Raw genomic sequence first — 57,357 nt, 5'->3', positions numbered from 1 at the left:
TGGTAGGCATAAGTTGCGCCGCCATCCGGCTGACCCTGGAAGGTGTCGACAAAACCGGGCTTGGGCAGCAACTGCAAGGCACCTCGGAAACCGGCAATGATGTCCAGCACCTCCTGCATATCGTGCGTCACGTCCAGGCGCACCAGGGTGCGCAAGGTGTCGCCCTTGCCGATCAGGTTCTCCACCATCGAATGCGCGCCCTGATGCGGTGTGCCCAGCATGATCAGGCGGGCACCGTCGCGGGCCATCAACTGGTCCATCACGGCGCGGCGCTTGTAGATGCAAGCGCGCACCACCAGGCCGCCCATGCTGTGCGCCAGCAAGCGGATAGGCTGCTGGGTTTGACGCATCAGGCGGTCCAGAAACTCGCCCAGGCGCTCGGCCAACACATCCAGCGGTTGGCGCCAGTCATAGGGGAAGGGTTCGACCCGGTGACTGTCGGCCAGATGTTTGCAGACGCGGCCATAGAACATCGCGAACAGCTCTTCGGCTTCGACGCCGCTGCGCGACCATTCGATCTTGGCCAGGCCGCCGGTGGCAATATCGCCCGGGTCGAACCAGACCCGGTCCTTGCCTTCGACCTGCAAATGCGAGCCCATCACGCCGGGCAGCACGACCACAATCGGCCGGTCAGGGGCCGCTGCGCTGCGGCTGGCGCCGGCGGCCGCCAGCGCCGCTTCATAGTCGGCCGGGTCGGGCAAGGCACGGAAGCTGCTCAAACCCTCGGGCTCGGCCACCAACAGCCAGTCGCGCAGCGCACTTCGGGTGTCGATATTGACGAAGTAGCGAAAGTGCGAAACATCGGCACCCCGGTCAAACAAGACCCGCGCGGCGGACTTGGGCGCGATGCCGGCCAGCATGGAGGTGGTGTTGACGACCAGATCGTTGTCGTCGTTATCGAAGAGCAAGAAGTCGGTCAACATGACGCCCAGGCGCAGCAGCATATTGCCGCCCTGGATGTCGCCGGCAATGATGGACATGGCCGTGCCCGGCCGCACCGGGGCGTCGTGCAAGAGCCTGGCCATAGGCGAGTCCGGCAGCATCGCCTCGATGCCCGGCACCAGATGCGCGTTGGTGCGGTTTTTGGCAATCTCGATCACCACCCGCTTGAACGCCGAATAAAGCGGGCTGCCGAAGAAAAAGGGGACGGTGCCGATCAGCGTCAGCAGACCGGACAAAAACACATCGAAGTTGCCGCTGGCCAGCTTGGTGCCGCTGGCCGGCGAGGCGGCGCGCACATAGCGCTGCACGCTGATCTTGCGCTCGCGCAGCAGACCGGCCAGCGTGCGCAGTTGCAGGCGCTGCTCGGCATGGGCGTCTTTAAGCTCCTTAATCACGCGCCCGGCTTCTTCGGCATCCGCGTCGCCCGTGCCTTCAAAGGCAAAGGCATAGCCGTCGATCAAGGCGTCGAAGTCCCCCAGGCACAGCAGATCGGCCACCAGGCCGCCGCGCGAATGGGAAACCAGGCAGATTTGTGCGCCTATGGGCAACGCACGGGCCAGCTCGATCGCGTTTTCGATCGGACTTTGCGACAGAGTTCTGTGCTCAAAGCCATAGATGCCGCCGCTGAACTTGGCCTGCAGCGCACCCCATAAATCGCGGTCGCCGCTGCGCAACTCGCCAAAACTGCCCAGGGTGCTGGAGCCGGTGCCATGCACAAACACCAGCATCGGCCCGACCGGCGGATTGGCGGCGAAGTCGCAAATCTCCAGGTCTTGGGGCTTGCCGGTGGCCGAGACCCAGCGGTACAAGCCCGGCGCTTGCGACAGCTGCTTTTCGATCGCCCACATCAAGGCCTTGGTGCCGGCCCAAGTCACCCCCAGCTCGGCCTTGTTCTTCAAAACCCCCAGTGCCGCATCAATGATGGCGTCGGGCGCCGCCCCGACTGCAAAGGAATAGACCTTGCTGATCAGCCCGCCGACCGCCTCACCCAGGCCACGGCCGGGTGCAGCGCCCTGGGCACGCAAGGCCTCCAGCAAGATGGCGCCGTCCTCGGCAATCAACTCCGGATGCGTCAGCAAGAGCGTCTCGCGCAGGCGCCCGGCGCTGGTGATCAGCGTGCTGCCATCGGCCAGCTCCAGCACCAGCACCTCGTTGGCCGCCGCAACATGGGTCTGCGCCACGGCAGCACCAGCCACGCTGCGCGCGGCCGGGCTCATATCAAACGCGCTCAGCGGCTCCAGATAACCATCCGGCAAGAAGACGTCATCACGCCGATCGGCCGAGCGGGCTGCCGGCGTGAGCATGGCCGGCAAGCGCAGTTGCTCGGCCGCCCGGCCATTGAGCCTGATCTGGATGCTGCGCTCGGCCATGATGATCTCCTGCTACTGTTGTTCCAGACTCAAACCGTGAATGGCTTTTGCGCCACAAAAGCCGCCGTTGCTGCGCTGCTGCCCAAGACAAACAGATTGGGCGACTGGGTGGGCGGCAAGCCTGCGCGTATGCGCGCATGGAAGCTGGCGTAATTGCCAGTGAAGGCGCCGCCGTTCCAGATCTTCAGCAGCTGGCCGGTGAAGGCGCCGTTATGGGCCCCGTCCATCGAAGTCTGGTTGTCTTGGCATCCCGAGATCAAAAGCACTGCCGGCTTGAACACACCCACCAGCGCCGCCGCATGCGAGGCCGCACCGACCAGAGCCAGGGCGGCATCGGGGTCGATCGTGGCCTTGGCGGTTTCTCTCAGCACATTGATCTGCAGCTGGTCATAGAAATCCTTGTGCTCGGCATAGACCCGGCGCGCCACTTCGGCCGGCATCAGCTTGACCCGCTGACCGGGCGGGGGCGGCGGCGGCGGGAAGTCCCGCACCACCGAGCCGCTGTGACAGCTGTCCGACAAGACCAGCACGCGCACGCCGGCGGCAAAGCGGCTGAGCTCCAGGTAAAGCTCGTCGTCGATCAACTGACCATCAAAAAGGCACCAGGTTTCGTCTTGGTTATCAGGCTCGTCGCCATTGATGTCGCCGACCTGGCCACCGTGACCCGAGTAGGTCAGCAGAAAAAAGTCCCCCGATTTCAAGGCCTTGGCGGCCGCACGCAGGGCCGACAACACCGCCGCCCGCGTGCCCTTTTTGGTCAGCAGCACGGTCGACTTGATGCCTTTGGACTTGGCCAGCGCGGCCATGTCATTGGCATCGAACTCGCAAGCGGCGAGCGGGCCGTCCCAGCCGCCGTAGGCTGCGGGGCTGACGGCGTTCAAGCCGATATGCAGTGACAAAGCCTTGGGCTTCACCGTTGAAACTTTAAGCGCCGGTGCGGATGCTGACGCTGCTGCTGTTTTGCTGGCCATGGTGCAGTTCTCCTGAAACCGCCCCCATGGCGGCAACTCTGGATCTTCCATGCCGCAGGCCGGCAGCGAAACCCCTAGCTTCAACTAGGATGGGACTGCGTTTCATCCAAGCGACAAGCATCAGACCATCACCATGAAAAGCGCAAGACCTGACCCCCTGGCCCATCACTTGCTGAGCATGGCTTACAACAATGCTTGGGCCAATGATCGCCTGCTACGGGCTTGCGCGCAGCTCAGCCAGGCGGAGTTCGAAGCCCAGCGTTGCAGCTTCTTCCCCAGCATCAAGGCGACGCTGAACCACAATCTGTGCGTCGACTGGTTCTATGTCGACGCGCTGGAGCGCGAGCAGCAAGGCCTGCCACCGCATGCGGATTGCTATAGCTTTTTTGCCGTAGACGAGCCCTTTGAACGCTGTGCGGAGCTGCAACAAGCGCAAAGCAAGGTCGACCTGCGTCTGATCGCCTTGTGCGGGGCACAGCATGACGATCAACTTGAGCGCATCGTCACGATAGCCCGCCCTGGCCGGCCGCAGCTGGAGAGCCGCACACGCCTGCTGGCGCACTTGTTCCAACACCAGATCCACCACCGCGGGCAAGTTCACGCGATGCTGGCTGGCAGCTCGATCGCACCGCCGCAGCTGGATGAATTCTTCTGCGCCGGCGAGGCCGATGAGCGGGCGGCCGAGTTTGCCGCCCTGGGCTGGACCGAGACCTTGATCTGGGGCCAGCCCTAATTCCGCACTGCGCCTGATTTAGGCCGCGCGACGGCGGCGCACGACCAGACCCAAAGCGCCCAAGCCCGCCAGCAGCAAGGCATAGCTTTCTGGCTCCGGCACAGGCGTCAAGGCGGCAACAGCGGCCACACCGGTGTCGGTGAAGTCGGTGAAGATGCCGTCAACGCCCAGCTTCAGATAGGCTTCAATTTCCTTTTGCGGGTCGCTAAAGCCCAGCATCGACGCATCGTTGCGGAAGGTCCAGGTGTGCACGAACAGGCCATTGGCGTGGGCCGATTCGACCACGCCGGTGGAGCCATCCACGCGGCGGTCCTTGCCGTTCACGGCGCCGTCGCCGTTGCGGTCAACGCCATCCGCCACCGTCTTCAGCAAATAGGGCTTCCACGGGCCGATACCGTCGGCATAGGTGGCGACGAAGGACAGGCCGACATCGCTGACCAGGTCGGCAAAGGTCAGCTTGCCGCCCTTTTTGGCGATGTCGAAAGGCTTGTCATAAGGAGCGACCAGAGACATGGAGCCATCGGCATTGACGTCATCGGCGTCCACCAATTGCACCAGCTTGATATCGGTTTTGGTGTTCAGGTATTGCAGGTTCGAGACTTCGAAGCTCTGGATGAAAACCGGTGCATTGGCCTGGTTGCCATAGGCCGCGTGCAAGGTCGAGACCAGCTTGTCTTCGAAGTAGGACTTGCTGCGACCCTGAGCGACCGAGACGCCTTGCATATAGGTCGAGTGCTTCAGTTCAGGATAGATGCCGATGGTGCGGCCGGTCTCGATGCTTTTGGCCTTGGCCAAGGCAATCACCTCGTCCAATGTGGGCACCTTGAATTGACCGTCGAACGTGGTCGGTCGCCCGGCGCGGGTTTGCATCGCGCCCAGCGTCTTCAGTTCGGCCAGCGTGAAGTCTTCGACGAAGTACTCATTCGCATAGGTGACGCCGTCAATCGTCTTGGTCGTCTTGCGGCCGGCGAACTGCGCCAGGCTGGCGACATTGGTCGAAGCGCCAATGATGGGCTCGTGGCGCGCCACCAGCACGCCGTCCTTGGTCATCACCAGGTCGGGCTCGATGAAGTTAGCACCCAGCTCGATCGCCTTGGTGTAACCCTCGATGGTGTGCTCGGGCAAATAGCCAGAGGCGCCGCGGTGGGCGATCACCAGTGGTGCTTTACCGTCCAGCGTGTTCCAGGCAAAAGCAGGTGCAGCGGCGAATGCACAGGCGGCGGCCAGTGCGGAAAGAATGAATTTGGTTTGCATAACAGGCTCCAGGTTGGAGCCGGCATGATCATGGCGTCAGATGAAAGTCTGCCGGCCAAGTTCACCCCACCATGATCCATTCGGACTACACCGACCGCTGCCAACTCAGAAATAACTGCGCCACGACAGCCAGCGCAATCACCTCGGGCTGCTTGCCTGCAATGCCGGCCAAACCGATCGGGCAAGTCACTTGGGCCAACTCGGCAGCGCTGAAGCCGCGCTCTCGCAGGCGGGCGCTGAAACTGGCCCATTTGCTCTTGCTGCCGATCAGGCCGATGAAAGCGAGATCACCCCGTGCACGCTGACGCAGCAGGCATGCGGCGAGCACATCCAGATCCTCGGCATGGCTGAAGCTCATGATCAAGACCCGGCTACCGGGCGCCAGCTCCTGCACCGCCGCTTGTACAGGCTCGCTGTGCTCTGACCGCACATGGGCGGGCAAGCCGCTTGGGAATACCTCGTCGCGGCTGTCAAACCACTGCACCCGGCTGGGCAAGCGGGTCAATAGCTCGATGATGGCGCGGCCGACATGACCGCCGCCGAACAGGCCCACCGGCAACAGGCTTGCCTCGGGCGGGCTCAGGCGCTGGCGCAGCTCATCAAGCAGTTCGTCGGGCCGCGCGTCAGGCAGCGCGTCAGGCAGCGCATGCTGGGGCCGCTGGGGCAGCAGCTCGAAGCTCAGGTCGACCACGCCGCCGCAGCATTGCCCCAAGCTCGGGCCGAGCGCGAAGCTGCGGCTCGGAGGCAAAACCTGACCCTCCAGCAAGCCCTTCGCATGCGCGATCGCCTCGAACTCCAGATGCCCGCCGCCTATGGTGGCGATCAGCCGCGTCGGCGTCAGCGCCATCCAGGCACCGACCTCGCGCGGCCCGCTGCCCTGCACCCGGGTCACTTGCACCAGCACGGCAGGGCCGTCGTGCAGGGCCAATTGCAACTCGTCCAAAGCAGCCAAGATGCCTCAGCTCCCCCGGTAGGTGGAATAGCTCCAGGGACTCGCGAGCAAGGGCACGTGGTAATGCAGGCCCGCGTCGGCAATGCCGAAATCCAGCGGCACCTGGTCCAGAAAAGCCGGCTCGGGCAAAGGCACGCCGAGCGACTTGAAATAGTCGGCGACGCCAAAGACCAGCCGGTAGCGGCCGGGCAGCAGGTCCGCGCCTGCGAGCAAGGGGCCGTCGGCACGGCCGTCGTGATTCAAGCTCAAGCTCTTCAACAACAAGGGCTGGTCACCGTCCAGGCGATACAAGTGCAACGCCATGCCAGCGGCCGGGGCGCCATGCATGGTGTCCAGCACATGGGTGGTGAGCTTGCCTGTTGTAGAAGTCATGGCTTGAGTCGATGGATGCAGATTTGAGGCACAGTGTAGGCACAAGAACCCAAGGCCATTCCCGATGCGACCCGAACTCCCCGCCAGCCCACACTACCCCCGCGATCTGATCGGCTACGGCGAACACCCGCCGCAAGCGCAATGGCCGGGCCAGGCCCGCATCGCCCTGCAGTTTGTCTTGAACTATGAGGAAGGCGGCGAGAACTCGGTGCTGCATGGCGACGCCGGCTCGGAGCAGTTTTTGTCCGAGATGGCCAATCCGCCCGCCTACCCCGCCCGCCATCTGTCGATGGAGAGCATTTACGAGTACGGCTCACGGGCCGGCGTCTGGCGCTTGTTGCGCGAGTTCGAGTCGCGCGGCCTGCCCCTGACCGTGTTCGGCGTGGCCATGGCGCTGGAGCGCCACCCCGATCTGTGCCAGGCCCTGGTGGGCATGAATCATGAGGTCGCCTGCCACGGTTGGCGCTGGATCAACTATCAAAACATCGACCCCGCGACCGAACGCGACCATATGGAACGCGGCATGGACAGCCTGCAACGCCTCTTCGGTGAGCGCCCCTCGGGCTGGTACACCGGCCGCGACAGCCCCAACACCCGCCGCCTGGTGGCCGACTACGGCGGCTTCGAATATGACAGCGACTATTACGGCGACGACCTGCCGCTGTGGCTGCAGGTGCGCAAGAGCGACGGCGAGCTGGCGCCGCATTTGGTCGTGCCCTACACGCTGGACTGCAACGATATGCGCTTTGCGCTGCCGCAGGGCTTTTCAACCGGCGATGAATTCTTTGAGTATCTGCGCGACAGCTTTGATGTGCTCTACACGGAAGGCGCCGAGACCCCCAAGATGATGAGCGTCGGCCTGCATTGCCGGCTGCTGGGCAGACCCGGCCGCATGCGTGCGCTGCAGCGCTTTCTTGACCATGTGGAAAAGCATGAGCGCGTCTGGATTTGCCGGCGCGTCGACATTGCGCGGCATTGGCGCAGCGTTCATCCCTTTGACGCCAACACCGCCTTTGTCTGGGAGCGCTGAAGCATGTTGTTGACCTTGGAACTATTGAACACCGCCGACGCGGACGCGTTTGTGCAGCTGCTGGCCGGCACTTACGAGCATTCGCCCTGGGTGGCGCAGGCCGCCGCCGCTGCGCGCCCCTTCGCCAGCCTCGCCGGCTTGAAGCTGGCCTTGGCCGGCGCCGTGCGCGAGGCCGGGCGGAGCCAGCAACTCGCCCTGCTGCGCGCCCACCCCGAGCTGGCCGGCAAGGCCGCTGCAAGCCAGTCGCTGACGGCCGAATCCACTCAAGAGCAGGCGAGCGCTGGCCTGAGCCACTGCTCGGCGGAGGAACTCCAGCGGATTGGGCAACTCAACGCCGACTACGCGGCCAAATTCGGCTGGCCCTTCATCCTGGCCGTGCGCGGCCCACGCAGGCTGGGCCTGAGCCGGGCCGAGATCATCGCCACCTTCGAGCGCCGCCTCGGGCTGACGGCCGACCTGGAGCTGGCGGAATGCCTGCGCAATGTCCACCGCATCGCCGAAATCCGCTTGAATGACAAGTTTGGCCTGAGCCCGGACATGGGCAATCAGGTCTGGGACTGGGCCGAAAGCTTGGCCGTCCATTCCGACCCCGGCTTCAAGGAAAACGGCGAGTTGACCGTCACCTATCTGAGCGCTGCGCACCAAGCCTGCGCGGCGCAGCTGCGGCAATGGATGACGCAGGACTGCGGTTTTGACGAGGTCAGCATCGACGCGGTGGGCAATGTGGTCGGCCTTTACCGGGCACAGCAAGCCGGCGCCCAACGCCTGCTGACCGGCTCCCATTACGACACCGTGCGCCGCGCCGGCAAATACGATGGCCGGCTCGGCGTGCTGGTGACTATGCTGTGCGTGCGCGAGCTGCACGCCAGCGGCCGACGCCTGCCTTTTGACCTTGAAGTGATTGCTTTTGCCGAGGAGGAAGGCCAACGCTACAAGGCCAGTTTTCTGAGCGCCAGCGCTCTAACAGGTAACTTCGACGCCGCCTGGCTGGATGAGCTTGACGCCGAAGGCGTGGCTATGCGCAGCGCCATGCAGGCGGCGGGCCTGCCGGGAGATATCGCCAGCATTCAGGCGCTGCGGCGCGACCCGGCCCGCTACCTCGGCTTTGTCGAGCTGCATATCGAGCAAGGCCCGGTCCTGACCGAGTTGGACCTGCCGCTGGGCGTGGTCACTTCGATCAACGGCAGCATGCGCTATCTCGGCGAGGTGCAGGGCCTGGCCGCGCATGCGGGCACCACACCGATGGGTCGCCGCCTCGACGCGGCTTGCGCCGTGGCCGAGTTGATTCTTTATGTGGAGCAGCGCGCCGGCACGCACAAGGATCAAGTGGTGGGCACCGTGGGCATGCTGGAGGTGCCGGCAGGCTCCATCAATGTGATCCCCGGCCGCTGCCGCTTCAGCCTTGATTTGCGTGCCAGCACCGACGCCGCCCGCGACGCGCTGGACGCCGATGTGCGCGCGGCGCTGGCCGTGATCTGCCAGCGCCGCGGCCTGCAGTGGACACTCACGCCGACGATGAAGGCCGACGCCGCGCCCAGCGATGCCCGCTGGCAGGCTCGCTGGGAGGCGGCCGTCGCCGCCCAAGGCCTGCCGGTGCATCGCCTGCCCTCGGGTGCTGGCCATGACGCGATGATGCTGCACCGCTCGCTGCCGCAGGCCATGCTGTTTGTGCGCGGCGGCAACGGCGGCATCAGCCATAACCCGCTGGAACAAGTCAGCAATGATGATGCCGAGCTGGCGGTGCGGGCCTTTCAAACACTGCTGGACAACTTGGCCAAGGAAGCCGCATGAACCCTTCTTTCTATGCCCAACTGGACCAATGGGTTGATACCCACTTCGCCGAAGAAGTGGGCTTTTTACAGGCGCTGGTGCAAGTGCCGACCGACACGCCGCCCGGCAACAACGCGCCGCATGCCGAACGCACGGCCGAGCTGCTGGCCGCCATGGGGCTGACGGCCGAAAAGCATGCTGTCCCCAGCGAGCAAGTGCAGGCTCAGGGCATGCAGAGCATCACGAATTTGATCGTGCGCCGCAATTACGGCAATAGCGGCCATAGCGGCAGTAGCGGCCAAGACAAGGCCGAGGGCGGCCCGGTGATCGCGCTGAACGCGCATGGCGATGTGGTGCCGCCGGGCGAAGGCTGGACGCATGGCCCCTACAGCGGCGAGCTGGTCGGCGACTTGCTAACAGGGAAAATCTACGGCCGCGCGGCCGCCGTCAGCAAGAGCGACTTTGCCAGCTACAGCTTCGCCCTGCGGGCGCTGGAGTCGCTGGGCCTGGACTTGCACGGCGGGGTCGAGCTGCATTTCACTTATGACGAAGAATTCGGCGGCGAACTGGGCCCAGGCTGGCTGCTCAAGCAAGGCTTGAGCAAACCGGACCTGCTCTTGGCCGCCGGCTTCAGCTACCAGGTCGTTACCGCCCACAACGGCTGCTTGCAGATGGAGGTGACGCTGCACGGCAAGGCCGCGCACGCGGCCTACCCAGATAGCGGCGTGGACGCCCTGCAAGCCGCTGTGGCGGTGCTGAACGCGCTCTATGCACAAAACGAGCATTACAAGTCCATCAGCTCCGAGGTGACAGGCATCACCCACCCCTATTTGAATGTCGGCCGCATCGAGGGCGGCAGCAATACCAATGTGGTGCCCGGCAAGGTCAGCTTCAAGCTCGACCGCCGCATGATCCCCGAGGAGAATCCGATTTTGGTCGAGGCCCAGATCCGCGCTTTGATCCGCGACGCTGTGGCCGAACTCCCAGGCATCAGCGTTGACATCAAGCGCCTGCTCTTGGCTCATGCGCTCAAACCGAACCCGGCCAACCAGGCCTTGGTCGCCGCCTTGCAAAAACATGGCGAGGCGATCTTCGGCGAGCCGATTCCCACCTCAGGCACACCGCTCTACACTGACGTTAGGCTGTACGGAGCCTACGGCATCCCGGCTGCCATCTACGGCGCCGGCCCGCGCACGGTGCTGGAGAGCAACGCCAAGCGCGCCGACGAGCACCTCAATCTGGCCGATCTGCGTGGCGCGACCAAGGTGGTGGCGCGCACGCTGCTGGACTTGCTGCATAGAATCGAGCCATGAACATCAAACTGAACCAGACCCTCGCGACCCTCCTGATGGTTATTGGCGCGACTCAAGCTGCAGCTCAAGTCGAAGTCAGCCAAGCCTGGGTGCGCGCGACCGTCGCGCAGCAAAAAGCCACCGGCGCGTTCTTTCAACTCAAGGCCAAAACCGATGCACGCCTGGTCGAAGTGCGCTCCAGCGTGGCCGGCGTCGTCGAAGTGCATGAGATGGCAATGGACGGCTCGGTGATGAAGATGCGCGCCGTGCCCAGCCTGGCGCTGCCGGCCGGCCAGACCGTGGAGCTCAAGCCCGGCGGCTATCACGTGATGCTGATGGACCTGAAGGCGCCGATCAAGGCCGGCGACAGCGTGCCCTTGACGCTGGTGTTCGAGGCCGCGGACAAAAAGCGCGAGACCGTTGAAGTCAAGGCCGAAGCGCGCCAGCTCGGCGCACCGGCCCCCGCCATGCATCACTGAGCGGCATTGCCCACGACCGGCAGCTGCTCGGCGCGCCAGCGCAGCATGCCGCCGGCCAGATTCGCCACCTGCGCCAGCCCTGACTTTTGCAGCAGCACCGTCGCCTGCGCCGAGCGTGTGCCCGACCGGCAGATGGCCACCACCGGCCGGCCGGCTGCGGCCAGCTCAGCAGCGTGCGCGGCCAGTTGCGACAAGGGCAGCAGTCGGGCACCGGCGATATGCCCAAGCGCATCGCTGAACTCGGCCGGCTCGCGCACGTCGATCAGTTGAACATCAGCGGCCAGTTCGGCCAACACCGTGGGCTGAATCTCCCAGATGCCGCTGAAGGTGAAGGTCAAGGGCGCCCAGGTCTGCTCGACGGCCGCGTCGGAATCTTCACTCGGCCGGCCGCAGCGCAGATTGGCCGGCACGGCGATATCCATCAGCTTGGGGTGCGGCAAGCCGAGGTTGTTCATATAGCCGGTGAAGTCGGCCTCATTGACCTCGCCGCCCAGGCGCGGGTTGAAGCGCCGCTCTTCCGCCACGCTGGTGACGGTCAGGCCGCGATAGTCATGGCCCGGGTAGAGCAAGCAAGCCTCGGGCAAGGACAGGATCTGGCTCTGCACCGATTGGTACAGCTGCTGCGGGCTGCCCTGCTGAAAGTCGGTGCGGCCGCATCCGCGGATCAGCAGGCTGTCGCCGGTGAAGGCCATGCTGTGGTCGTCAAGCACATAGCTCAGGCAGCCATGGGTATGGCCCGGCGTGGCGCGTACTTCCAGATAGCGCGCGCCAAAAAACACGCGCTCGCCCGACTTCAACAAACGATCGGCGTTCTGCGCACCGGCCTGCTCGGACAGCAGGATCTGGCTGCCGCAGCGCTGCTTCAAGCCCCAGGCGCCGGTCACATGGTCGGCATGCACATGGGTGTCCAGCGTCGCCAGCAGCCGCAAGCCCAGTTCGCGCAGCAAGGCCGCGTCGCGGCGCTGATGCTCGAACACCGGGTCAATGATCAGCGCCTCGCCCGATGCCTTGTCGCCCAGCAAATAGGTGTAGGTCGAGGACGCCGGGTCAAAGAGCTGGCGAAAGATCAGGGGCGAGTTGGACATAAGAAATGACTCCTTGGGGCTTGCGCTTTAGTTTAGGACATGGCCACACAAGGCATGCCGATGTCTAGCTTGAGCCAATCTTGATCGGCTTCAAGGGCGGCACGGCGCTCGCTCGCTAGAATCCCGCCCGTGCAAGCCCTTTTCCCTCGCCCCTCCATCACAAGCCGCTGGCTGGTCGCACTGACCTTCTTGCTGGCTGCGCTGATGCCTGCCTTGTCGCAGGCGCTGGCGCATGCGCGGGGCGATGTGGTGGCCTGGAGCCAGGTGTGCCGAAGCAGCGTGGTGTCGCCGCGCGCCAGTAGCTCGGTGTTGGCGGCCCAGGCTGATCAACAGGATTCACAACAGTCGGTGCATGGTTTGTTCGCCAACTGCCCCTACTGCGCGCTGCACACGCAAGACCTGGCCCCGCCGCCGGCCGCTTTGGCAAGCACGGTCTTGCTCTTGCCCTTGAGTTTCGACATGCCCGAGCGCTTCTACAGCGCTCCGAACAGCGCCCATGCTTGGGCGCCCGCGCAGTCACGCGCGCCACCTGTGCTGCTGGCTTGATTCACCAGCTCTGAGCGCGCTTGCCGGCTTCTCGTCCGCGCAGCCCGCTCCACTTATCCCTTGCCCCGCTTGCGCCGGCCTCTTAGAGGCCGGGCTGCGGTGCTGACCGAATCGAATATCCCTCTCATGAAGCCCATGATGTTCAAACCAAGCCTGCTGAGCATGGCCTTGGCCGCAGCTTTTTCCTTGCTTCACCACCCCGCCGCGCGTGCCTGCGACGACTGCGGCGATGAAGATGCCGCAACCACCAGCGCCGCCATTGAAGCGGGCCAGGTGGCCGCCGCCGGCAATTCCGCCACGGCAAGCGCCTCCGGCACCCCGACCCGCAATCTCGGCATCGTTCTGATCGCCGGCAACGCCACGCGCTCCTTGCCGAGCAATATCCCCACCACCATGGAGAGCGTCACCGCAGAAGAAATTGCCCGCAGCATCAACGCCACCGACGCGCAAGATGCGCTGAAGTACCTGCCCAGCTTGTTGGTGCGCAAGCGCTATATCGGCGACTACAACCACGCCGTCTTGTCCACGCGCGCCTCGGGCACGGGCAATAGCGCGCGCTCGCTGGTGTTTGCCGATGGCATACAGCTCTCCAATCTGCTCGGCAACGGCGCCGGCTTCACCCCGCGCTGGGGCATGGTCACGCCCGAGGAAATCGAGCGCGTCGATGTGCTCTACGGCCCCTTCTCGGCCGCTTATTCAGGCAACTCGGTCGGTGCGGTGGTGGACTACCAAACCCGCATGCCCAAAACTTTTGAGGCTCATGCCAAGGTCGGCATCTTTCACCAACCGTTTGAGCTCTACAACAGCTCGGCCAACTACGGCGGCTATCAAGCCAGCGCGTCGATAGGCGACCGCGCCGGCGCGCTGGCCTGGTGGGTCAACGTCAATCACCTGGACAGCGAAGGCCAGCCGCTGACTTTTATCACCAAGCTCACCTCGACCGGCAAACCCGTCAATGCTGCGACCTTGCCCGTCACGGGCAATGTGCTGGACGCCGACAAGAGCAACGCGCCCTGGCAGATTCTGGGCGCCGGCACCAGTTATCACACCCAGCAAGACCACGCCAAGCTCAAGTTGGCCTATGACTTCAACCCCGAGCTGCGCGCCAGCTACAGCCTGGGGTGGTGGAAGAACAATGCCGTCGGCAGCAGCGCCAGCTATCTGCGTGACGCGGGCGGCAACACGGTCTACAGCGGGGCCAATATCGGAATAGGCGGCGAAGGGGGAAAACAATACGCCGTCGCCAACACCGACTTCGGCCAGAACCGGGACCGGCTGGAGCATCTGATGCATGGCCTGGCGCTGAAGAGCCAGACACGCGGCGTGTTTGACTTCGAGCTGGCCGCCAGCAGCTATGACTATCGCAGCGACGAAGCGCGCGCGCCGAACGCGCCCAAGAGCCTGAGTAGGCCAGCGGCCGACGCCGGCGGCCCCGGCCGCATCACCGATTTGAGCGGCACCGGCTGGAGCAATCTGAGTGCCAAGGGCGTGTGGCGCCCAAGCGGCAGCACCCATGTGCTGGACTTTGGCCTGCAGCATGAGCGTTATGTCTGGCAGCAGAAGGTTTCCGATACAGCCGACTGGCTGAGCGGCGCGGCCGGGGCCTTGTTCACCGACTTCAGCGGCAAGACCCAACTCAGCAGCGCCTTTGTGCAAGACGCCTGGGCAATCAACCCGCAGCTCAAGAGCGTGCTCGGCCTGCGCGCCGAGCAATGGCAGGCCACTGAGGGCAACAAGACGGCCGCCAACGGCAAGCCGGTCAGCTTTGCCACCCGCAAAGAACAGTATTTGTCGCCCAAGGCGGCGCTGGGCTATGAGCTGAGTGAGGCCTGGACCCTCAAACTGTCCACCGGCCGCGCGGTGCGCATGCCGACGGCAGGCGAGCTGTACCAAGGCGGCGTCAATGCCAATGGCGTCTATGTGCCGAACGACCTCAGCACCAATCCGAATCTCAAACCGGAGAAGGGCTGGACCAGCGAGCTGAGTGCGACCTGGAGCTCGGCCAAGCAGCAACTGCGCAGCACCTTGTTCCATGAAGACACCCGAGATGCCCTGTATTCACAGCTCAGCAGCAACCCGGCGGACCCGGCCAAGACCATCAGCAGCGTGCAAAACATCGACCGCCTGCGCACCATGGGCGTCGAGTTGGCCTATAGCGCCGAGGACTTTTTGTCTGCCCGTGGCCTGGAGTTGCAAAGCAGCCTGACCTTCGCCGACTCCGAGATTCTGGAGAACGCCGGCTTCGTCAGCGTTCCCGGCGACACGGTGGGCAAGCAGCAGCCGCGCGTGCCCAAATGGCGCGCCACGCTGGTGGCCAGTTATGCAATCACGCCGGCCTTGAGCGCCAGCTACGGCCTGCGCTATTCGGGCCCGCAGTACGGCACGCTCAATAACAGCGACCCTAACGGTTTTACCTATCAGGGCTTCTCCAAGTTCTTCACCACCGACCTGCGGCTGCAATGGCGAGTGGCCAAGCAATGGACCGTGGCCGCCGGCATCGACAACCTGAACAACTACCGCTACTGGGCCTTCCACCCTTACCCGCAGCGCACCTATCACGCTGAGCTGAAGTTCGACCTTTGACCCATGTTCTCGTCCCTTTCACCGGAGCACACCACCATGTTGAAGACCCCTCTCTTATTTGTTCTTGCCGCCAGTTTGAGCGCGGCGGCCCAAGCCCATGTCACGCTGGAGCAGCCCGAGGCCGTGGCCGGCACGCCCTATAAAGCGGTGCTGCGCGTCGGCCACGGCTGCGAGGGCTCGGCCACCACCCGAGTCACCGTCACATTGCCGGCCGGCTTTCGCGGCGCCAAACCGATGCCGAAAGCCGGCTGGGCCTTGGATATCAAGCGCGCGCCGCTGGCCAAGCCCTATGACAGCCATGGCCGCACGATCAGCGATGACGTGATCGAGCTCAGCTGGACGGCCAAAAGCGAGGACGCCTATCTGCAAGACGCCTGGTATGAGGAGTTCATCTTGCGCGGCAGCCTGCCGGAGCAGCCCGGGCCGGTCTGGTTCAAGGTGCGGCAAAGCTGCGTCAAAGGCGAATGGAATTGGGCCGAGCTGCCGGCCGAGGGCGACTCGACCAAGGGCCTGAAAGCGCCCGCCGTGCGGCTGATGCTGCTCAAGCCGGCTGCCGCGCCGGGCTCGCACCAGCATTGATCCGAGCCGCAAAGTCTGGAAAAGCCGGCAAAAACCAGCCCACAAGATGGCAAGCTTTGGGCCCGGTTCTTGACGGTTTTGTGCTGGGCTGGCCGGTGAGAATACAGCCCATGACGACGCCACACCGCTCCCACCAGTGCCACAGCAGATTCTTCTGCGGCCCCCTGCAACAGCCGGTGTTGACGCCCAGGCCGCCGAGCTCCTAGGCCAGCAAGGATTCACATCCAACAGCGCCCAGGCTGCAGGCCCGTAACGGTCTGCCCGGCCCAGCGCTGCCAGCGCAAAACTCTTCAACGCTGCGGCCCTACGGGCTAGCCCAGATCAATCAAGCATCGAGCTAGCCATGTCTTCGGGCAGCGTCACGCGCTCTTGATAGACCCCGACCGAGTCAGCTTGGTCGGGGTCTTTTTTTTTTAGCACTGGCACTTTTGCCAATTCTCGGCCGCGGACGGTGAGTCAGAATCACCCCGCTTTAATCACAAACCGAGGATTCCCATGCCGCTGCGTCGCCGCCCCATGATCATCAAGTCTTTGTTGGCCGCCTGCCTGCTGGCGCAGGGCCTGCCTGCTGCGCTGGCTCATGGCGCCGGCCCCACTTCTGAGGCCGACGCTGCCCCGGCTGCTGCTGCCCCTGCAGCCAAGCTCAGCGGCGTACTGTTCGAGAACGTGCGCATCTTTGACGGCAAGGCCGACAAGCTCTCAGCCCCGTCCAACGTGCTGATCGTGGGCAATCAGATCAAAGCCATCTCCTCGGCGCCGATTGCCGCACCGGCAGATGTAGCGCTGACTCGCGTGGCCGGCGCGGGCCGCACCTTGATGCCGGGCCTGATCGACGCACACACCCACATCATGTTCTCCAGCCTATCGAAACTGGCCATCCTGACCTCGGATGTCGGCTTCGTGAATGTGGCGGCTACGAAAGAAGCACAAGACACGTTGATGCGTGGCTTCACCAGCATCCGCGATCTGGGCGGACCTTCGCTGGGCTTGAAGAAGGGCATCGACCTGGGCCTGGCCAGCGGCCCGCGCATCTGGTCTTCAGGCGCCTTCATCTCGCAGTCCGGCGGCCATGGGGACTTCCGCCTGCCGGTTGACTTGCCGGCCCGGCCGGGCGACTTCAGCCACAGCGAGCGCGTGGGCGCCGCGGCCATTGCCGACAACCCCGACGTGGTCCGCCTACGCGCCCGCGAGCAACTGGCCCTGGGCGCTTCGCAAATCAAGATGATGGCCGGCGGCGGTGTCTCTTCCGACTATGACCCGCTGGACGTCACCCAATACACCACCGCCGAGCTGCGCGCCGGTGTTGAGGCCGCCGAGAACTGGGGCACTTATGTGGCCGTGCATGCCTACACCCCGCGCGCGGTGCGCCAGGCCATCGAGGCCGGCGTCAAGTGCATAGACCATGGTCAAATGCTGGACGAAGCCACCGCCAAGCTGATGGCCGAAAAAGGCGTGTGGTGGAGCTTGCAACCCTTTGTTGACGACGGCAAGTCGGCCTTTGCTGAAGGCTCGCCCAACCGCATCAAGCAAAAGCAGATGATGGCCGGCACCGACACCGCCTTCGCCCTGGCCAAGAAGTTCAAGATCAAAACCGCCTGGGGCACCGACACCTTGTTCGACGCCAAGGTCGCGGCCCAACAAGGCCAAAAGCTGGCGCAGATGGTGCGTTGGTACAGCCCGGTGGAGGTCTTGAAGATGGCCACCAGCGGCAATGCCGAGTTGCTGGCGCTCAGCGGCCCGCGCAGCCCTTACCCCGGCAAGCTCGGCGTCGTGCAAGAAGGCGCGCTGGCCGACCTGATCTTGGTCGATGGCGACCCCATCGCCAATATTGACCTGGTGGCCGATGCAGCCAAGAACTTCCTCGTCATCATGAAGGACGGCAAGGTTTACAAGAACACCGTCCGCTGAGCCTGGCTGGCGCGCCTCACGCCGCGAGCAGCGTCTGCAACTCCTGCTCGCGGATGCCGTAAAAGCGTTTGATCTCGGCGATCTGCTCAAGCAGTTCCTGGCGCCTGGCGGCGCTCAGCGGCTGCGCGCGCTTGACGGCCAGAATCATCTTGTTCTTGCTGGTGTGCTCAAGTGCTACGAACTCAAACACCTGGGTGTCATAACCTTCAGCCTCCAGCAACAGCGCCCGCAGGCCGTCGGTGACCATCTCGGCCTCCTGGCCCAGATGGATGCCGTGCTGCAGCAGCGGGCGCAGCAGCGTCGGCGTCTGCATCTGCGGCCTCACCTGCTTGTGACAACAGGGCGAGCACATGATGACCTTGGCACCGGCGCGCAGTCCGAAATGGATCGCATAGTCGGTCGCGATGTCGCAGGCGTGCAGCGCGATCATGACGTCCAGCCTCAGCGGCGTGTAGCTGCGCACGTCCCCCTGGTCGAAGCGCAAGCCCGTCATCTGATGTTTGGCCGCCGCGGCGCCGCAGAGCTTGACCATATCGTCGCGCAGTTCAACGCCGGTCACCTCGGCTCGTTTGCCTTGCGCGCGCAGCCAGTCGTGCATAGCGAAGGTCAGATAGCCTTTGCCGGAGCCGAAGTCGGCCACATGCACATCGGGGCTGTCGCTCAGGCCGGAAGACTTCAGGGCCGCCGAAAATATCTCAATGAACTTGTTGATCTGCTTCCATTTGCGTGACATCGCCGGCACGAGTTGCGCTTCACCGCGCACCAGATGCGTGACGCCCAGGTCAAGCCAGAAAGGCCGGCTCAGCTCCAAATAACGCAGCTTTTCCTTGTCATGCCCAGCGTCAGTCGCCACCGGCAAAACTGCGGGAGGCGCCTTGCCAAGCCGCAAACTGGGCCGGCCCTTGCGGCTGAACACCAGTTGCACTTCCTCGCTCTGAGTCTGCAGATGAGCGCTGTGGAATTGCGCACCCAGCAACTCACCCAAGCGCGCCAGCGCTTCGGGAAGGGGGAAGTTTTTGGTGATGTCGCGGGTCTGATAGCGCCACAAGAACGACAGCTGGCGCTCGCCGCGCAACACTACTTCGCGCACCGTCAGCCGGTCCAACTGTGCCTCTTCGCCGACATATTTGCTCAGCAGCAGCTTTGCAAATGTGCTGTTGGCCAGCGCCGTTTCCAGCAATCGCAAGAAACGCACTTTGGCATCGGCCTTGGCCACGGGTGGCGCGCTGTCGGGAATCAGATCGGTGAACATCGGCAAGGGCCAAGAAGGTGGGCAGCTGGTGATTTTCGCTTATCTGCTCAATCTGGCCCGGAACGCCAGACCGCTGCGAAGGCTCGCAGCTTGTTCCAGGCCGACATGCGCTCGTCCGACAATGCGTCCAGAAAGTCCGACAGACGCTTGGACTTGACCATGGTGTAGACCGTCAACGCCAAGGTCGCGGCCATCACCAGCGCAAAGTAGAGCAGGCGCTGGCTCAGCGGCGCATCGGCCTCGGCCAGCAAATTCATGCCCAGAAAACCGGTGGTGATGGTGCCCACCAAGCCAAAGATCGTTACCACCGTCAAGCGCACGACGGTGTTGGCCTGTCGGCGGATGCTGTCGGTTTCCAGATAAGCGCTCATATCGGTGATGCGCTCCTTGACCTCGGCGTACAAGACCGGCAGTTCCAGATGATTGGCGCACATGCGGAACAAGGCGCGCGATTGCGCTTGCTCGGCCACCTCATGAAACCAGTAGCGATGCGAGAAGCGCAAGAAGCCTTCGAAGCTGGAACGAATCGCGCGCTTGAAGCGACGCACGTTTTCGGCGTCCTGCACATTCAGCCTCCGCAGCGCTTCGACCAAACGGTCGGAGAACATCAGCAGCGATGCCTTCTGAAAATGCGCGATCAGGAAGATCATGAAATGCTGGTGCCGAAAATGGGCCAAGACGCCTCGATCCCGGCAGCTGAAGAAGCTCGAGTCGGCGCGCCCAATCACCACCAGCGAATGCCCGCTGCACAAGTAACGCGTATTCGGCGCGGCGCCGGCATCGCCCCAGAACCTGTCATAGCAATATTTGCTTTCAAAATCATGCAGATGCTGCTCGGCAAAGGGCAGCTGCTGCGAGCCCGGCTTGCCCTGCGGCCCGGTCACCAGCCCCAAGCTGACCATATCGCTGCGCGTCAGCGCGAGCGGCTCGTCCAGCGCCAGATAAGCCATCATCGGCATGCGGTAATACTCGATCTGCCGAAAGCGCAAGGCGCCGGGCTCATTTGAGTGGTCAACCACCAGCGGGCGCAGCACAAAGGCCCAATGCTCGGCAATGCACGGCGCGCGGTGCTCCTGCACATGGGCGATGTAATGCTCGCGCTCGAGCGCATCCGAGGCCGACAAGACCTGACCCTGTGCGTCCAGCCATTCGGCGCTGGCGAGGCTGTGCAGCGGCAAGCCTTGCGCGTCCCAGCCAGACGGGTAGGCACGGCCCAGGCGGTACAGCAATTCCTGCGCCTGGCGCAATTCCAGGTCGGTGGCGCAGACCTCGACATTCAGCAGCACCACATCCACGTCGAAGAAAAAATACAGATCGACATGCACCACGTCGAGCGTCAACGGCGTCGCACCGGGCCGCGGGCAGACACGCAACTTGACCAGATCGCGGCGCCGGAACACCTTCATGCCGGCCTCGCTGCGCCCGTCTTGCGGGCGGCCGGGCGAGCGCCCGTCGCCATACAGAAAGCGCTGCACATAGGGCAGGAAGGTCACGAACTCCTGATAGTGACGTTCGTGAAAACTGGCCGGGTCGCCGGTGTATTCGTCAATCAACTCATGCCAAGGCCCCGCCTCGGCTCCTTTGGGCAGCAACTCCCAAGGTCGCCGCGGTGCGCCCGGCGCATCGCCCAAGGGCATCAGGCGCAGCGGCCACAACAAGATCTGGTGCATGCGCTGCACATGGGGCGGCGGCAACTGTGTTGAAGGCTCAATCGGCTGACTCGACATGGCGGGGTACTGGCAGACCTGTTTGCACCATCATGCCGCGAATTGAGAACGGGCCAAACGCATTGCAACCATGCCTATGCGGCCCTTTTCCTGCAGAGCGGGGCGGCTGCGCGACGAGCTTAGTTTCGGGCGCCTCCCGCTTTCAGCCGTGAGATGTGCAACGCATTTCAACGCCCCCCCCCCCGAAGCGCGGGGATGTAATGCCCAAGGCAAATGCACACAATGAGCTCACACCGCTTCCCCTTCGGTGCCCAGCAAACCAACCAAGGTCTTCATATGAAAAAGCTTCTTGCCTCTGTCGCTACCGCCGCCATCGCCGCTACGCTTCCTCTGCAAGCATTCGCCGTCGATACCGTGAGTTGGACCACCTGGGCCAATACCAATGCTGGCTCGTTCACGCAAAACAGTCAAAACGTCAATGTGAGCTATACCGGCGACGTTGCGGGCTTGCTCAACTGGAATGCGTTGTATAACGTGCCGGCCTCATTTACCAATGCCGCCGTCACCAACACACCAACTGCAGTCAATGGCACTTTGCAAATGGTGGGTGGCCATCCGACCGTATTGAATACCTTTCATTTCGACAAGGCAGTGATCGACCCGGTGATGGTCTTGTTCAGCGTGGGTCAGGGCGGCGTGCCGGTTCAATTCCAGTTCACTGGCAACGTCAATTTCACCATTGGTGCGCAAGGTTCGGGAAATTGGGGCGGCGGCACGCTGACTCAAACCGGCAACACTGTCACCGGCTATGAAGGCAATGGCCTGCTGCAATTCAAAGGCAGCTACACCGACATCAGCTTTTACACACCGAACTACGAGAACTACTACGGAGCTACAGTTGGCGCGATGACCGCAGCCGTGCCGGAACCTGAGACCTATGCCTTGATGCTTGGCGGTCTGGCCGCCCTTGGTTTTATGGCGCGTCGCCGCTCGGGCCAGCAAAGCTGAGCAAAGGTTCGAATTACTCGCGTTAAAGCCCGCCGCACGCGGGCTTTTTCATGTCCGTGACCCGGGTTGACACAGTGGCGCTCGTGAAAGCTGGCCGGATCGCCCGTGTATTCATCGCTCAATTCCTGCCAGTGGCCGGCGTCAGCCCCGCTGGGCAGCAACTCCCAGGGCGGGCGCGGTGCGCCCGGCTCCGCGCCCAAAGGCATCAGGCGCAGCGGCCACAGCAAGATCTGGTGCAAGCGCAGCACATGCGGCGGCGGCAAAGTTGATGGGCTGGGCATGGCGCAAGTCTGGCGACAGAGTTGCCGCCATCATGCCGGCAATCGGCGCGCGGTCAAGCGCTTTGCAGCCTAGGCTTTGCGGGGCTTTTGCTGTCTTTCTAGGGAGTGCCCCGGCTAGCCTGCGGCAACACAATCAGGCCCCATCCAGAGTAGGAGCGCGCCATGTCTTTTGCAAAATCCTTGCCCTTTGTCTTGCGCTGGGAGGGCGGCTTTGTGGACCACCCCGCCGACCCGGGCGGCGCCACCAACCGCGGCGTGACGCAAAAAGTCTATGACACTTGGCGGGCCAAGAACGGCCTGCCCCGACGCTCGGTGCGCGACTTGCAAGACAAGGAGATGGCCGCCATTTACGAACAAAACTACTGGCGCGCGGCGCACTGCGGCGATGTGCAGGACAAGCTCGATCTGGCCCTGTTCGACACCGCAGTCAATATGGGCGTCGGGCGGGCGGTGGGCTTTTTGCAGGGCAGCGTGGGCTGCGCGGTCGATGGCGGCTTCGGCCCGGCCACCTTGACGGCCGTGCAGTGCTGCGATCCGGCCCGGGCCTTGCCGATGTTTTGCAATGCGCGTGAAAGCTATTACCAGCGTTTGGTCCAAGCCAAGCCGGAGCTGAATGTGTTTTTGCGCGGCTGGATGAACCGGCTCAATGCCTTGCGCGCCAACATCGGTCTAGCTGGTTCCGGCGCCAACGTGCCACGGGACGGGGGCGCTGCTGAGGTCACTCGGCGTTTGCCAGACCTGGGTGAAGACCCGGCCTTTGATGTCTGAGCCGGGTCGCTTGAGGCGGCCGGCCTGGGGGGGATTTATGGCCGGCGGTTAAACTCAGCCTCGCCCGAACAAGCCAGAAGTTCCAGATTGCCAATGGCAAACCAAGTAACGAATTACCTGTACTTCTTCCAACAATTCGGCCTGATCAGCCTGGTGGCTTTGCCGTTTCTGGCCAGCTTGATCGCGGCGCTGCTGCCCAGCAATGCGCGCAATGCCGAATCGACCTTGGCCGGCCTCGTGGCGCTGTTTTGCTTTGTGCAGGCGGCGACCTACTTCCCCGAAGTCGCCGCCGGCGGCGTGATCCGGCAGGAGTTCGTCTGGCTGCCCTCGCTGGGACTGAACTTCGTCCTGCGCATGGACGGCTTTGCCTGGATGTTCTCGCTCTTGGTGCTGGGCATAGGCGCGCTGGTGGTGCTCTATGCGCGCTATTACATGTCACCCAGCGACCCGGTGCCGCGTTTCTTCTCCTTCTTGCTGGCCTTTATGGGCGCGATGAGCGGCGTCGTCATCTCCGGCAATCTGGTGCAACTGGTGCTGTTCTGGGAGCTGACCAGCCTGTTCTCGTTTCTCTTGATCGGCTACTGGCACCACCGCCGCGACGCGCGGCGCGGCGCGCGCATGGCGCTGACCGTCACCGGTGCGGGCGGCTTATGTCTGCTGGCCGGCGTCTTGCTGCTGGGGCATATCGTCGGCAGCTATGAACTGGATGTGGTGTTGGCGTCGGGCGACTTGGTGCGCAAGCATCCGCTCTACCTCACGACATTGATCCTGGTCTTGCTGGGCGCGCTGACCAAGAGCGCGCAATTCCCGTTTCACTTCTGGCTGCCCAATGCCATGGCGGCACCGACGCCGGTCTCGGCCTATCTGCATTCGGCCACCATGGTCAAGGCGGGCGTGTTTCTACTGGCTCGGCTATGGCCGGTGCTGGCCGGCAGCGAGCAATGGTTCTGGATCGTCACTGGATGCGGGCTGATCACCTTGCTGCTGGGCGGCTTCGCGGCGATTTTTCAGCAGGATTTGAAGGGCGTGCTGGCCTACTCGACCATCTCGCATCTGGGCTTGATCACCACGCTGCTGGGTCTGAACAGCCCTCTGGCCGCTGTTGCCGCCGTCTTTCACATCATGAACCACGCCACCTTCAAGGCCTCGCTCTTCATGGCCGTGGGCATCATCGACCATGAAACCGGCACGCGCGATATGCGCCGCCTCAGCGGCTTGCGGCGAGCCATGCCGATCACCGCCACCCTGGCCATGGTGGCGAGCGCGGCGATGGCCGGCGTGCCGCTATTGAACGGCTTTATCTCCAAAGAGATGTTCTTCACCGAGGCGGTGTTCGTCAGCAGCGTGCCCTGGTTTGACCTGCTGCTGCCTGTGACGGCCGTGCTGGCCGGCATGTTCAGCGTGGCCTACTCGCTGCGTTTTTGTGTCGATGTATTTTTCGGGCCGGACAGCAGTGCCGAGTTGCCGCGCCGGCCCCACGAGCCGCCGCACTGGATGCGTGTGCCGGTGGAGTTATTGGTGCTGGCCTGCCTGGCTGTCGGCACACTGCCGCAGTGGACCATGCAGGCAGTGCTGGAGACGGCTGCCGCGCCGGTCGTGGGCAGCGCTCTGCCGGACTTTGATCTGGCCCTCTGGCATGGCTTCAACACGCCCTTGATCATGAGCTTGGTCGCGCTGGCCGGCGGTATCGCGCTGTACTGGGTTTTGCGCGGCCCACTCGCAAGCGGCCAGTTTACGCAGACACCGCTGCTGGGCCGGCTCAATGGCAAGCGCTTGTTCCAAACCGGCTTGGCAGGGCTGACCGCCGCCAGCCGCAGCCTGCTGCGCCTGATCAGCACGCGCCGGCTGCAGACGCAGCTGCTGCTCTTGCTGGGCCTGACGGTGCTCGCCGCTGTCTTGGCTGGCCAAGGCGGCATCACCCTGGGTGCGCGAGAGGCGCTGCCTTTCTCGCCCGGTTTCACCTTGCTCTGGCTGATAGGCGGCGCGGCCGCACTGGCCTGCACCAAGGCGGCCAAGTATCAACGTCTGACCGCGCTGGCCCTGATGGGCGTGGCGGGCTTGTGCACGGTGATCACCTTCGCCCTGTTCTCGGCACCCGATTTGGCACTCACGCAGCTGGCCGTCGAGACCGTCACCACGGTGCTGATCCTGCTGGGCCTGCGCTGGTTGCCCAAACGGATCAGCGCGCTGGAGCGGGCCGGGCCCCAGGCCGAATCGTTACCGGACAAGGCCCGCCGCCTCAAACTGCAAAGAGCACGCAAAAGAACGCGGCGCCTGCGCGACCTGAGCCTGGCCCTGGCGGCGGGTGCGGGCATGAGCGGCCTGTCCTACGCCATGATGACGCGCGAATTCCCGCAAAGCATTTCGACCTTTTTCCTGGAGCGCGCGCTGCCCGAGGGCTTCGGCACCAATGTGGTCAATGTGATGCTGGTGGACTTCCGAGGCCTAGACACTCTGGGCGAGATCACCGTGCTGGGCAGCGTGGCGCTGACCGTCTACGCGCTGCTGCGACGCTTTCGCCCGGCGCCCGAGAGCATGGCGCTGCCGCACCAACAACTGCTGCTCGCACCCGACATTGCCACCGACCTGGTGCACGCCAACACCGCGACCAACTCACCCAAAGACGGCGCCAGCGGCTACCTCCTGGTGCCGGCCGTGCTGGTGCGCCTTTTGCTGCCGGTAGCCTTGGTGATCGCGGTGCATTTGTTCATGCGGGGCCACAACCAGCCGGGCGGTGGCTTTGTGGCCGGCCTGGTCTTGTCGACGGCCTTCATCTTGCAATACATCGTCTCCGGCACCCAGTGGGTAGAGGCCCACCTGAGCCTGCGGCCGCAGCGCTGGATCGCGTTTGGCTTGCTAACGGCTTGCGCCACCGGGCTGGGCTCGCTGTTTTTCGGCTACCCCTTCTTGACCACCCACACCAGCCACCTGACGCTGCCGCTGCTGGGCGAGCTTCATATAGCCAGCGCCTTGTTCTATGACATCGGCGTGTTCACGCTGGTGGTCGGCGCCGTACTTTTGATCTTGACGGCGCTGGGTCACCAATCGGTGCGCGGCCACAAGCGCGACACGCAGCACACAACAGCCGGGAGCAAGCGCTGATGGAAATCGTCCTGGCCCTGGCCATTGGCCTTTTGAGCGCCTGCGGCGTCTGGCTGCTGCTGCGCCCGCGCAGCTACCAAGTCATCATCGGTTTGAGCCTCTTGGGCTACGGCGTCAATCTCTTCATCTTCAGCATGGGGCGCTTGAGTCTGGACAAAGAGCCGGTCCTGAGCCCCGGCGTGGCGACCACCCTGCAGAACTACAGCGACCCGATGCCGCAGGCCTTGGTGCTGACGGCGATCGTCATCGGCTTCGCCATGAGCGCCCTGTTCCTGGTGGTGATGCTGGCGCAGCGGGGTTTTGTCGGCAATGACCATGTGGACGGCACCGCTGATGAGCTTGACCCTCAGGAGCCGCCTCCATGATGACGCTGCTGAGCGACTGGGCCTTGCTGGCCAATGCGGCACTGATGCCCCATCTGACCCTGGCGCCGATTTTGCTGCCTTTGATCGCGGCCTGCCTGCTCTTGCTGCTGGGCGACCGACGCCATCACCGCAAGGCCACATTGGCCTTGGCGGCGACCCTGGCCAATCTGGCCATCGCCTTGTTCTTGATGTTGGGCGTGCATATGGAAGCCGCCCAGCCTCATGCCTTCGGCGTTTACCTGCCCTCCAACTGGGATGTGCCCTTCGGCATCGTGCTGGTGCTGGACCATCTCTCGGCGCTGATGCTGGTGGTCGCAGCCGTCGTGGCCTTGATGGCATTGCTGTTCTCGCTGGCCCGTTGGCACAAGGCTGGCGCGCATTTCCATGTGCTCTTGCAGCTTCAAATCATGGGCCTGAACGGCGCCTTTCTAACCGGCGATCTGTTCAATCTCTTTGTCTTCTTCGAGGTCATGCTGGCGGCTTCCTATGGACTTCTCCTGCATGGCAGCGGGCCAGCGCGCGTCAAGGCGGGCCTGCACTACCTCAGCATCAACTTGGTCGCGTCCTCGCTCTTTCTGGTCGGCGCTGCGCTGATTTACGGCGTCACGGGCACGCTGAATATGGCCGATCTGGCCGCGCGCATCCCCTTGGTGGCGGCGGCCGACCGGGCCTTGTTGCATGTAGGCTGCGCGATCCTGGCGCTGGCCTTTTTGGCCAAGGCTGCTTGCTGGCCTTTGAACTTTTGGTTAGCCCCCGCCTACACGGCCGCCAGTGCGCCGTCTGCCGCGGTCTTTGCACTGCTGACCAAGGTTGGCGTCTATGTGCTGATGCGCCTGTCTACGCTGCTGTTTTCGGCCAGCGCCGGCGCCTCGGCGGGCTTTGGCCAGAGCTGGCTCTTGTGGGGCGGCATGGCCACGCTGAGTTTTGGCGCGATCGGCATGTTGAGCGCGCAGCGGCCCGCCCGCTTGGCCTCGTTTGCAGTCATCGTGTCCTCGGGCACCTTGATGGCCGTGCTGGGTTTTGCTCGGCCCGAGCTGAGCGCTGGCGCGCTCTACTACCTGCCCGTGTCGACCTTTGCGGTGGCGGCATTTTTCTTGTTGGCCGAGCTGATGGACCGCTCGCGCAACCCCAGCCCGCAAGCTCCGCGCGCGCCCGAGGACGAAGAAGACCACCTGCCCTTTGCGCTGGCCGAGCAGGAGCTGGCACGCGAGGGCAATCTGGACGAGGACGAAGAACGCTTGGTGGGCCGCGCCATTCCGGCGGCCACGGCCTTGCTGGGCCTGGCTTTTATCTGCTGCACGCTGCTGGTCGCCGGCCTGCCGCCCTTGGCCAGCTTTGTCGCCAAGTTTGCGATGCTGTCGGCGCTGTTGCAGACCAGCGCGGCGGCCGGGGGCATCGCCCCTTCGGCTTGGTTGTTCCTGAGCTTGCTGATCGCGGCCGGTTTGTTGGCATTGATTGCCCTGTCACGCACCGGCATCCGGTTTTTCTGGACCCCGGTCGACCGCAGCCCGCCGAGCTTGCAGCTGTTCGAGTACGCGCCCATCGTGATGCTGATCGCCTTGTGCGGCGCGATGACTTGGCATGCCGAGGGCTTGCTGCGTTACGCCAACACCACCGCCGAGCTGCTGTACAGCCCACAGCGCTACATCGATGCGGTGCTGTCGGCCCGCCCCCTGCTCACACCGACCAACGCCGAGCGCCTGCGCGCGAGCACCCCGCCGGAGCCCCAACCATGAAGCCCAGTCTGTTCAGGCGCTGCGTGCCCGCGCCCTTGCTGAGTTTGGCCTTGATGGCCTTGTGGCTATTGCTCAACGATGCCTTCAGTCTCGGAGCTTGGCTGATGGCCGTGCTGCTGGGTGTGGCGGCGCCGCTGCTGACGGCCTCGCTGCGGCCCACGCCGGTCAGCCTCAAGCGGCCGGCGGTGGCCTGGCGCCTGTTTTGGCAGGTGGGCGCCGATGTGCTGATCTGGAACTGGCGGGTCTTGCGCGGCACGCTGGCGCGCCCGGACAAGCTGCCACAAGGCGGCTTTGTGCGCGTGCCGCTGGAGCTGCGCGACCCGAATGGCCTGGCCGCCTTGGCCGTCATCATGTGCGTGATCCCGGGCACCATCTGGTCCGAATTGGCGCTGGACCGCAGCGCGCTGCTGGTGCATATGTTCGAACTGGAGAACGCGCAAGCGGAGATCGATTTGATCAAAACCCGCTACGAGCGCCCCCTGATGGAGATCTTCGAATGAGCGGCTTCTTGTTCCTGGCCATCACCGTTGCTTTGGCCTGTTATGTGACGGCCATGGCGCTGTGTTTTATACGCATGATCCGGGGCCCCGCTTCGCAGGACAGGATCTTGGCGCTGGATTTGATCTGCACCCTGGCCATGCTGATCATGCTGGTGCTGGCCATCAACTACCGCAGCGCGATGTATTTTGAAGCGGCACTGCTGATCGCGCTGTTCGGCTTTGTGGGCTCCGCCGCCATGGCCAAGTTCTTGTTGCGCGGCGAGGTGATCGAATGATCAACGCCCTGCCTTGGTGGATTGAAGTACCGGTCGGCTTGCTGCTCTTGCTCAGCGGCGGCTTCGCCTTGGCGGCAGCCATTGGCGTGCTGCGCTTCAAGAGCTTCTTCATGCGCATGCACCCGCCGGCGCTGGCTTTCACACTGGCGAGCTGGGCGGCCTCCTTGGCCACCATCCTCTATTTTTCGGCGCTGGAGCAAGGCCTGGCCCTGCAGGCTTGGCTGATCATCATCTGCCTGTCACTGACGGTGCCGGTCACCACCATCATGCTGGCGCGCACCGCCTTGTTTCGCAGCCGCACCGGGCAGAGCAACGAGGACGTCGTGCCGCCCGCGCTGGGTCAGCCTTAACGCTGTGCATCAGCGCCGCGCCGCAATCTTGTTTTTGAGCGCCTGCAACTGCTCTGGCGTCCAGCCGGGCGCGTCGGTCAGGCCGGCCCAGCCGTCCAGATAATGCTCAAAAGCATAGAGATGACCATAGCCCAGCGGCGGCGTAGTGGCCAGCATCAAGTCAATCGTCAGCTGCAAAAACGTCACCACCGGCACCCAGACAAAATCCGGTGACACATCCGGCCCCAGTGGCGCTTGCAACCAGGCCGGACGGCGCCACAGTGCGCCGGGGTCGAAGAAGCTGACCGCGTCGCTCGCGTACTGCAGATAAATCACCCGGTAGGGCCCCCAGGCGGCCGGCGCCTGATTCAATCGGTTGACCTGCGCGGTAAAGCGAATCACCGAGCCATCGCGGAACTCGGGCAGCCAGGCCGGGGTGCCGGCCTTGCGCTGTGCGGTAACCAGGTTCCAGGTCTCACTGGCGAACGGTGGTCCGGCCCAAAAAGCGCCGTCATAGGGGTCGCCGATCACCTGATGCAGGTCATGCGAGAGGTCGGAGTTGAGGCTACCCAGGCTCAGCCCGTGCAGATAGAGCTTGGGGCGCTTGTCGCGCGGCAGACTGCGCCAATGGTCGTAGACGGCGGTGAAGGTGGCGCGGGCGGTGTCGCGGCCCAGCTCGGGGTCGGCCAGCAAGGCCAGCCAGCTGGCCAGATAGGAATACTGCACCGACACGCTGGCCACATCGCCGCGCAGCAAATACTCCAGCGCTGTCTGGCTCTCGGGGTCGACCCAGCCGGTGCCCGTGGGCGTGACGATGACCATGTTGCTGCGCTCAAACGCGCCGATTCGTTTGAGCTCGGCCAGCGCCAGCTGCGCGCGCGCCTCGACGGTGTCGGCCGAGTTCAGGCCGACGTAAACGCGCAGTGGTTCCTTGACTTGCGCGGCGCTGCTGTCCGTCATCTGTGCGATCGCGGCGCGATCCGGCCCGGCGGCGATGACGCGGCGGCCAGCCCGCCCCAAGTCTTCCCATTTCAACAAGGAGCCGGGTGCGCCGACCTTCAGCGGGTCGCTGGGGCGCGGGCTGCTGTCGTCTTCGATCAAGGCATCCAGGCGCCGGTAGGACGCGTCAAAAGCATGCATGCCGGCGCGCACCAGCACACCGTTACCGATCGAATAAAACAGCCAGGCGGTCAAGCCCAGCGCCGTCAACACGGCCACCGGCCCTGGCACCTGCCGCTTCAAGCGCGCTGCGATGCCCTGCTTGACCCAGTCAAAGGCGCGCCCAATCAGCAAGAGCAGGGCAAAGGTCAGCAGCGCCACACCCGCGATCGTGAACGGGCCGGCGCTGTCTTGCGGCGCCAGCTGCATCAGGGCGCGCAGGCGGTTTTGCCATTCATTGGCGCGCCACAGCGCATAACTGATCGCCCCCAGGCACAGCAGCAGCGCCGGTGCACGCCGCCAGATCATGGTTTCGGCGCGCGGCTCGGGCAGTTGCAACAGCCGCCACAAGGCTTGCACCAGCACCCCGATGCCGTAACCGGCCGCAAAGCACAGGCCGCTGAGCATGCCCTGCACGGCAGGATGGCGCGGCACCAGGCTGGGCGTCAAAGAGGCCGCGACAAAGAGCGTGCCCAGCAGCAGGCCAAGGACGGTGAAAGAGCGCAGCAGCGCTGACAAAGCTTGGCGCGCGCTCATTCAGTAGCTGATCCTAAAACGCTGACCCTTGAAGACCAGCACGGCGCTCTTCAGCTCGATGCGCTCAAGCAGCAGCTCGGGCGCGATCTGCTCGCCCTCGTGCAGCAGTTGGCCGTTGACGATCAGCATGCGGTTGGCGGGCGTGTCGGAATACATCGCCCCGCTGGTGGCAATTGTGGGCAAAGCCTTGCGGGTCGCGTCGGGCAAATCAGCAAACTTGAGGATGGCCGGGGCGCTTGGGTTGGGCTGGGCAATTGGGCTGCTTGAGCTGATGGCAGGTGCCTGCACAGCGCTGCTTGGCGCGCCGCCGGCCAGCGGCTTGGCCGCCGGCAAAGGCTCGACCGCCGCGGGCGGCGGTGCCAACAAAACAGGCGTTAGCGGCGCGGGAGCTTGGCTTGCTAGCGTGGGTTTGGCGGCCATGGCGGCTGGCGGCGGCAGGGTCGCCGCCGGTGCGGGTGGGATTGCGACCGAGCCGGCCGGCGCCGAATCCACAGCCCCCCAGCGCGCAGCCCAAGCCCCCAGCAGCAAGAGCAAGACCACGGCGGCAGCGGCCAGAGCCCAGCGCAGGGCCGGCGGCCAATCAGCAGCTACCGTGCCGGAGCGGCCCGGCCTGCCGCCGGCATGCTCATGTTCTGCATGGCTGTGCAAGGTCGGCACGCTGCCGCGCTCCCGCTCGGAGTCGGCTTTGCGCAAGGCGTCAAGAATATAGGACATAGCGCTTTCTTCTTACGGTGCCGCAGTGGCGGTTTGCAAAGCCTTGCCGCCTTTCAGATGGGGCTCGGGCAAGCCGGCCACTTCGCCGCTTGCCGCCACGCGGCTGAGCAGCATCAAGGTAACGGGGCCCAGTTGGCCATCGCTGCGCAAGCCTTGCGAGCGTTGAAATGCTGCCAGCCTTGCTCGCATCGCCGCATCCAAGCGGAAAGGCCCGGCGGCCGGCGTGCCGCCAAAGACCTTGGCCAATTGGGTATTCACCCAGGCCAGTAATTCCCCACCGCCGTCCTTGGCCGGGTAGCCGGGCGGAGCGCGCCATAGCAGGGCAAATTCTCCGCGCCACTGCGTGCTCAAGTTCGGCAGGCTGATGCGCTGGGTCTGCTCCCCCAGTCGCACGGTCGCGTACTGATCGTCCAATTTGGTCAAGACAACGTAAAAAGCTTTGCCGGCATCATCGCGCAGACTCAGGATGCTGGGGCGGTCGAGCAGGCGCAAGAGGCTCAGTCCGCCGTCGCTATCGCTCTTGTGGCTGGCGCCGCTGCGATAGCAAAAAACCTGCTGCTTTGCCAAGGCTTGGCAGGGCTCGATTTCTGCGGCCTCAAGCTGCCAACTGCGCGCCAGCTCTTGCCAGGCTTGAGCTTCGCTGCGCAAACCCAGGCTGCTGGTCAGGCTTTCGGTCAGCTCGATTTTTTGCACCTGCTGTGCAGCGCTGCTCATTGGGGCCGAGGCGGCAAGAGCCGCTTTTGCCGCTTTTGCCGCTTGACCCGGCATTGCCTTGGTCGGCATGGCCGCCTGCCCCTTGCCTGGAAGGCTAGACGGCAAAAACGAAGCTTTGCCAAACCAGGCAAAGATCACCGCGGTCGCAAGCAGGCCGGCGCCGCCCAATGTCCAGCGCAGGCGCTTCAGCCCTGCGCTGGGCGCCTTGGCGCTCAAGTCCTGCGGGCCGAAGACTTCGGCGGCGGCACGGTCCACGGTCTTGCGGTCAACGCTGCGCTGATCCTGCGAATAGGCGCCCAGCAGCGCGCGGTCGCACAGCAGATTGATACGCCTGGGCACGCCGCGTGACAGCTGGTAGATGCGCTGCAGTGCCTTGGGCTCGAAGGGCAAAGCGGCGCTGAAGCCGGCCACGCCCAGGCGGTGCCGCACATAGTGCTCGGTCTCTGCCTCGGACAGCGCCGGCAAATGAAAGCGCGCGATCACGCGCTGCGACAACTGCTCCAACTCAGGCGCCGCCAACATATCGCGCAGCTCGGGCTGGCCGATCAAGATGATCTGCAAGAGCTTGCGCTCGTTGGTCTCCAGATTGGTCAGCAAGCGCAGCTGCTCCAAGACCTCGGGCGACAGGTTTTGCGCCTCGTCGATGATCAACACATTGTTCTGCCCGACCGCATGGGTAGTGAGCAAAAACTCGTTGATGGCGTCCACAAAAGGCTTGACCGAGACCAAGGCGGAGCCGTCCTCGGGCAGAGCCTGCCGGTGCTGAATCCCGTACTCCTCGCAAACGGTGCGCAGCAGCTCGGCCACCGACAACTTGGGGTTGAAGATGTAGGCGACATTGCAGCGTTTCGGGATCTGCCCCAGGAAGGCACGGCAAACCGTGGTCTTGCCGGCGCCGATCTCACCCGTCAGCAGCACAAAACCGCCGCCGCCACGCAGGCCGTACAGCAGATGAGCCAGAGCCTCCCGGTGCCGCTCGCTCATATAGAGATAGCGCGGGTCAGGGGCAATCGAGAAGGGCTCTTGCTTCAGGCCAAAAAAATTCGCGTACATGGTGTGGGCGTGGGCCCGGAGCTACCTGGTTGGGGCTTGATGGTAACGGCTGCGGATTACTTTGCTTGACGCCGCCGCAAGGCCCACACCACCCCGGCCAACAAGAAGGCGATCCCAAGCAGGGTCAAAGGCGGCGGCAGCTGGCCGCGCAGCATGAAAGCATAGGCCAGCGCCGCCAGCGACTCAAACACGATCAGCTGCCCCACCAGGGAAGTGGGCAGGCGCTGGCTGGCCTCGTTCCAGCACAAGGTCCCCAACCAGGAGGAAAACAGGCCGACCGCCAACATCAGCCCGAGATAGGGCAAGGGACGCGGCCCCAGCGGCAGTTCGAAGCCGGCCGGCAACAAGGGCCAGCCCAGGCCTTGAGCGCCGTACAGCAGCAAGACGCCCCCCAAGGCCACCGGCAGCGTCATCAAGCCCTGCGCAGTGGCCCAGGCGCGCGGGCTGGCCTGGGGGTGGGCCAAGAGCCAATCGGCGTTGCGGATCGGGTACCAGGTCCAGCAAGCGACGGCGGCCACCGCCAGCAGGGCGCCCAGCAGGTAACGGTGCAAGTAATGGTGCAGGTCTGCGTCCCGGCTCTGAAGTAGTGCGTCAAGCTCGGATTGATTGACTGCCGCAATGCCGGCCGCGATCAAGAGCAGCGAAGGCGCCAGCTTGAGCCAGGGCAGAGCCTGATGGCTGCGCAAATTGGCGATGATGGCAATCACCACCGGCAGCGTGCCGATGATGACGGTGGGCAGCGGCCCTCCGGCCATTTGGATCGCCGCGGACAGGCAGAGGTAGTAGATGAAATTGCCGATCAGGCTGAGCTTGAGCGCCTGCAGCCAATCGACCGGGCGCAGCTCGGCCAAGCGGCTGCGGTCCAACAGGCCCAAGGGCAGCGCAATCAAACCAAAGGCCAAATAGCGACCTACGGTCAGCATCAAGGGCGGGTAGTCTCCCAACATCAGCGGAGCCACAAAAACCAGCCCCCACATCAGGCCGGCCGCAAGTGCAAAAACAATTCCTGTCCACATGCGGGCAGTGTCTCAGGTCTGAAGGATCAGCATCGCCGCCAGCGCTAACATGGTCAGGCCAATCAGGGCGTCAAGGATCTGCCATGCGCGTGGCCGCGCGAACCAAGGTGCCAGCCAGCGCGCGCCGAAGCCCAGCAGCGCAAACCAGAGCAAGCTGCCGCTGGCCGCGCCGGCCATAAAGGCCAGGCGCAAGGCCGTTGGCTGCTGCGCACCGACCGAGCCGACCAGCATCACTGTGTCCAGATAGACATGCGGATTGAGCAAGGTGAAGCCGGCCAACTGCAGCAAGGCTTGACGCAGGCTCAGGCTGGGGCCTTGCGCGGCATGCAGGTCGACGCCGGGCCGGCGCGCCCGCCAAAGCGCCCGCGCGCCATAGCAGCTCAGAAACAGGGCGCCGGCCCAACTGATCAAGCGGGTCAGCAAGGGCTGGCCATTGATCAAGGCGGCCAGGCCGAAAACGCCCGCCGCCATCAACAAGGCATCGGTCAAGCCGCAAGCCAGCACGATGACCGTCACATGCTCACGCCGCAGGCCTTGGTGCAGCACAAAAGCGTTCTGTGCGCCGATGGCAACGATCAAGGAGGCGCCCAACAACAGGCCCTGAGAGTAGCTATTGAAAGCTGTCGAGTCGATATTCATGCCGCGCAGCATCGCCGATAGTGCCCCGAGGGCGCCAGTTAGACTTGCTGATGCCGCATCAGCGCTGCTGAATCCACTCCCCTTTGCCCGCACAGCCTCATGCTTGACTACTCCTTATTGGCCGCCATCGCGGCCGTGGTGCGCGAAGGTAGCTTTGAGCGCGCAGCGCGCGCCTTGCACCTGTCGCCCTCGGCGGTGTCACAACGCGTCAAGCTGCTGGAAGAACGCTTGGGCCAGGTCTTGGTGGTGCGCGGCTCGCCCTGCGTGGCGACCGAGGCGGGCCGGCATTTATGCCGTCATGTCGAGCAGGTTGGCATGCTGGAGCAAGATCTCGTCGGCGCAATGCCGGCGCTGGCACCCGATGGCCTTGGCCGCGTGACGTTGCGTCTGGCCGTCAACGCCGACAGCTTGGCGACCTGGTTTTTGCCTGCCGCCAGCGCCTTTGCCGACAGCGAAGCGGCCTTGCTGGACTTGAGCATTGAGGATCAGGCCCACACGGCCGAGCGCCTGCGCAGCGGTGAGGTGCTGGCGGCGGTGACGGACCTGGCCGAACCCGTGCAAGGCTGCCGCAGCCTGCCGCTGGGCGCCATGCGCTACCTGGCCACCGCCAGCCCTGCGTTTGTAAAGCGTTACTTCCCGGCTGGCGTGACGGCCGAGGCCTTGAGCCTGGCGCCCTGCCTGCGCTTCAGCCAGCAGGACCGCTTGCAAGCGCGCTGGGTCGAACAGCAGCTCGGGCAAGCCCTGACCCTACCGACCCATGGCCTGCCCTCCTCCCAAGCTTTTGTGGACGCCACGGTCGCCGGGCTGGGCTGGGGCATGAACCCGGCCAGCTCGGTCGCGCAAGCGCTGGCCGAGGGCCGCTTGCAGCCCTTGCTGCCGCAAGCGCCTTTGATGCTGCCGCTGTATTGGCAATACACGCGCCAGCAACTGCCCATGTTGGAGAGGCTAACTCAAGCAGTCTTGGCGGCGGCACGCGATGGTTTGGAGGCGCTCGACTGAATTTCGGCAAGGCTGCGCTTGGACAAAAAACTTCTACAGTCCAGCCTGCATGGCCGGGGCTGCAACAGCTAACGCTGGACCCCTGCTCCGTCGACCTGCTATTGGCCGCGTTAGAGCGGCATATGTCCGGTTCGCCGGAATAGGGCCGCGTGAGTGATCTTGGTGGCGTCCAATATCGCAAACAGCGCGTCAAGGCACTTGGCGCCCAAGCGCTAGCGTGCGAATATGACGCCATGATGACGATCAGCGTTTCAACTTGGTGGTCTCTGCTGTGCGCGGTGGCCTTGTTCAATATCGCCGCTTGGATGATGTCTTCGCTGGCGCTGCACAAGCGGCAAGCATTGTTGCCGCCCAAGGCCTACTCGATGCGCCGCCTGCAACTGCTGCTGTCGGCCGGCTATGTGCTGGGTTGCGCCTTCCGCTCGGCGCTGCCGGTGTTCGACGTGCCGCGCCTGTGCCTGCTGGACACCTGGCTGTCCAGCGTGGTGGTGGGGCGGTCGGTGGCCACCATCGCTGAACTGTGCTTTGTCGCGCAATGGGCCTTGCTCCTGCACGAGGTTTCCAGCAATGCCGGCAGCCGGACAGGCAAGCTGGCTGCGCTGGCCATCGTGCCCATGATTGCCGTGGCCGAGACCTTCTCTTGGTACTCGGTGCTGACCACCTCGAACATCGGCCATGTGGTGGAGGAGTCACTCTGGGGTTTGAGTGCCGCCTTGCTGGTGCTCAGCCTGACTTTGATCTGGCCACGCTTGACCACCAAGCAGCGCCCGCTGCTGGCCGCTTGGTGCTTGATCGGCGTGGCCTATGTGGTGTTTATGTTCATGGTCGATGTGCCCATGTATTGGTCGCGCTGGCTGGCCGATGAAGCGAGCGGCCGGGCCTACCTCAGCGTCACACAAGGGTTCGCTGACGTCGCGGGGCGCTGGACCGTGTCGCACCGCCAGCAAGATTGGCAAAGCGAGATGGTCTGGATGACGGCTTACTTCAGCGTGGCCGTCTGGCTCAGCATTGCGCTGGTGCACGCGCCGGTGGTGCAGCCAAAGGCCGAGCAGCAGGCCTGATCAAACCGCCACAAAGCAGATCGCCGCAGGGCTGCCGACCGCCACGTACTGGCCGGTGAAAGCCAGCCCGCCATCGCCCGCCTGCACCGCAAAGACGGCCAGATGGTCGCTGCGCTGATTGCACACGTATAAAAAGCGCCCGCTAGGATCAAAGGCGAAGCTGCGCGGGTAAGAGCCCCGCGTCCATTCATGCCCCCTCAGGGCAAGCGAGCCGTCCGGCGCGAGCGCAAAAATGGCGATCGAATCATGCAGGCGGTTCAAGCAATAGAGGAAGCGCCCATCGGCGCTGAAGCGCAAGTCCGAGGCGAAGCTGCTGCCCTTGAAGCCCTCCGGCAAGCTGCTGACTTCCGCCAGCGTGCTCAGCCGGCCCGTCTGGGCGTCGAAATGCAGGCAAGCCAGCGTCGATGCTTCCTCGTTCAAGACATAGCAAAGCTCGGCACGCTGCGGGTGAAAGGCAAAGTGGCGCGGGCCGGCGCCGCTGGATGCGCGCCAGCTTTGGGGCGCCGTCAACTGGCCGCTGGCCGCGTCAAAGCGCCAGCTGATCATGAGGTCCAGGCCCAGATCACTGACCAGCAAAAAGCGCCCACTGGGGTCGAGCTGAGCCATATGCGCGTGCGGGCCGCCGTCATGGCCGCTGATTGCAAAGCTGCCGGGCGCAGCCAGCGCCGCCGGCTGCGACGCGCTTGAGGCGGCGCCGAACAGCTCGGCATGGCGGCTGACGGTCAAGGGCTCGTTCAAGCTGCCGTCCGCCGCCACCGGCAGCACGGCCACCGACCCGCCGCCGTAATTGGCCGCAAAAACGAAACGCTGATCAAAGGACAGGCTGAGATGCGCCGGCGCGGCGCCGCCCGAGCTGACGCTTTGCATCAAGGTCAGCGCCCCGCTCTTGCCCTCACGCGCATAGGCCGTCAGCTGGCCGCAGCCGCCGGCGGCGCCGTCGAACTCATTCGCAACATACAGCCGCGTGCCGTCGGCCGCCGGGCATAACCAGCTCGGGTTGGGCGGGCCGGCATGCAGGCCCAAGGGCCGCAGCGCGCCGTCAATCGGATCTTGGGAAAAGCTGTACAACCCTTGGCCATTGGGGCTGTAGCTGCCGACGTAAGCATGAACATTCGCGTTAGGTTTCACAGTCATATTCTCGGTCCAGGCGGCTATGCGTCAGATGCGCAGCCGCACACCGCGCAGCGCCAGCTGTTTGACCAGCAAGGCCACCGCGACCGCATACACCATGCCAAATGCTATGCCCACCGGGCCGGTTCGCAGGGCCAGCGGGAGTTCCCAATGCGCCAGATTCAATAGCGCGCCGATCACAAAGGGGATCAGATAAGCCACCAGCGGATTAGCCGCCACCGGCTCCAAAAAGCTGGGCGCCAGCGTGCGGCCGAGCACATCGATCCACCCGTACAGCGCAGTGAAGATCAACACGCTTGCCGCGGCGCTGTAAAGCGCCCAACTGGGCGTGGCGTAAATTTTCGAGATCTTGAACTCGGGGCGCAGCCAAGTGGCGGCCAGCGCCAGCGCCAAAGCAAAGACCAGGGCCATGGCGAAACGCATGGCCGGCCCCTTGTTGCCTCGCCCGTTGCCATGGCCGCTGCTGCTCCGGTCAAAGTACAACATCGCCGTCGTGCAGCCGCTCAGCACCAGCGCGGCGTGGCTGAAGTGACCGTCCTGACTGAACAGCAGGCTCAGCAAGACCTGACCCTGCACCGCCGGCGCGCGGTGCAGGGCGAAGTAAGCGACACAAAAAGCGATGCAGGCCAGCAAGCCCAACACGCGGCCACGACAGAGCTGAAAACAGGCGCAGCCGATCAGATAAGCCCAGCCGATCAGCCCAAGGATGCCCCACCACTGCGGCGTCATCCCGTCCTGCCCGGTCGGCCCGCCCCGGTACAGCAGCGCCAGAGCCACAAACAAGCCCACGCCCACCCAGCGCCAAGCAAGGCCCAAGGCCGGGCCGCCGCTCAGCGAACCCCAGACAAGGAAGGCTGCGACATAGCAAAGCAAGCCCCAAATCTGAATCGGCAGCAACATCGAAGCCGCGTGAAAACCGCCCTCGGCATTGACCATGAAGAGGCCAATCACCACCAGGCCCAATGCCCGTTGCGCCACCTGCCCTTGCACCCGCCAGACCGTGTCGCCCTTGTCAAAGCGCTGCTGCAAGGCGAAGGGAATCGACATGCCGACAATGAACAAAAAGGCCGGAAAGACGGCATCTACAAAACTCATCGCATCCGCATCGGCCGGCATATGGCCCATCCACTGCGGCAGCCCGATCACGCCATGCCATTGGTTGACGGTGATCATCACCAACACCGTCAAGGCTCTGAAGGCATCGATCGAATTGATGCGGCCGGCTTGCACCTTCAACCAGGGTGCTGCCGATGGAGTTGTTGTTTTCGAAGTCATGGCCGGGGCCGATTTTGGGGAGTAGTTGTTGGCGCAAGCCAAAGACATCACGAGCGCCACTTGGCCTAGCGGCTGTCGGGAAAGCGAAGAAGAATCAAGACCAGGGCGCACGCGCTGTATCGAGCTGCGTGCGCCCCTTGCTGGCGAAGCAATGTCAGTAGTTCAGCGTCGCCCGCAGACCATACATCCGTGGCGCGTTATAGCTGTTGGATGTGTAGCCGCCCGCTTGACCCTGGCCCATCCAGTTCTTGACGATGTTGTTGCTGAGGTTGTTACCCCACAGCTCAACATCCCACTTGCCCGAGGCGCCGGCCAGCTTCAGCGAAGCGTTCCAGTTGGTGTAGGCGTCCTGGTAGTCGCCAATGACCGGGTTATCCAGGTTGCGCACGGTGAAGTACATCTTGCTTTGCCAGCGCATGCCCACGAAAGGTGACAGCGTCATGCCGCCGCCCACATCGAAGTCATGCCCGTAGTTGAGCGCAAACGCATACTTGGGCGCGTAAGGCAGTTGGTTACCGGTCACGTCGCGAATGGCGCGGCCGCGTTTTTTCGGATCGTCGCCCAGATAAATCGGGGCGCAAGGCTCGGCCTTGTTTTCGACCCGGTAGCCACACATCCATTCGTCGCTATAGGTGTCGTAGGACTTGACCTTGGTATCCAGCACGGCCAAGAAGCCCGAGAGATTGCCGCCCGCCCAAGGCAGGAGCTTGAACTCAAGTTCCAGGCCTTGGATGTTTGAGTCACCGATGTTTTCGGTCTTCCAGGCGCTGACCACGTCACAAGCGGGCTCCCAATCGGCACAGACACGACCCGGCTCCAGCTTTTTCTGGCCCACGGCATTCATGCCGGTCACATGCATGCCCTTGTATTGGGTGTTGAAGTACACCGCACTGAAGTTCAGCTTCCTGTCCCAGTGGCTGCCCTTGTAGCCCAACTCAAAATTGGTGGTGGTTTCGGGGTCGTAGTCGAGGAAGCTGTATTTCTGCTTACCGCCGTCCACGCAGGTGCCCCCGCCGCAGGTATCAAACTTGTCACCGAAACCACCTGGCCGATAGCCGGTCGCGGCCGAGCCGAAGACCATCTGGTCCTTGTTCAAGTCGTACTGCAGACCCAAGCGGTAGGTCGGTTTGCTCCAGCTCTTGCTATAGCTGTTGATGACCGGTTCTGGATAAACGCCCAGGCCGGCAAACGGGCCCATTTGCTTGGTCAAATCGGTCCCGTTGTGCGGCGTGCCGACCGGCGTGTAGACACCGCTGGCAGCATCCCAGCCGGCGGGCTTGAACTTGCCGTTGTAATACCAAGGCGTGCTGGCGTCCCATAGGCCGGCACTGGTGCCCCCGTTGTCGGTACGCTTGTCTTGGCTGTAGCGGAAACCGGCGGTGCCGGTCAGGTTCTCGGCCAGCTTCAAATCACCCTGAGCGAACAAAGCTTTGGACTCGATTTGACGATCGGGTTGCCCATAGAACTGCCCTTGCGGCATGCCGTACGGTGCCGAGACCAAGTTATCTTGCGCGAAATTGATCGCGTTCTTCTCGGACATATAAAAGGCACCGGCCACATAACGCCAATCCTTGGTGGTTTGCTTGAACTGCAGCTCATGCACCCAGGATTTGTACTTGGAGTCCAGCGTGTAGCTGGCCTTGTCGATCGAATGTTGGCGCCCCCAGTTGCCCCAGGGTTGCATGATGTCCACATCGCTGTCGCGCCAGCTCTCGCCGCCATCATCGTCGTGGTCCTGGGCTCGCTGCTGCACCGCGTAAGCCCCCTTGTAGATCAGCTCGCTGCGCTCATCGAGCTTCCAGCTGAGGCTGTTGCGGAAGGTGTCGATCGTCATGTCGATCTTGCCGGGCACGTTGATGATGGCGTGCCACTGTCCCTCTGGGCCGCAGGCATAGGCGGTGCCGGCCGCCATCTTGCAGTCCTTCAAACCGACGTCGCCGGCGCCCTTGTTGGCGTAATGCTCGAAGCCGCCTTGCCATTCCAGATCTTTGGTGATGCCCCAACGTCCGGTCACGCGCGCCGCCCATTGGTCGGAGTTTGCATATTGGTCAGCGGCCGACACTTTGCGGTTCAATCGCTGGTCGTTGTCGGGCTTGCCATCGGGCGTGAAGTGGCCACCATCACCCACCGCGTCGGGCAACTTGACGCCACGGTCGCGCAAATCTTGAGTCTGTTTGATATAGCCGTCACGCTTGTCCACCATCACGGCGGCACGCAGGGCAAAGTTATCAGCCAGCGAGACGTTGTAGACAGAGCGCACTTGCTTGGCGTTGTAGTTACCCAGTTGCAGCGAAGTCCAGCCGTAGTTGGACTTGAAATCGGGCCGAGCCGGAATGATGTTGATAACGCCGGCGGTCGAATTGCGACCGAACAAGGTGCCTTGCGCACCGCGCAGTACTTCAACCTGGTCGAGGTCGAACATCAGCGCCAAGGACCCTTGCGGACGCGGCGAATAAATGCCGTCGATATGGATACCCACGGCGGGGTCGCCGATTTCGGTGAAGTTGGTCGAGGTCACGCCACGAATCGACACCAGCACGCCCGAGTCAGCGCTGGACAAACCCAGCTGCAAATTGGGGACCGTGCCGCTGAGGTTCATCAACTCCTTGACGTTCTCGCGCACCAAATCATCGCCACTCAGCGCCGTCACGGCCACCGGCGTTTTGAGCAAATTGGTTGCGCTGCGCGTGGCCGTCACCGTGACCTGCGGCAGCTCATTTTTGTCGCTCACCTTGTCGCCGCTCTGAGCCTGCGCCCAAGCCGCGCTGGCCGTGCCCAGCAAGGCACAGACGGCCCATTGGGTGGCACTGCGCCGAGATGGCGCGCAAATTGATTGACCCTTGAAACGCTTGTGATTCATTTTTGTCTCCATGCTTTTATAAAAATGCGGCCAAAGCAAACATCAACAACTTGTTCGGTCGCCGCGCGCCTACTCACCTACTCAGTCACCTACTCGCCCAGCGCATCGCTCAACAGCCGAGCTTTGCGCCCGGCGCCACCTCGAACTTCATGCTGGCGCGCTGGTAGAAATCAATCCGCCTTGCCACTTGCTTGCCGGCGTAGGAATCGGCTGGCTTGCCGCATTCAAGTGCGCCGTTGATGCTGCGAATGGTTTCGCCGAAACCGGCGCCGCTCACCATGGCCTGGTGCGGCGTCATGGTGCCTGGGCCGTTCTGGTTCATCCAGTACCAGAGCGCGGTTTGCCAGGCGACCTTGGGGTCGCGGGCAACGCGGTCGGGGTCGGCCCAGAGGTCCAGACCAATCGCTTTACCGGCGGCCAGATACTGATAATTCCAGGACAACTGGATCGGGCCTCGTCCGTAATACTGCTGACCCGGCGCACAGGTCTGGCCGGCCTCCAGGCTGCAATACTTGTCGTAGTTGGCTTGGTTGTACTCGCGCACCGCCTTGAGCTCGTCCGACTCATGCGCGATATTGGCCAAAAAGGCGGCCATTTCCTGACGCCGCTGTTCGGCCGTGCCGCTGCCGGCAAATTCTGGAAACGAGCGCACCGCCTGTACAAAGCCCTCGTAGGAATAAAAAGCAATGCGCTGCGGAAACAGCAGTTCGAACTGAGCCTGCGTTGGCAAAAACTGCGCAGCCTCGCCGCTCGCCGCCGGCGGGGCCGCATCCTGCTTGGGCGCTGTCGCGCAAGCCGTGCTCAATAACAGGGCCGCAATCAGCGGCAGGGTCGCTGGATCCATCCATCGTGTTTTCATTTCGCTGCCTTCTTTCCTTGCAGTAACTTTGATACCAGTAATGTCACCGAAGGGCAACCGGTACTCGACTGGTTTTTACTATCGCTGTTTATGCGCCGTCCTTCCTCAAGAATGCCTTAAGAGTGCATTAATGCGACGCTTGCTACAGTGGAGCGCATGAAGATCTGCCTCGTAGAAGACGACCTGGAACTGGGCCACTCGGTGCAATCCCTGATTCAAGACGGCGGCCATGACGTGGTATGGGTGCGCCGCATCACCGAGGCGCGTTACTGGCTGGAACAACTGGTGTTTGATGCGGTGGTGTTGGATTTGGGGCTACCTGACGGCAATGGCCTGGATCTGCTGCGCAGCATTCGCCAGCAAGACAAACAGCTGCCGCTGATCGTCATCACCGCCCGCGACGGTATCGAGGACCGCCTGCAAGGCCTGGACAGCGGCGCGGATGACTATCTGGTCAAACCCTTTGCCGGGCCTGAGCTGCTGGCGCGCCTGCGCGCAGTGGCGCGGCGCTCAGGCTTGGCGCAGGAGTCCGAGACGCAAGAGTGGCAGGTCCAGGACCTCACGCTGGATGAACGCCGCATGCTGCTGACGCGCGGTGACACCGTCATCAATCTGTCCAAGACCGAGTTCACGATTTTGCTGACCCTGCTCAAGCTGCCCGACCGGGTCGTCACGCGGCGCGAGCTGGAGGCGCGCGCCTTGCCTAACGCCGACAGCCATGCGCTCGATGTACATATGTTCAATCTGCGCAAGAAGATTGGCGAGGGCTATGTGCGCACCGTGCGCGGGGTCGGCTTTGTGGTGGAGCGCAAATGACGTCGCTCTTGGATGCAGAGCTGGTCGCCACAGGCGATGCAGCCACAGCGCCCGGCGCCACCAGCTCCTTGTTCGGCCGCACCTTTGGCGCGTTTTGCGCGGTGCTCTTGCTGATCTGGTGCATCTTGATGTTGCGCGAGTTCCATGACGTGCGCGTCGTCAACACCCGCAACGGCCAGGCCTCCAATCAGCTTTGGGCCGAGCATGCACGCATGCATGCCTCGCTGTGGGCCGACCAGCCCGAGCGCTTGCACGCCGCCTTGGCCGAGCTGGAACATTTGCGCGAACAAGAGTGGATGGGCATCGGCTACGAGGCGCCCTTCATTGCCATGCAGGTTTGGCAAGGCGACAAACTGCTCTTTCGCCAGGGGCCGCCCGATATGGGCGACCGGCTGACGCCAAACGAGCAACACTTCGAGAGTGACGCGCGCTGGTTGTATGTGGAGGCGCGCGCACCGGCGCAGGGATTGCTGGTGCGACGCTGGCAAGAAGTGCCGGGTGACTGGCATTTCAGCTCCGATGGTTTGAGTTATTACGCCCGCCCGCTGTTCTACAGCCTGCCGCTGATGATGTTGGTCGCTTGGTTGCTTTTACGCGCCGGCTTTGCGCCCTTGCAGCGCATCGGAGCGCAGATTGCGCAGCGCTCGGCCAAGGACTTGTCTGCCCTGCCCCAGTCGCCCTACCGGGAGCTGGCGCCGGTGGTCAACTCGGTCAACGGCTTGATGAGCCGGCTGCAAGAGCGGCTGGAACGCGAGCGCGAGTTTTTGCTCGACGCCGCGCATGAGCTGAAGACGCCACTGGCGGTGGTCCAGCTGAATGCCGAATCACTGCAAGACGCACCGCCTGGCGAGCGCCGCAATGAGTCGGTGGCCCGGCTGAATGAAGGCGTCAAACGCGCCACCCACACGGTACACCAGTTGCTCGCCCTGGCACGCTCCGGCTCCGATCAGGACAGCACCGCGCTGCTCCCGCATGATTTGGTGGCATTGGTGCGCGACCGGATGGCGCTCAGCAGCCAGTTGGCGCTGCAGCGCGGCATCGAACTTGAATTGGAATCCCCCGAACGCTGTGAGCTACTCTTGAACCGCGAGAGCATAGGCGCGCTGGTGGACAACCTGGTCGACAACGCCGTCAAGTATTCGCCCGCCGGCAGCCTGGTGCGGGTCGCCATTGCCACCCAGGAAGCCGGCACCAAAGGCTGCGTTGTGCTCAGCGTCAGCGATCAGGGGCCGGGTATACCGATTGAGCTGCGCCGCAAGGTGTTCGAGCGTTTCTTCCGCCTGCCCGATCAAATCCAATCCGGCAGCGGCCTGGGCCTGGCGATTGTCGAGCGGGCCGCCGCTCAGCACGGAGCAGCAGTCACCTTGAGCGAAGGCCCGCAAGGCTGCGGCCTGACGGTGCAGGTGCAGTTCAAGGCCGCACCCTGATGGCCCGGCCATTGCTGCGCAGCCCTTGGCCAGCTTCGTTATCTCTTCCCGCCGAATTCCTCTTCGCCCTCATGCTGTTCGCTGCCACCAGTCCTAGCAATGCCAATATCACAGCAGCGCTGAACTTGATGCCTTGGCCTCAAGAGATCAGCGCGCAAGCCGGCAGGCTGGCGCTGGCACGGCAGATCAGGATCGAGGTCAAGGGCGCGGATCTGGAACTGCCCCTGCGGGACTGGTATCGGCGGCTGGCCCTGCAGACCGGCGGGACGCTGCAAGCGAGCGCTGACGCAGCGGCTCAGCTGATCCGCATACAGGTGGCGCAAGACGGCCCGCGCACACCCACGGCGACCGACGATGAGAGCTACCAACTCAGCATCACTGCCGAGGGCATCGCGCTGCAAGCCGCCAGTCGCTTCGGCGCCCTGCGCGGTATGGAGACGCTGCTGCAATTGCTGCACACCGACACAAGCATTGAGGATGTGGGCCAGGGCCGCGGCAAAGTCTGGCTGCCGCTGTTGACAATCCAAGACTCGCCCCGCTTTCGCTGGCGCGGCCTCTTGCTCGACTCGGTGCGACATTTTTTGCCACTGGAGGACATCAAACGTCAGCTCGACGGCATGGCGGCAGCCAAGCTGAACGTCTTCCACTGGCATTTGAGTGACGATCAGGGCTGGCGTTATGGATCGCAGGCCTTTCCGAAGCTGCAAGAGCTGGCCAGCGATGGCTTGTTCTACAGCCCGGCGCAAATGCGCGAGCTCGTGGCCTACGCGGCGGAGCGCGGCATCCGCGTGCTGCCCGAGCTCGGCTTCCCCGGCCATGCCTCGGCCTTGGCCGTGGCCTACCCCGAGTTGATCAGCGCTGCCGGGCCATTTCAGATGCAACGCCAATGGGGCGTGCACCTGCCGACGCTGGACCCCAGCAAGCCGGCGGTCTATGATTTTTTGGACCGCTTGGTCGGCGAGTTAGCGCAAATCTTCCCAGATCAATACCTGCACATCGGTGGCGACGAAGTGGACCCCGCGCAATGGCTAGCCTCGCCCAGCATCCGCGCCTATATGGCAACGCATGGTTTGCCTGACCCCCAAGCTTTGCAGGCGCACTTCAATCAAAAGCTGGAGCAGATCCTGACCAAGCATGGCCGGCGCATGGTCGGCTGGGATGAGATTTTTCACCCCGCGCTGCCGCGCTCCATCATGGTGCAGTCCTGGCGCGGCCAAGACTCGCTGGCAGCGACGCTGCAGCAGGGCTACCCCGGCATCTTGTCTACCGGCTTTTATCTGGATCAGCCGCACAGCAGCGCTTTCCACTACCGCAATGAGCCGCTGCCCGCAGCCCTGGACGTCGACGATCAGCTCGCGGCCGGCGAGCAAATCCAGACCTGGTCGTTTCAGATGGCCAGGCTCAAAGGCCCCGGCTTGGCCGGCAGCTTCAGTCTGATTCAAGACCGCAGCGGCGGCTGGCGCGGCTTTATCGATTTCGACGGGCGTGCGCGTCGCTCGCTCCGGCACATTGCCTGGCGCAGCGGCACGGGGCTGAGCTTCACGCTCGACACCTGGATGGGCGAATTCACACCCGCCGTGCAGCTTGATGGCCCGCAACTTTCGGGTTATGTCTTGATCGGCAATGTGCGCTACCCGGTGCGTGGCGAGCGCTTGGCCGCGGCGCCCGCCGGCATCGCCCCGCGTCGCCTGGACGCGCAACAGGCCCAGCATCTATGGGGAGGTGAGGCCGCCTTGTGGACCGAGAACGTCAATGCACAGATCCTGGACCTGAAGCTCTGGCCGCGCCTGTTTGCCGTGGCCGAGCGCCTCTGGTCGGGTAAAAACCTGCGCGATGAGGCGGACATGTACCGCAGACTGGTCGGGGTCGACGCCTGGGCCAGCCTCTCGGTTGGCCTGCAGCAGCATCAGCAGGCGGCACAGCTGCTGACCCAAGTCGCCGGCAGCGATCAGATCGCCCCGCTGCAGAGCTTGGCCGAAGCGGTCGAAGCCGGCCAGTACTACGCCCGCCAGCATGCCAAGTTCCTCAAGGGCGACTACCACCAGTTCGAGCGCCTGGACCGCTTCGCCGATGCCTTGCCGCCCGAGAGCGCGACCGTACGCGAGATGGACGCCGCCGTCAGCCTTTTGCTGGCCAACCCCAGCGAGGGCCCGGCGCTGGCGCAGCTGCAGGCCATCCTGAGCCGCTGGCAGCGCAATGATGCGGCGCTGCGGGCCTTGATCAAAAGCCGGCCGGCCTTGGCCGAGTTGGCCCCGGTGGCGGCGGATGTGGGCGATCTGGCCGAGCTGGGCCTGGATTTGCTGCAAAGGCTGATACAGCGGCGGCCACTGAGCGACGCCGAGGCGAGCCAAGCGCAAGCCTTGCTGGCGCGTGCGGCGCAAATGCGCGATGAAGTCGTGATTCGCGCCGTTTACCCGCTTGAGCGCTTGCTCATGGGCCTGATGGCGCTAGGGGGCGTCGCCACAAAGTAAAGCGCGCCAGCAATACGCTCAGATAGGCAGCTCGGTGTAGTAACGTCCACCGTGAAAGATCAGCGGCTGGGCGCCCTCGCGCCAGCTGCAGCTTTCAACTTCGCCGACGAAGATGACGTGATCGCCCTCTTCGTACTGGCTGCGGTTGGCGCATTCGAACACCGCCGCAACACCATCCAGCACCGGCGCGCCGCCCGCCCCCTCGCGCCAGGCGACGCCGGCAAAGCGGTCAATATCTCGGGTCGCAAAGCGCTGCGCCAAATCCTTTTGATCGGCTGCCAGGATATTGATCGCATAGTGCGACCCACGGCTAAAGACCGGCATCGAGCCGGCCTTCTGGCCCAGGCTCCAGAGCACCAAGGGTGGGCTCAAAGAGACCGAGTTGAAGGAATTGGCGGTCAGGCCGACCAGGCTGCCGTCCGGAGCGCGCGCGGTGACGATGGTGACGCCGGTGGCAAACATGCCCAGCGCCGAACGAAAGCCCAGCGCCTGAAGCGCCGGGGTGGCTGCGGGAGATTCGGGGCTGAAGGAGGAAGTCGATGTCGGCATAGGCGTATTGTTGACCGAAACAGTCGGTCTCTGCCGCCAAAGCGAAATATGCCCTTTGCAAACAGGCCTCAGAATAGGTGCCGCCAAATGAATTTAGCGCCAGCCCTTCGCCCTTCCTACCACTCATGCCTCAAGACTTCGATTACCGCTCCCCTGTCTCATCGTCCCCACTGTGCGACTTGCCGGCTTTCGGCCATTGCGCCTGCCACAGCGCAGGCGCAGCCGGCAAGCCTTACCAACGCTCGCGCCGACTCTTCACCGGCCTGCTGGGAGCGACTGCGCTGCTGCCGGCATGGGCGCGGGATGGGGTGGAGGTCGGCAAGACCAGTTCCTTGACCAAGCTGGTGCCGGCCGAACAAGTCGAGCAAGCCGGCGCCCAGCAGTACCAGCAGATGATGGGGCAGGCCAACCAACAACGCGCCTTGGCCCCGGCCAATCACCCACAGCTGATACGTCTGCGCTCAATTGCCAAACGCATCATTCCGCAAGCCATGGAGTGGAACCCTCGCGCCAAGGACTGGCGCTGGGAGGTCAATTTGATCGCCGACCCGCAGCTGAACGCCTTTTGCATGCCGGGCGGCAAGATCGCCTTCTTCTACGGCATCCTCGAAAAGCTCCAACTCACCGATGACGAGGTCGCCACCATCATGGGCCATGAGGTGGCGCATGCCTTGCGGGAGCATGCCCGCGAGCGCATGGCCAAGACGCAGGCGACGCGGCTGGGCGCCTCGGTGCTGTCTAGCCTGCTTGGCCTGGGCAATGTCGGCGATGCGGTGCTGGGCATGGGCGGGCAATTGCTGACACTGACCTTCAGCCGCGAAGACGAGAGCGAGGCCGATCTGGTCGGCATGGAGTTGGCCGCTCGCGCTGGCTACGACCCGGCGGCCGGCATCACGCTCTGGCAGAAGATGGGCGCGGCCAGCAAGGGCGCGCCGCCGCAATGGCTGTCCACCCACCCGGCCGGGCCGACCCGCATCCGCGATATCGAGGCCAATCTGCCCAAGGTCAAGGGCCTGTACGAAAAGGCAGAAAAACCAAGCCAACGTTTTGACGTCGCGCCACCGCTACGCAGGCAGGCTACGCAGGGCTGAGCCTAAGGTGGAGCGCAGGGTCGCGCACAAGGTCGCGCACAGGGTCGCGCGAGCAAAAAAAAGAGCCCCCAAGGCATTGCGCCTTGGGGGCTTTTTAAATGGTGTTGCGCGTCAGGCGATCAGCCCTGCACGCCCAGCCGCTTGTTGATGTACCACTGCTGAGCGATCGACAAGATATTGTTGGTCAACCAGTACAGCACCAGACCGGACGGGAAGACGAAGAACATAAAGCTGAAGGCCAGCGGCATGAACCACATCATCTTGGCCTGCATAGGATCGGGTGGCGTCGGGTTCAACCAGACCTGGAACAAGCTGGACGCCGTCATCAGCAGCGGCAGAATGAAATACGGGTCCTTGGCCGAGAGGTCAACAATCCAGCCGATCCAGGGCGCGCCGCGCATCTCGACCGAGGACAGCAACACCCAGTACAAGCCCATGAAGAAAGGCATCTGCAACAGGATAGGCAGGCAGCCGCCGATAGGATTGACCTTTTCTTCGCGGTAGATGCGCATCATTTCTTGCTGCATTTCGGCCGGCTTGTCCTTCAGGCGCTCGCGCATCGCTTGCACCTTGGGGCCGACGGCCTTCATCTTGGCCATGCTCTTGTAGGCGCTGGCGTTGAGCCAGTAAAAGGCAATCTTCAGCAGCACGACCAAGGCAATGATGGCCCAGCCCCAGTTGCCCAGGATGCCGTAGAGCTTTTCCAACAGCCAGAACAGCGGCTTGGCCAGGATGGCGAAGATGCCGTAATCCTTAACCAGCTCGAAGCCTGGCGCCAGCTGAGAGAGTTTTTCCTCTTCCTGAGGGCCGACGAACAATTGGTCGGCATGCGTTGCCGTGGCGCCGGGCGCCAGCGCCGGCAAGGTGAACACCATGCCGACCGCATATTGATCGGGCACCGCACCCTTGACCTTGTTGACAAAGAACTCGCGCGGTGTGTGCTCGTTGTGCAACCAGGCGCTCGCAAAATAATGCTGGACCATCGAAACCCAGCCGTCATCGGCGTTCTTCAAGATGTCGACCTTGCCCTTGTCGATGTCTTTGAACTCGACTTTTTGGAACTTGGTCTTGTCGGTGTAGAGCGCAGGGCCGGTGAAGGTCGACGTGAAAGCCGTACCACCTGGGCCGGCGACATTGTTGCGCACCAGTTGCACGTAAACCTGCGGCGTGACGGCTGCGCTGCCAACGTTGACAACCTCATGCTTGACACCGATGACATGCTCACCGCGCTTGAAGGTGAAGGTCTTGATGTACTTGACGCCGCCCTGCTCGGGGGACTCCATGCGCACGACCAACTCGTTAGCGCCGGCCTTCATCTCGCGCTCGCCTGGCGCCACCGTCATCAAGGTGTTGTGGGTCGGCAAGGCTTGGCCTTGGCTGCCGATCAGCCCGGTCTGCGCCTTGTAGCTATGCCCCTCGCTGTCGAGCAGCACCACCGGGGTTTGCGGCACGGTCGACTTGTCCTTGATACCCACCGCTTGCAAGATGGGGTCAAACAGGCCGGGTTCGGGGCCGGTCAGGTAGGTCGGCAACTCAACCCGGGTGACATCGCCGCCCAGGGTGTTCAGCGTCACGTCCAAGACATCGGTCTTGATATGAACTTTTTCACCGGCCAAAGCGGCTGCCGACGGCGCGGCGGCAGGCAAGCCCGCCTGTGCGCCTGCCACGGCTGCAGCGGCCGGTACGCCGGTCGCACCGTTTGGTGCTGCCGGACCCACGGTGGCAACTTTCGGCGCCGGTGGGCTGAACATGGACGGCTGCCCATTGTGTTTTTGCCAGCCGTCCCAGAGTAGGACGAGCGACATGGTGAACACCACCCACAGCACGGTGCGGCGTATATCAGTCATGAGGAGGCTTCTGAATTGGAGTTTCGAGGAGGGGATGCCGGCATGCACACGCCAAGGCGGGTGAACAGGCCGGGCGCATTGTCAGGCACGCCGTCATGGCCGCCTTCGCAAAACGGATTGCAACGCAGAATTCGGTGCAAGGTCAGGTAGCTACCAGCCAGCGCACCGTGGCGCTGCAGCGCCTGGATCGAATAGACCGAGCAAGTCGGCTCAAAACGACAAGACGCGCCCAGCCAAGGGCTGAGCAGCAAACGATAGCCGCGCACCAAGCCAATCAACGCCCGCTGCGGGATCGAAGAAAGTTTGATGGGCAGCATGGCTGGGGGCCTAGCGCTCAGGCGCCGGAGCGGGCCAGCACGCGGCCGACCAACTGCGCCAGTTCGGCATGCACGGCCGCCCGGAGCGCATCCGACGCAGCGCTGGGGAACAGCTTGCGATCGAAAGGCGAGCGCAGCCGAACCACCCACAAGCCAGGCGGCAAAGTGGGTTGTTCGGCAAAGGCGGCACGGATTTGGCGCTTCATCAGCGAGCGAGTCACCGAACGTTTGGCATGGCGCTTGGGCACGATCGCACCCAGCCAGCAAGCGTCCGGAGGTACTTCATCCACAGGCTTGTGGGTGAGCTGTGCATCGCCTGTTGATAACTTGCCCGCAGCGGTGGATAAGACCTTGGCGGGTTTGCTCGGACAGGCGGCCAGATGATGTACCGCGAAATGACTGCTGCGCACGCGACTGGGGCTGCCCAGCACGCGCTCAAAGTCGGCCGATCGCACGATGCGGCCGATCATGACTTCAGCTTTTCTAGGCTTAGACAGCCAGACGCTTGCGGCCCTTGGCGCGGCGCGCAGCGATGACGGCGCGGCCACCGCGTGTCTTCATGCGAACCAGAAAGCCGTGGGTACGGGCGCGGCGGGTCTTGGAGGCTTGGTAAGTGCGTTTCATGATGTGGCCCCTTTAGGCAATATCTAGGCAGTAATCTAGGCGGAACTAGCGAAAGTCTAAGGACGTCGGATGACGCTTTAGCGGTGGTTGGCGATCAGTCGCCGGCTTGCAAAACGATTGGCGTGGTTTGCGCGATTTGCGGTTTGCACCCCGGACGTCGGGTGGTTGCCAGCCAGGGATGAATCAAGGCCAAAAACCACGCTGCGACGGCCACTGATGTGTGCCGCGCCGGGTCGCCGCTTCTGCGTTCGCACGCACCCGCAAGCTTTAGCTGCCACAGCCCATGAAAAGTCATTCGACCCAAAAGTCATTTGCCCCTTCACTCCGCTTCAGTCACACCCAAGCTCACGAGCGCTGCGTGGATAGGTGCCAGGCAAAGCCCGCATTTTCTGCGCACCCTGACCAAACAATCCTACTCCGCTTTATCTAGCGTCCGGAAAACCCGCGATTACACCAAAGTTTTAAGCCCCCGTCAAGCGCTTGCCCGCCCCCACGCACCCCAAGCCAGCCCGACTGACGCCAAAAAATCTGTGGATAACTCTCGGGTTGCGCACTCGAAACCCGTACAATCTGGCCGCTCTAGAACAAGTTTTCCACAATGAGCGCAGACATGCTTGGTGTAATGAGCGCAGACAATTTTGATCCCAATAGTTTGACCGCAGGTGGATCGATGGCAGGCGGCGCAGCTGCAGCCGCCGTCAGCAGCAGCCCAGCCGAAGGAGGCCAGGATGGTCTTTGGCAACTGTGTTGCGAAAGACTGATCACTGAGCTGCCCGAGCAGCAATTCAACACCTGGATTCGCCCCTTGCCGCCGGCCGTGGTCAGCGATGGCGGAACTGCGGGCGGCTTGCTCGTGTCCTTGCGCGTGCCCAACCGCTTCAAGCTTGACTGGATTCGCAACCAATACGCCGGGCGCATCGAGTCAGTATTGTCCGAGTTGGCCGGGCAGCCCGCACGGTTGGATTTGGCCTTGGCCACGCGCGACGCCGCGCCCCGCCTCGGCACCGCGACAGGCAATCAGCCGAGCCAGGCACTGCAGCAAGCTGCCCAGCCCTCGGCAGCGGCCGCAGGCCAAGTGTTGCATAACGGCCTGCGCCCGGTGGTCAACCCCTCGCATCAGCAGCAGAACCACGCTGCGCAGGGCAATCCGTCGGCAACATCAAGCAGCATCGAAGTCCAGCAGTCGCCGACACCCAAGCCAGCCAATCTCGCCCCGAGCGCCAGCCGCCACCGCATCAATAGCGCACTGACCTTCGACAACCTGGTGCCCGGCCGAGCCAATCAGATGGCCCGCACGGCTGCCCTGCATGTGGCCGGCGCGCCTGGTGCGATGTACAACCCGCTGTTCATTTACGGCGGCGTCGGCCTGGGCAAGACGCATTTGATCCACGCCGTCGGCAATGCCTTGCTGAAAGACAAGCCGGATGCCCGCGTGCTCTATCTGCACGCCGAGCAGTTCATCTCCGATGTGGTGAAGAACTATCAGCGCAAGACCTTTGACGAGCTGAAAGCCAAGTACCACTCGCTGGACCTGCTGCTGATCGACGATGTGCAGTTCTTTGCTGGCAAGGAGCGTACGCAAGAAGAGTTCTTCAACGCATTCGAGGCCTTGCTGGCCAAGCGCGCTCACATCATCATGACCAGCGACACCTACCCCAAGGGCCTGGCCGATATTGATGAGCGCTTGACCAGCCGCTTTGATGCCGGCCTGACGGTGGCGATCGAGCCGCCCGAGCTGGAAATGCGCGTTGCGATTCTGATCAAGAAGGCCGAGGCCGAGCAGACGCCAATGCCCGAAGACGTGGCCTTCTTCATCGCCAAGAACGTGCGCGCCAATGTGCGCGAGCTCGAAGGTGCCTTGCGCAAGGTCTTGGCCTACAGCCGCTTCAGCCACAAAGAAATCAATATCCAGCTGGCGCGCGAGGCGCTGAAGGATCTCTTATCGATCCAGAACCGGCAGATCTCGGTCGAGAACATCCAGAAGACCGTGGCCGACTTCTACAAGATCAAGATCGCCGATATGTACAGCAAGAAGCGCCCGGCCAGCATTGCCCGGCCGCGCCAGATCGCCATGTATATCGCCAAGGAGCTGACGCAAAAGAGCTTGCCCGAGATCGGTGAGCTGTTCGGCGGGCGCGACCACACGACGGTCTTGCATGCGGTACGCAAGATCGGCGGCGAGCGCCAGAAGAATACCGAGCTGAATCAGCAGTTGCATGTGCTGGAGCAGACGCTGAAGGGTTGACCCGGGTTCGATCTAGCATCAATTTACGACGTGCTGCTCCAGAATCGGCCTTGGAGTAGGTCAAAATGCGGGGCGCTGCCGGACGGACGGTTTGCCCGGTTAGAACAAGCCAGACAAGTGGAAAGAGGTTGACATGATTGTGTTGAAAGCCCCCCAAGACAAGGTGCTCGGCGCCCTACAGGCGGTTGCAGGCATCGTGGAGAGGCGCCACACCCTGCCCGTGCTGGCCAATGTGCTGATCCGCAAGCATGGCGGCAGCCTTGAGCTGACCACCAGCGACCTGGAAATCCAGGTCCGTACCACCGCCGAGCTGGGCGGCGACGCCGGCGACTTCAGCACCACCGTAGGCGCACGCAAGCTGATCGACATCCTGCGCTCTATGCCGGCCGACCAGACCGTTTCGCTGAGCGCCAGCGGCTCCAAGCTGACCTTGCAAGGTGGCAAAAGCCGCTTCACGCTGCAGACGCTGCCGGCCGATGACTTCCCGCTGGTACAGGAAGCCGCCGACTTCGGCCCCGCCTTCGCCGTGCCGCAAAAGACCCTCAAGCACCTGATCAACCAGGTGCACTTCTCGATGGCGGTGCATGACATACGCTATTACCTGAACGGCATCCTGTTCGTGGCCGAAGGCAAGAGTCTGACGCTCGTCGCCACCGACGGCCACCGTCTGGCGCTGGCCCAGGCCGAGCTGGAAACCGAAATCCCCAAGCAAGAAGTCATCCTGCCGCGCAAGACCGTGCTGGAGCTGATGCGCTTGCTGAAGGACGGAGGTAAAGATGCCGCCGACGAGCAACCGATCGAAATGCGCTTTGCAGGCAACCAAGCCAAGTTCAGCTTCTCCGGCATGGAGTTCGTCACCAAGCTGGTCGAGGGCAAGTTCCCCGACTACAACCGCGTGATCCCGAAGAGCCACAAATTCAACGTCACGCTGGGCCGCTTGCAACTGCTGGCCAGCTTGCAACGCGCCGCCATCCTGACCAGCGAGAAGTTCAAGGCAGTGCGCCTGTCCTTCGAGCCGGGTCAGTTGTCCATCGTGTCCAGCAACGCCGAGCAAGAAGATGCCCGCGAAGAGATCGACATCGATTACGCCGGCGACCTGATCGAGACCGGCTTCAACGTCACCTATCTGATGGACGTGTTGCAAAACATGAGCCAGGAGATGGTCAGCATCGACCTGAACGACAGCTCGGCCAGCGCGCTGATCACCATCCCTGAGCAGACCGGCTTCAAGTACGTCGTGATGCCAATGCGGATCTAGCCCGACCACAGCAGAGTTTCAACCAGAGCGGGCTTAGGCCCGCTTGTGCGCTTTTGAAGGGCTTGAGTTTTGGCCCACGTTAGAGAGAGTTCCAGATGACAGATGCCCAGAATCCCGAATCCAAGCCCGCTGAAAGCGCCAATGCCGAAGGCCTGACCGACAAGCAGACCGCAGCCGCCGCCTCGGGTGGCGTTTACGGCGCCGATTCGATCCAGATCCTGGAAGGCCTGGAGGCCGTGCGCAAGCGCCCCGGCATGTATATCGGCGACACCTCCGACGGCACCGGTCTGCACCATCTGGTCTTCGAAGTCGTCGACAACTCGATCGACGAATCGCTGGCCGGTCATTGCGACGACATCATCGTCACCATCCACACCGACAACTCGATCAGCGTCATCGACAACGGCCGCGGCATTCCGACTGACGTCAAGATGGACGACAAGCATGAGCCCAAGCGCAGTGCCGCCGAAATCGCGCTGACCGAGCTACACGCCGGCGGCAAGTTCAACCAGAACAGCTACAAAGTCTCGGGCGGTCTGCACGGCGTCGGCGTCAGCTGCGTGAACGGCCTGTCCAAGACGCTGCGCCTGACGGTGCGCCGCGACGGCAAGATCCACCAGCTCGACTTCAAGCAAGGTGTGCCGCAAGACCGCGTGCTGGAGATGCGTAATGTTGACGGGGTGGGCTTTGAAGTCAGCCCGATGAAGATCGTCGGCGAGACCGACAAGCGCGGCACCGAAGTCCACTTCGTGCCCGACACCGAGATCTTCCAGACCAATAACGAGTTCCACTACGACATCCTGGCCAAGCGCCTGCGCGAGCTCTCGTTCCTGAACAATGGCGTGAAGATCCGCCTGGTCGACGAGCGCAACAACAAGGAAGACAACTTCGCCTACGCAGGCGGCGTGAAGGGCTTTGTCGAGTTCATCAACAAGGGCAAGAACACCCTGCACCCGACGATCTTCCACGCCCAAGGCGACAAGATCAGCGACCAGGGCACCAATGTCGGCGTCGAGGTCTCGATGCAGTGGAACGAGAGCTACAACGAGAACGTGCTCTGCTTCACCAACAACATCCCGCAGCGTGACGGTGGCACCCACCTGACCGGCCTGCGCGCCGCGATGACGCGGGTCTTGAACAAATACATCACCGACAACGACCTCGCCAAAAAAGCCAAGGTCGAGGTGGCCGGCGACGATATGCGCGAAGGCCTGGCCTGCGTGGTCTCGGTCAAGGTGCCCGAGCCCAAGTTCAGTTCGCAGACCAAGGACAAACTGGTGTCATCCGAAGTGCGCGCACCGGTGGAAGACATCGTGAGCCGCCTGCTGACCGACTACCTGCTCGAAAACCCAATCGACGCCAAGATCATCTGCGGCAAGATTCTGGACGCGGCGCGCGCCCGTGAAGCGGCCCGCAAGGCCCGCGAAATGACACGCCGCAAGGGTGTGTTGGATGGCCTGGGCCTACCGGGCAAGCTCGCCGACTGCCAGGAAAAAGACCCCGCGCTGTGCGAAATCTACATCGTCGAGGGCGACTCCGCCGGCGGC

48 protein-coding genes (2 of these 48 cut by a window edge) are annotated in these 57,357 nt (G+C 63.4%); 26 read left to right on the top strand and 22 right to left on the bottom strand.

The window, feature by feature from the left end; all coding sequences use genetic code 11:
* Both PRZ03_RS02840 and PRZ03_RS02835 read right to left on the bottom strand, forming a co-directional pair.
* On the bottom strand, window positions 1-2,312 hold the 5' end (the start) of the coding sequence (locus PRZ03_RS02840; RefSeq protein WP_273598925.1) for a DUF7379 domain-containing protein. Its footprint begins 3,607 nt before the window's first position; only the first 2,312 of its 5,919 coding nucleotides appear in the window; it begins with the start codon at window positions 2,310-2,312; its stop codon lies off the left edge, out of view.
* Window positions 2,313-2,341: 29 nt separating this feature from the next.
* Window positions 2,342-3,283, bottom strand: coding sequence for a caspase family protein (locus tag PRZ03_RS02835; protein ID WP_263534248.1), 942 nt, complete (start codon window positions 3,281-3,283; stop codon window positions 2,342-2,344).
* Between the two features lie 133 nt (window positions 3,284-3,416).
* Between PRZ03_RS02835 and PRZ03_RS02830 the strand changes: the two genes are divergently transcribed.
* Window positions 3,417-4,016 (top strand): DinB family protein, encoded by a 600-nt coding sequence (locus PRZ03_RS02830; RefSeq protein ID WP_273598924.1) that lies wholly within the window; start codon window positions 3,417-3,419, stop codon window positions 4,014-4,016.
* A gap of 18 nt (window positions 4,017-4,034) precedes the next feature.
* Here PRZ03_RS02830 and PRZ03_RS02825 read toward each other — a convergent pair whose 3' ends face one another.
* From PRZ03_RS02825 to uraH, 3 genes are all read right to left on the bottom strand, one after another.
* Window positions 4,035-5,270, bottom strand: a complete 1,236-nt coding sequence (locus tag PRZ03_RS02825; protein WP_273598923.1) for a glycerophosphodiester phosphodiesterase — start codon at window positions 5,268-5,270, stop codon at window positions 4,035-4,037.
* Window positions 5,271-5,355: 85 nt separating this feature from the next.
* Window positions 5,356-6,222: a xanthine dehydrogenase accessory protein XdhC gene (gene xdhC / locus PRZ03_RS02820; RefSeq protein ID WP_273598922.1), complete on the bottom strand. Its 867-nt coding sequence runs from the start codon at window positions 6,220-6,222 to the stop codon at window positions 5,356-5,358.
* Between the two features lie 6 nt (window positions 6,223-6,228).
* Window positions 6,229-6,594 (bottom strand): hydroxyisourate hydrolase, encoded by a 366-nt coding sequence (gene uraH / locus PRZ03_RS02815; RefSeq protein WP_273598921.1) that lies wholly within the window; start codon window positions 6,592-6,594, stop codon window positions 6,229-6,231.
* Window positions 6,595-6,658: 64 nt separating this feature from the next.
* On the opposite strand from uraH, the gene puuE reads away from it, so the two are divergent.
* Genes puuE through PRZ03_RS02795 form a run of 4 tightly spaced genes read left to right on the top strand, consistent with a single transcriptional unit; the run spans window position 6,659 to window position 11,165 of the window.
* Window positions 6,659-7,624: an allantoinase PuuE gene (puuE, locus tag PRZ03_RS02810; RefSeq protein ID WP_273598920.1), complete on the top strand. Its 966-nt coding sequence runs from the start codon at window positions 6,659-6,661 to the stop codon at window positions 7,622-7,624.
* 3 nt (window positions 7,625-7,627) lie between these two features.
* Entirely contained in the window at window positions 7,628-9,415 is a 1,788-nt protein-coding gene (gene uraD, locus PRZ03_RS02805) for a 2-oxo-4-hydroxy-4-carboxy-5-ureidoimidazoline decarboxylase (RefSeq protein WP_273598919.1), read from the top strand.
* Complete coding sequence (locus tag PRZ03_RS02800; protein WP_273598918.1) at window positions 9,412-10,707, top strand: M20/M25/M40 family metallo-hydrolase; 1,296 nt, start codon at window positions 9,412-9,414, stop codon at window positions 10,705-10,707. Before uraD ends, PRZ03_RS02800 begins: the two co-directional genes overlap by 4 nt.
* Entirely contained in the window at window positions 10,704-11,165 is a 462-nt protein-coding gene (locus PRZ03_RS02795; RefSeq protein ID WP_273598917.1) for a copper chaperone PCu(A)C, read from the top strand. Before PRZ03_RS02800 ends, PRZ03_RS02795 begins: the two co-directional genes overlap by 4 nt.
* Here the strand turns inward: PRZ03_RS02795 and PRZ03_RS02790 are convergent.
* Window positions 11,159-12,235 (bottom strand): MBL fold metallo-hydrolase, encoded by a 1,077-nt coding sequence (locus tag PRZ03_RS02790; protein WP_273598979.1) that lies wholly within the window; start codon window positions 12,233-12,235, stop codon window positions 11,159-11,161. The two genes, PRZ03_RS02795 and PRZ03_RS02790, sit on opposite strands and share 7 nt — an antisense overlap.
* 144 nt (window positions 12,236-12,379) lie before the next feature.
* Between PRZ03_RS02790 and PRZ03_RS02785 the strand changes: the two genes are divergently transcribed.
* The 4 genes from PRZ03_RS02785 to PRZ03_RS02770 all read left to right on the top strand — a co-directional run bounded on the left by PRZ03_RS02785 (window position 12,380) and on the right by PRZ03_RS02770 (window position 17,866).
* On the top strand, window positions 12,380-12,796 hold the full coding sequence (locus PRZ03_RS02785; RefSeq protein WP_273598916.1) for a DUF2946 domain-containing protein: 417 nt from the start codon (window positions 12,380-12,382) through the stop codon (window positions 12,794-12,796).
* 135 nt (window positions 12,797-12,931) lie between these two features.
* Window positions 12,932-15,379, top strand: coding sequence for a TonB-dependent receptor (locus PRZ03_RS02780; protein WP_273598915.1), 2,448 nt, complete (start codon window positions 12,932-12,934; stop codon window positions 15,377-15,379).
* Between the two features lie 36 nt (window positions 15,380-15,415).
* Window positions 15,416-15,958, top strand: coding sequence for a YcnI family copper-binding membrane protein (locus tag PRZ03_RS02775; RefSeq protein WP_273598913.1), 543 nt, complete (start codon window positions 15,416-15,418; stop codon window positions 15,956-15,958).
* Window positions 15,959-16,453: 495 nt separating this feature from the next.
* Window positions 16,454-17,866: a metal-dependent hydrolase family protein gene (locus PRZ03_RS02770; RefSeq protein ID WP_273598912.1), complete on the top strand. Its 1,413-nt coding sequence runs from the start codon at window positions 16,454-16,456 to the stop codon at window positions 17,864-17,866.
* A gap of 16 nt (window positions 17,867-17,882) precedes the next feature.
* Here PRZ03_RS02770 and PRZ03_RS02765 read toward each other — a convergent pair whose 3' ends face one another.
* Together PRZ03_RS02765 and PRZ03_RS02760 are read right to left on the bottom strand one after the other, a co-directional pair.
* Complete coding sequence (locus tag PRZ03_RS02765) at window positions 17,883-19,118, bottom strand: class I SAM-dependent methyltransferase (RefSeq protein WP_273598911.1); 1,236 nt, start codon at window positions 19,116-19,118, stop codon at window positions 17,883-17,885.
* Window positions 19,119-19,165: 47 nt separating this feature from the next.
* A complete protein-coding gene (locus PRZ03_RS02760) occupies window positions 19,166-20,845 on the bottom strand; it encodes a magnesium transporter CorA family protein (protein ID WP_273598910.1) in 1,680 nt (559 codons plus the stop codon).
* Window positions 20,846-21,121: 276 nt separating this feature from the next.
* On the opposite strand from PRZ03_RS02760, the gene PRZ03_RS02755 reads away from it, so the two are divergent.
* The 8 genes from PRZ03_RS02755 (at window position 21,122) to PRZ03_RS02720 (ending at window position 29,170) form a co-directional block, all read left to right on the top strand.
* Window positions 21,122-21,793: a PEP-CTERM sorting domain-containing protein gene (locus PRZ03_RS02755; protein WP_273598909.1), complete on the top strand. Its 672-nt coding sequence runs from the start codon at window positions 21,122-21,124 to the stop codon at window positions 21,791-21,793.
* 443 nt (window positions 21,794-22,236) lie between these two features.
* On the top strand, window positions 22,237-22,842 hold the full coding sequence (locus PRZ03_RS02750; RefSeq protein ID WP_273598908.1) for a glycoside hydrolase family 108 protein: 606 nt from the start codon (window positions 22,237-22,239) through the stop codon (window positions 22,840-22,842).
* 93 nt (window positions 22,843-22,935) lie between these two features.
* Window positions 22,936-25,944: a monovalent cation/H+ antiporter subunit A gene (locus tag PRZ03_RS02745; protein ID WP_273598907.1), complete on the top strand. Its 3,009-nt coding sequence runs from the start codon at window positions 22,936-22,938 to the stop codon at window positions 25,942-25,944.
* On the top strand, window positions 25,944-26,309 hold the full coding sequence (locus PRZ03_RS02740; RefSeq protein WP_273598906.1) for a Na+/H+ antiporter subunit C: 366 nt from the start codon (window positions 25,944-25,946) through the stop codon (window positions 26,307-26,309). The genes PRZ03_RS02745 and PRZ03_RS02740 overlap by 1 nt, the downstream gene beginning before the upstream one ends.
* Entirely contained in the window at window positions 26,309-28,045 is a 1,737-nt protein-coding gene (locus PRZ03_RS02735) for a monovalent cation/H+ antiporter subunit D (RefSeq protein ID WP_273598978.1), read from the top strand. The genes PRZ03_RS02740 and PRZ03_RS02735 overlap by 1 nt, the downstream gene beginning before the upstream one ends.
* A complete protein-coding gene (locus tag PRZ03_RS02730; protein WP_273598905.1) occupies window positions 28,042-28,545 on the top strand; it encodes a Na+/H+ antiporter subunit E in 504 nt (167 codons plus the stop codon). Before PRZ03_RS02735 ends, PRZ03_RS02730 begins: the two co-directional genes overlap by 4 nt.
* A complete protein-coding gene (locus PRZ03_RS02725; RefSeq protein ID WP_273598904.1) occupies window positions 28,542-28,820 on the top strand; it encodes a K+/H+ antiporter subunit F in 279 nt (92 codons plus the stop codon). The genes PRZ03_RS02730 and PRZ03_RS02725 overlap by 4 nt, the downstream gene beginning before the upstream one ends.
* On the top strand, window positions 28,817-29,170 hold the full coding sequence (locus PRZ03_RS02720) for a Na+/H+ antiporter subunit G (protein WP_273598903.1): 354 nt from the start codon (window positions 28,817-28,819) through the stop codon (window positions 29,168-29,170). The genes PRZ03_RS02725 and PRZ03_RS02720 overlap by 4 nt, the downstream gene beginning before the upstream one ends.
* Before the next feature lie 9 nt (window positions 29,171-29,179).
* On the opposite strand, the gene PRZ03_RS02715 is transcribed toward PRZ03_RS02720, so the two are convergent.
* Genes PRZ03_RS02715 through PRZ03_RS02695 form a run of 5 tightly spaced genes read right to left on the bottom strand, consistent with a single transcriptional unit; the run spans window position 29,180 to window position 34,980 of the window.
* Window positions 29,180-30,844, bottom strand: coding sequence for an alpha/beta hydrolase (locus tag PRZ03_RS02715; RefSeq protein WP_273598902.1), 1,665 nt, complete (start codon window positions 30,842-30,844; stop codon window positions 29,180-29,182).
* Window positions 30,845-31,558 (bottom strand): general secretion pathway protein GspB, encoded by a 714-nt coding sequence (locus PRZ03_RS02710; RefSeq protein ID WP_273598901.1) that lies wholly within the window; start codon window positions 31,556-31,558, stop codon window positions 30,845-30,847.
* Between the two features lie 12 nt (window positions 31,559-31,570).
* On the bottom strand, window positions 31,571-33,325 hold the full coding sequence (locus PRZ03_RS02705) for an ExeA family protein (RefSeq protein WP_273598900.1): 1,755 nt from the start codon (window positions 33,323-33,325) through the stop codon (window positions 31,571-31,573).
* 56 nt (window positions 33,326-33,381) lie between these two features.
* On the bottom strand, window positions 33,382-34,341 hold the full coding sequence (locus tag PRZ03_RS02700; protein ID WP_273598899.1) for a DMT family transporter: 960 nt from the start codon (window positions 34,339-34,341) through the stop codon (window positions 33,382-33,384).
* Between the two features lie 12 nt (window positions 34,342-34,353).
* Window positions 34,354-34,980, bottom strand: a complete 627-nt coding sequence (locus PRZ03_RS02695) for a LysE/ArgO family amino acid transporter (RefSeq protein ID WP_273598898.1) — start codon at window positions 34,978-34,980, stop codon at window positions 34,354-34,356.
* A 99-nt stretch (window positions 34,981-35,079) separates the two neighbouring features.
* Here PRZ03_RS02695 and PRZ03_RS02690 point away from each other — a divergent pair, with 99 nt between their 5' ends.
* Together PRZ03_RS02690 and PRZ03_RS02685 are read left to right on the top strand one after the other, a co-directional pair.
* Window positions 35,080-35,979, top strand: a complete 900-nt coding sequence (locus PRZ03_RS02690) for a LysR family transcriptional regulator ArgP (RefSeq protein WP_273598897.1) — start codon at window positions 35,080-35,082, stop codon at window positions 35,977-35,979.
* A 233-nt stretch (window positions 35,980-36,212) separates the two neighbouring features.
* Window positions 36,213-37,040, top strand: a complete 828-nt coding sequence (locus tag PRZ03_RS02685; RefSeq protein ID WP_263534221.1) for a hypothetical protein — start codon at window positions 36,213-36,215, stop codon at window positions 37,038-37,040.
* On the opposite strand, the gene PRZ03_RS02680 is transcribed toward PRZ03_RS02685, so the two are convergent.
* From PRZ03_RS02680 to PRZ03_RS02665, 4 genes are all read right to left on the bottom strand, one after another.
* Window positions 37,041-38,174, bottom strand: coding sequence for a lactonase family protein (locus tag PRZ03_RS02680; protein WP_273598896.1), 1,134 nt, complete (start codon window positions 38,172-38,174; stop codon window positions 37,041-37,043).
* Between the two features lie 24 nt (window positions 38,175-38,198).
* Window positions 38,199-39,446: a DUF5009 domain-containing protein gene (locus PRZ03_RS02675; RefSeq protein ID WP_273598895.1), complete on the bottom strand. Its 1,248-nt coding sequence runs from the start codon at window positions 39,444-39,446 to the stop codon at window positions 38,199-38,201.
* 154 nt (window positions 39,447-39,600) lie between these two features.
* Complete coding sequence (locus tag PRZ03_RS02670; protein ID WP_273598894.1) at window positions 39,601-42,306, bottom strand: TonB-dependent receptor; 2,706 nt, start codon at window positions 42,304-42,306, stop codon at window positions 39,601-39,603.
* Between the two features lie 109 nt (window positions 42,307-42,415).
* Window positions 42,416-43,165, bottom strand: coding sequence for a chitinase (locus tag PRZ03_RS02665; protein WP_263534217.1), 750 nt, complete (start codon window positions 43,163-43,165; stop codon window positions 42,416-42,418).
* A gap of 156 nt (window positions 43,166-43,321) precedes the next feature.
* On the opposite strand from PRZ03_RS02665, the gene PRZ03_RS02660 reads away from it, so the two are divergent.
* From PRZ03_RS02660 to PRZ03_RS02650, 3 genes are all read left to right on the top strand, one after another.
* On the top strand, window positions 43,322-43,981 hold the full coding sequence (locus PRZ03_RS02660; protein ID WP_263534216.1) for a response regulator transcription factor: 660 nt from the start codon (window positions 43,322-43,324) through the stop codon (window positions 43,979-43,981).
* The gene (locus tag PRZ03_RS02655) at window positions 43,978-45,408 is read left to right on the top strand and encodes a sensor histidine kinase (RefSeq protein ID WP_273598893.1); all 1,431 of its coding nucleotides are present in this window, start codon (window positions 43,978-43,980) and stop codon (window positions 45,406-45,408) included. Before PRZ03_RS02660 ends, PRZ03_RS02655 begins: the two co-directional genes overlap by 4 nt.
* A gap of 71 nt (window positions 45,409-45,479) precedes the next feature.
* Window positions 45,480-47,879: a beta-N-acetylhexosaminidase gene (locus PRZ03_RS02650; RefSeq protein ID WP_273598892.1), complete on the top strand. Its 2,400-nt coding sequence runs from the start codon at window positions 45,480-45,482 to the stop codon at window positions 47,877-47,879.
* Between the two features lie 18 nt (window positions 47,880-47,897).
* On the opposite strand, the gene PRZ03_RS02645 is transcribed toward PRZ03_RS02650, so the two are convergent.
* Window positions 47,898-48,428 (bottom strand): flavin reductase family protein, encoded by a 531-nt coding sequence (locus tag PRZ03_RS02645; RefSeq protein WP_263534213.1) that lies wholly within the window; start codon window positions 48,426-48,428, stop codon window positions 47,898-47,900.
* A 125-nt stretch (window positions 48,429-48,553) separates the two neighbouring features.
* Between PRZ03_RS02645 and PRZ03_RS02640 the strand changes: the two genes are divergently transcribed.
* Window positions 48,554-49,519, top strand: a complete 966-nt coding sequence (locus tag PRZ03_RS02640) for a M48 family metallopeptidase (protein WP_263534212.1) — start codon at window positions 48,554-48,556, stop codon at window positions 49,517-49,519.
* Between the two features lie 119 nt (window positions 49,520-49,638).
* Here PRZ03_RS02640 and yidC read toward each other — a convergent pair whose 3' ends face one another.
* From yidC to rpmH, 4 genes are read right to left on the bottom strand one after another with little or no spacing between them, the layout of a single operon-like run.
* Window positions 49,639-51,366: a membrane protein insertase YidC gene (gene yidC / locus PRZ03_RS02635; RefSeq protein WP_273598891.1), complete on the bottom strand. Its 1,728-nt coding sequence runs from the start codon at window positions 51,364-51,366 to the stop codon at window positions 49,639-49,641.
* The gene (gene yidD / locus PRZ03_RS02630; protein ID WP_276595144.1) at window positions 51,363-51,683 is read right to left on the bottom strand and encodes a membrane protein insertion efficiency factor YidD; all 321 of its coding nucleotides are present in this window, start codon (window positions 51,681-51,683) and stop codon (window positions 51,363-51,365) included. The genes yidC and yidD overlap by 4 nt, the downstream gene beginning before the upstream one ends.
* A 17-nt stretch (window positions 51,684-51,700) precedes the next feature.
* A complete protein-coding gene (locus PRZ03_RS02625; protein ID WP_273598890.1) occupies window positions 51,701-52,153 on the bottom strand; it encodes a ribonuclease P protein component in 453 nt (150 codons plus the stop codon).
* Between the two features lie 19 nt (window positions 52,154-52,172).
* Window positions 52,173-52,307, bottom strand: a complete 135-nt coding sequence (gene rpmH, locus PRZ03_RS02620; RefSeq protein ID WP_054021782.1) for a 50S ribosomal protein L34 — start codon at window positions 52,305-52,307, stop codon at window positions 52,173-52,175.
* A gap of 622 nt (window positions 52,308-52,929) precedes the next feature.
* Here rpmH and dnaA point away from each other — a divergent pair.
* The 3 genes from dnaA to gyrB all read left to right on the top strand — a co-directional run.
* Entirely contained in the window at window positions 52,930-54,552 is a 1,623-nt protein-coding gene (gene dnaA / locus PRZ03_RS02615) for a chromosomal replication initiator protein DnaA (RefSeq protein ID WP_273598889.1), read from the top strand.
* 133 nt (window positions 54,553-54,685) lie between these two features.
* Window positions 54,686-55,810 (top strand): DNA polymerase III subunit beta, encoded by a 1,125-nt coding sequence (gene dnaN, locus PRZ03_RS02610; RefSeq protein WP_263534208.1) that lies wholly within the window; start codon window positions 54,686-54,688, stop codon window positions 55,808-55,810.
* 95 nt (window positions 55,811-55,905) lie between these two features.
* Window positions 55,906-57,357: the 5' portion of a DNA topoisomerase (ATP-hydrolyzing) subunit B gene (gyrB, locus tag PRZ03_RS02605; RefSeq protein ID WP_273598887.1), read on the top strand. The gene runs 1,119 nt beyond the window's last position; 1,452 of the gene's 2,571 nt are visible here — the first part of the coding sequence; its start codon is at window positions 55,906-55,908; the stop codon falls past the right edge of the window.

This window comes from Roseateles albus, from assembly GCF_028595345.1.
Taxonomy (GTDB): domain Bacteria; phylum Pseudomonadota; class Gammaproteobacteria; order Burkholderiales; family Burkholderiaceae_C; genus Paucibacter_A; species Paucibacter_A albus.
Note: the sequence above shows the minus strand (reverse complement) of the source record. Positions and strands in the feature narration are given on the sequence as shown.

Coding starts and splice junctions, on each gene's coding strand:
- PRZ03_RS02835 (WP_263534248.1), bottom strand. CDS start 3,283: ATGGCCAGCAAAACAGCAGCAGCGTCAGCATCCGCACCGGCGCTTAAA.
- PRZ03_RS02830 (WP_273598924.1), top strand. CDS start 3,417: ATGAAAAGCGCAAGACCTGACCCCCTGGCCCATCACTTGCTGAGCATG.
- PRZ03_RS02825 (WP_273598923.1), bottom strand. CDS start 5,270: ATGCAAACCAAATTCATTCTTTCCGCACTGGCCGCCGCCTGTGCATTC.
- uraH (WP_273598921.1), bottom strand. CDS start 6,594: ATGACTTCTACAACAGGCAAGCTCACCACCCATGTGCTGGACACCATG.
- puuE (WP_273598920.1), top strand. CDS start 6,659: ATGCGACCCGAACTCCCCGCCAGCCCACACTACCCCCGCGATCTGATC.
- uraD (WP_273598919.1), top strand. CDS start 7,628: ATGTTGTTGACCTTGGAACTATTGAACACCGCCGACGCGGACGCGTTT.
- PRZ03_RS02800 (WP_273598918.1), top strand. CDS start 9,412: ATGAACCCTTCTTTCTATGCCCAACTGGACCAATGGGTTGATACCCAC.
- PRZ03_RS02795 (WP_273598917.1), top strand. CDS start 10,704: ATGAACATCAAACTGAACCAGACCCTCGCGACCCTCCTGATGGTTATT.
- PRZ03_RS02780 (WP_273598915.1), top strand. CDS start 12,932: ATGATGTTCAAACCAAGCCTGCTGAGCATGGCCTTGGCCGCAGCTTTT.
- PRZ03_RS02775 (WP_273598913.1), top strand. CDS start 15,416: ATGTTGAAGACCCCTCTCTTATTTGTTCTTGCCGCCAGTTTGAGCGCG.
- PRZ03_RS02770 (WP_273598912.1), top strand. CDS start 16,454: ATGCCGCTGCGTCGCCGCCCCATGATCATCAAGTCTTTGTTGGCCGCC.
- PRZ03_RS02765 (WP_273598911.1), bottom strand. CDS start 19,118: ATGTTCACCGATCTGATTCCCGACAGCGCGCCACCCGTGGCCAAGGCC.
- PRZ03_RS02760 (WP_273598910.1), bottom strand. CDS start 20,845: ATGTCGAGTCAGCCGATTGAGCCTTCAACACAGTTGCCGCCGCCCCAT.
- PRZ03_RS02755 (WP_273598909.1), top strand. CDS start 21,122: ATGAAAAAGCTTCTTGCCTCTGTCGCTACCGCCGCCATCGCCGCTACG.
- PRZ03_RS02750 (WP_273598908.1), top strand. CDS start 22,237: ATGTCTTTTGCAAAATCCTTGCCCTTTGTCTTGCGCTGGGAGGGCGGC.
- PRZ03_RS02745 (WP_273598907.1), top strand. CDS start 22,936: ATGGCAAACCAAGTAACGAATTACCTGTACTTCTTCCAACAATTCGGC.
- PRZ03_RS02740 (WP_273598906.1), top strand. CDS start 25,944: ATGGAAATCGTCCTGGCCCTGGCCATTGGCCTTTTGAGCGCCTGCGGC.
- PRZ03_RS02735 (WP_273598978.1), top strand. CDS start 26,309: ATGACGCTGCTGAGCGACTGGGCCTTGCTGGCCAATGCGGCACTGATG.
- PRZ03_RS02730 (WP_273598905.1), top strand. CDS start 28,042: ATGAAGCCCAGTCTGTTCAGGCGCTGCGTGCCCGCGCCCTTGCTGAGT.
- PRZ03_RS02725 (WP_273598904.1), top strand. CDS start 28,542: ATGAGCGGCTTCTTGTTCCTGGCCATCACCGTTGCTTTGGCCTGTTAT.
- PRZ03_RS02720 (WP_273598903.1), top strand. CDS start 28,817: ATGATCAACGCCCTGCCTTGGTGGATTGAAGTACCGGTCGGCTTGCTG.
- PRZ03_RS02715 (WP_273598902.1), bottom strand. CDS start 30,844: ATGAGCGCGCGCCAAGCTTTGTCAGCGCTGCTGCGCTCTTTCACCGTC.
- PRZ03_RS02710 (WP_273598901.1), bottom strand. CDS start 31,558: ATGTCCTATATTCTTGACGCCTTGCGCAAAGCCGACTCCGAGCGGGAG.
- PRZ03_RS02705 (WP_273598900.1), bottom strand. CDS start 33,325: ATGTACGCGAATTTTTTTGGCCTGAAGCAAGAGCCCTTCTCGATTGCC.
- PRZ03_RS02700 (WP_273598899.1), bottom strand. CDS start 34,341: ATGTGGACAGGAATTGTTTTTGCACTTGCGGCCGGCCTGATGTGGGGG.
- PRZ03_RS02695 (WP_273598898.1), bottom strand. CDS start 34,980: ATGAATATCGACTCGACAGCTTTCAATAGCTACTCTCAGGGCCTGTTG.
- PRZ03_RS02690 (WP_273598897.1), top strand. CDS start 35,080: ATGCTTGACTACTCCTTATTGGCCGCCATCGCGGCCGTGGTGCGCGAA.
- PRZ03_RS02685 (WP_263534221.1), top strand. CDS start 36,213: ATGATGACGATCAGCGTTTCAACTTGGTGGTCTCTGCTGTGCGCGGTG.
- PRZ03_RS02680 (WP_273598896.1), bottom strand. CDS start 38,174: ATGACTGTGAAACCTAACGCGAATGTTCATGCTTACGTCGGCAGCTAC.
- PRZ03_RS02675 (WP_273598895.1), bottom strand. CDS start 39,446: ATGACTTCGAAAACAACAACTCCATCGGCAGCACCCTGGTTGAAGGTG.
- PRZ03_RS02670 (WP_273598894.1), bottom strand. CDS start 42,306: ATGAATCACAAGCGTTTCAAGGGTCAATCAATTTGCGCGCCATCTCGG.
- PRZ03_RS02665 (WP_263534217.1), bottom strand. CDS start 43,165: ATGAAAACACGATGGATGGATCCAGCGACCCTGCCGCTGATTGCGGCC.
- PRZ03_RS02660 (WP_263534216.1), top strand. CDS start 43,322: ATGAAGATCTGCCTCGTAGAAGACGACCTGGAACTGGGCCACTCGGTG.
- PRZ03_RS02655 (WP_273598893.1), top strand. CDS start 43,978: ATGACGTCGCTCTTGGATGCAGAGCTGGTCGCCACAGGCGATGCAGCC.
- PRZ03_RS02650 (WP_273598892.1), top strand. CDS start 45,480: ATGCTGTTCGCTGCCACCAGTCCTAGCAATGCCAATATCACAGCAGCG.
- PRZ03_RS02645 (WP_263534213.1), bottom strand. CDS start 48,428: ATGCCGACATCGACTTCCTCCTTCAGCCCCGAATCTCCCGCAGCCACC.
- PRZ03_RS02640 (WP_263534212.1), top strand. CDS start 48,554: ATGCCTCAAGACTTCGATTACCGCTCCCCTGTCTCATCGTCCCCACTG.
- yidC (WP_273598891.1), bottom strand. CDS start 51,366: ATGACTGATATACGCCGCACCGTGCTGTGGGTGGTGTTCACCATGTCG.
- yidD (WP_276595144.1), bottom strand. CDS start 51,683: ATGCTGCCCATCAAACTTTCTTCGATCCCGCAGCGGGCGTTGATTGGC.
- PRZ03_RS02625 (WP_273598890.1), bottom strand. CDS start 52,153: ATGATCGGCCGCATCGTGCGATCGGCCGACTTTGAGCGCGTGCTGGGC.
- rpmH (WP_054021782.1), bottom strand. CDS start 52,307: ATGAAACGCACTTACCAAGCCTCCAAGACCCGCCGCGCCCGTACCCAC.
- dnaA (WP_273598889.1), top strand. CDS start 52,930: ATGAGCGCAGACAATTTTGATCCCAATAGTTTGACCGCAGGTGGATCG.
- dnaN (WP_263534208.1), top strand. CDS start 54,686: ATGATTGTGTTGAAAGCCCCCCAAGACAAGGTGCTCGGCGCCCTACAG.